The organism is Afifella pfennigii DSM 17143 (assembly GCF_000688515.1).
GTDB classification, from domain to species: domain Bacteria; phylum Pseudomonadota; class Alphaproteobacteria; order Rhizobiales; family Afifellaceae; genus Afifella; species Afifella pfennigii.
In genome coordinates, this window is record NZ_JHZK01000010.1 from 55,541 (window position 1) to 102,055 (window position 46,515).

Below are 46,515 nucleotides of genomic sequence, written 5' to 3' on the forward strand. Positions count from 1 at the left end.
AGGATGGGCAGGACAAGGCGGTCGGCAAGCTCGGCGCGCGCCGCCCCGCCCTCAGGCTTCTTCTTCTGCGGCTTGCCGTCCTTGCCATAGGCGTAAAGGCCGTTGCCGGTCTTCCTGCCGAGCTCGCCCTTCTCCACTTTCTGCCTCAGCCAGGCAGGGGCTTCGGGGATGGGCGTCGACAGCCGGCCGCGCAGCTCCTCGGCGACGGCAAGGCCGACATCGAGGCCGATATTGTCCATGAGCTCCACGGGGCCCATGGGCATGCCGAACTCCTCGGCCGCCTCGTCGATCACCTCCTTGGCGACGCCCTCGTCAAGCAGCAGCATCGCCTCCAACAGATAGGGGGTCAGAACGCGGTTGACGAGGAAGCCCGGCGAGGAGGCGACCGGCGCCGGCAGACGCTCAATATCGGTGACGAAGGCGAGCGTCGTCTTCAGCGTCTCCTCGGAGAGCTGATCGTGGCGCACCACCTCCACGAGCTGCATGCGCGAGACCGGATTGAAGAAATGGATGCCGACGAAGCGGCCCGGCTCCTTCAGGCCGGCGCGCAGATCCTCAAGCGGGATGGAGGAGGTGTTGGTGGCGAGAATGGCGCCGGGACGCATCTTCTCCTGAAGCGTGGCATAGATCGTCCTCTTCAGCTCCAGCTTCTCCGGTACCGCCTCGATGATGAGGTCGGCCTTGGCGGCGCCGTAACCCTTCGGATCGGGAATGAGGCGGTCGCGCGCGTCGCGGATGGCGAGAGGATCGCGCAGGCTCTTCTCCAGCATGCGCGAGGCGCTCTTCATGGCCTTGCCGATCGGGGCGAGCGCCAAATCCTCCAGGGTGGCGGTCATGCCGGACCTGGCGCACCAGGCGGCGATCTCGCCGCCCATGGTGCCGGCGCCGACGACATGGACGTGGCCGATGCCGCTCTTGCCGGCGCCCTCGCCTTTCAGGCCCTCGCGCAGGAAGAAGACGCGGATGAGGTTCTGCGCCGTGTCGGTGACGAGAAGCGAGGCGAAGGAGCGGATCTCGCCCGCCTGCATCGCCTTCCTGTCGCCGCCATGCTCCTGCCAGAGCTCGATCAGCGCATAGGGCGCGGGATAATGCTCCTTGCGCGCCTTCTCGGCCACCTTGGAGCGCATGCGGTCGGCGGCGAAGCGCCGGCCCGGACCGGTGGAAAGCGCCTTGTCCATCAGGCCGGAGGAAGCGGCGCTCTTCACTTCGCCCTTCGCCACCGCCGAGACGGCGGCAGCGACATGGCGCTCCTCGATGGCGGCGTCGACGAGGCCGAGGCGCTTGGCGGCGCGGGCGGATTTGGTCTTGCCCGTCAGCATCATCTGCATGGCTTCGGCCGGGTCGATGAGCTCGGTCGCGCGGTAGGTGCCGCCGAGCCCCGGATGCAGGCCGAGCATGACTTCGGGGAAGCCGAGCTTGGCCTTGCCGACGGCAAGGCGCCGCTTGCAGGCGAGCGCCAGCTCAAGCCCGCCGCCGAGGCAATTGCCGTGGATGACGGCCACCGTCGGGCAGGAGAGCTTCTCCAGGCGGTCGACGACGGCATGGGCGCGGCGCAGCGCCTCCTCCACCTCGCCGGCGCTCTTCAAGTCGCGGAACATCTTGATGTCGGCGCCGACGATGAAGCCCGACGGCTTCACCGAGCGGATGACCAGCGCCTTGGGCGGGCTTTTCTCCAGCTCCGAAAGGATGGCGTCGAGCTCTTCCAGCATCGAGCCGTCGACGACGTTGACGGAGCGGCCCGGCATGTCGAGGAGGAGCCATTCCACCCCCTCGGCGTCGCGGCCGCGCTTGAAGTTCGCGTCGGAAGGCGCCGCGGCAAGGTCGACCGGACCGGTCTCCATCAGGCGCGGCGACAGCGCTTTGAGCATGCGTCCCATGTCTGACCTCACATCACGCGTTCGATGAGCATGGCGCCGCCCTGGCCGCCGCCGATGCATTCGGTGGCGATGCCGCGCCTGCCGCCCGTGCGCTCCAGCGCGTTGGCCAGATGCAGCACGATGCGGTTGCCGCTGGTGCCGACCGGATGGCCGAGGCTGATGGCGCCGCCGTCGATATTGAGCTTGTCGCGGTCGATGCGCCCGATCGGCGCGTCGAGCCCGAGCACGTCCTTGCACACCGTCTCGTCCTCAAAGGCGGCGAGACAGGCGAGCACCTGGGCGGCGAAGGCCTCGTTCAGCTCCCACAAATCGATGTCGTCGAGCCCGACCTGTTGCTGGCGCATCAGCTTGGCGGCGGAGACGACCGGGCCGAGCCCCATGATGGAGGGATCGGTGGCGGCCCAGGTGCAGTCGAGGATCTTCGCCTTGGGTTTCAGCCCGTGCTCCTCCACCGCCTTTTCCGAAGCCAGCACCACCCATGAGGCGCCGTCGGTGATCTGCGAGGAATTGCCGGCCGTGACCTTGCCGAAGGGCCGCTCGAAGGCCGGCTTCAGCTTGGCAAGGCTCTCCATGGAGCTGTCGGGGCGCACGCCGTCGTCGTTCTCATAGACCCTGCCGTCGCGGTCGAAGGCGGGCGTCACCTCGTCCTCAAGCCAGCCCTCCTTCTGGGCCTCGGCAAGGCGATGGTGGCTTTCCATGGCGTAGCGGTCGGCCTCCTGGCGGGAGATATCGAACATCTGCGCCAGAACCTCGGCCGTCTGACCCATGTTGAGCTCCACGATGGGGTCGGTGAGGCCGCGCTCAAGACCGATCTCCGGCACCAGATAGCCGGGCTTCAAGGAGGCCGCCTTGCCGAGCTTGTCCCAGACGGATTTCGAGGTGTTGAACTCGCCGAGCCAGGCGACGGCCTCGTTCTTCAAGACCATCGGCGAATGGCTGAGGGATTCCGCGCCGCCGGCCAGAACGAGATCGCGGCTGCCGTCCTGGATGTAGCGGAAGGCGGTGTCGATCGACTGCATGCCGGAGCCGCAATTGATCTGTACGGTGAAGGCCGGCATCTCATCGCCCATATCAAGGCGCAGCGCCGCCACCCGGGCCGGGTTCATCTCGTCGGCGATGACGTTGACGCAGCCCAAAATCACCTCGTCGAAGGCGCTCGGAGGAAAGGGCTGGCGCATCAGAAGCGGGCGGCCGCACTGGACGGCGAGATCGACCGGCGTGAAGGGGCCGGGCTTGCCGCGCGCCTTCAGAAACGGGGTGCGAAGCCCGTCGACGATATAGACTGGCTGTACCATTCTCTAGCTCTAAGCGCTCCGTTTGAGGTCGTGAACGTTGTCGGGGCGGCGCTCGTCCGGCTCGTAGAGGAGCGCCACATTCTTGAAGGCCTCGGCCGGGAAGGCGTCGACGGCGACCACCTTGGCCGCCGCCGCGTCGGCTTCGGCAAGGCGCTCCGCCTCCTCGGCGGTGATGAGGCCCTTCTCACTGCCCTCCTCGGGCGTGCGGATCTTCGCCTTGGCGAGCTTTTTGCGCGCCTCCTGCGTCTCCACCACCAGCACGAAGGCGCGCTCCAGATCGGCGATGGCACTCTCCTCTTTCCCTTCGCCGAGATGCAGGCCGGCGGTCAGCCGGTCGCGCGCCTCAGAAGGCGACAGGAGAAGCCTGGCGCATGCTTCCGCCAGCCTGTCGGAGGGCCCGGCGCGGCGCGCGCCGAAGGGGAAGCAGGCGAGACGGAAGAGCCAGGCGGCCGGGCGCGAGGGCAGATTGTCGATAAGCTCGGAAAAGGCGATGCCGATATTCTGGAAACCGCGGGCGCAGACATAATCGACCAGCGCCCGGTCCTCGGCCGGCCGGCTGTCGACCTCAAAGCGCTTCAGCACCGCCGACAGAAGATAGAGCTCCGAAAGTATGTCGCCGAGGCGGGCGGAGATGCGCTCCTTGCGCTTCAAGGAGCCGCCGAGCGAAAGAAGCGCAAGGTCGCTCAGGAAGGCGAAAGCGGCGGAATAGCGCGCGATCTGGCGATAATGGCCGAGCATATCGCCCACATCCGGCGCCGGCGCGAAAAGGCCGAAGGTCCAACCGCGGCCGATCGCCCTGAAGGCATTCTTGAAGCTGTGGCCGACATGGCCCCAGAAGGCCTTGTCGAAATCGGCGAGGGCCTTGTCCTTGTCCACCTCGGCGAGCGCCGTCATCTCGTCGAGAAGATAGGGATGGGCGCGGATGACGCCCTGGCCGAAAATCATCAGATTGCGCGTCAGGATGTTGGCGCCTTCCACGGTGATGCCCACCGGCACGGCGCGATAGAGATTGCCGAGATAGTTCTTCGGCCCGTCGATGACCGCCTTGCCGGCATGCACGTCATAGGCGTCGTTGACGGATTCGCGCATGCGGTAGGTGGCGTGCGCCTTCATGATGGCGGCGATGACGCCAGATTTGTGGCCGTCGTCGAGCGCCGCGCAGGTCATCTGCCGCGCCGCATCGAGGAGGTAGGCGGTGCCGGCGAGCTGGGCGAGATGCTCCTGCACGCCCTCGAACTCGCCGATGGGGATGTTGAACTGCCGGCGGATGCGGGCATAGGCGCCGGTGGAGCGGGCGGCGAAGGAGGCGGCGGCGGAGGAGAGCGAGGGCAAGGAGATGCCGCGCCCGGCCGCCAGCGCCGCCATCAGCATACGCCAGCCCTTGCCGATCTGCGCCTCGCCGCCGATGATCGCCGACATCGGCACGAAGACGTCCTCGCCCTCCACCGGCCCGTTCTGGAAGAAGGTCATGGCGGGGATGTGCCGCTCGCCGCACTTGACGCCGGGCGTATCGGCCGGAATGAGCGCCACGGTGATGCCGAGATCCTCCTCCCCGCCCAGAAGCCCGTCCGGATCGTGCATCTTGAAGGCGAGGCCGATGACGGTGGCGATGGGGGCGAGCGTGATGTAGCGCTTGGCGAAGTTGAGGCGGATGCCCAGCACCTCCTCGCCATTATGGGTGCCTCGCGCGACGGTGCCGGTATCGATCATCGCCGCGGCGTCGGAGCCGGCATGGGCGCTGGTGAGGCCGAAGCAGGGGATTTCCTCGCCGCGGGCAAGGCGCGGCAGCCAGTACTGGCGCTGCTCGTCGGTGCCGAAGAGCATCAAGAGCTCGCCCGGGCCGAGAGAGTTCGGCACCATCACCGAGACGGCGCCCGTCACGCTGGCTGTGGAGACCTTGCGGATCACCTCCGAATGGGCGAAGGCGGAGAAGCCGAGGCCGCCGTATTCCTTCGGGATGATCATGCCGAAGAAGCGCTTCTCGCGCAGGAAGGCCCAGATCTCCGGCGGCAAATCCTGACGCTCGAAATTGATCGACCAGTCGTCGAGCATGCGGCAGAGCTCTTCCACCGGACCTTCCAGGAAGGCCTTCTCATCCTCCGTCAGCTTGGAGGGAGGCGCCTTGAGGAGTTCTTCGAAGTCGGGATTGCCGGTGAACAGCTCGCCGTCCCACCAGACGCTGCCCGCCTCGATCGCCTCGCGCTCGGTGTCTGACATCGGTGGAAGGACGCTTCTCGCCCAGCCGAAGAGCGGACGGGTCAGATAGCGGGCGCGAAAAGACATGGGCGGGCTCCCTTCTGTTGCATCGCCAACGCCGAGAGGGTGCCGCAAGTTGCAGGCCAAGGCGCCGCGCGAAGCGGGAATGTGACCCCTGAGATAAGAAGGAAGCGTAACAGCTCAATAGAGAAGTCGCAGCATCACCAGGGTGACGGAGGGGAAGGCGGCGAGGACGACGACGCGAACGAGATCGCTGGCGACGAAGGGCAGGACGCCGCGAAAGGTCTCGCTCATGCGCACACCATCCGACAGGGAGTTGATGACAAAGAGATTCATGCCGACCGGCGGGGTGATGAGCCCGACCTCCACGACGATGAGGACGAGGATGCCGAACCAGATGGCGAATTCCTCCGGCGGCAGACCGTAGTCGAGACCGGTGACGATCGGAAAGAAGATCGGGATGGTCAGAAGGATCATGGAAAGCGAATCCATGACGCAGCCGAAGACGAGGTAGCAAAGCAAGATCGCGGCCAGCACCAGCCAGGGATCTAGCCCCGCCTCCACGACCAGGCCCGCCAGGGTCTGGGGCAGCTGCGAGAAGGCGAGGAAGGTGTTGAAGGTCGCCGCGCCGAAGACGATGAAGAAGATCATGCCGGTGGCGACGGCCGTCTCCAGAAGCACCTTGACGAGGACGCGCCAGGTGAGCTCGCCGGAGGCGAGGGCGATGAGGCCGGTGCCGGCCGCGCCGACCGCCGCCGCCTCCGTCGGGGTGAAGATGCCGAGATAGATGCCGCCGATGACCAGGATAAAGACGATGAGGACCGGCCAGACGGCGAGAAGCGCGCGCAGCCGCGCGCCCCAGGGCGCCTTCTCGCGCAGGCCGCCCGCCTCCGGCCAGAGGCGCACATAGGCTGCCACGGCGACGATATAGCCGATGGCGGCGAAAATGCCTGGAATGAAGGCGGCGAGGAACAGCTTGGCGATATTCTGCTCCGTCAGGATGGCGTAGATGACCAGGATGACGGAGGGCGGGATGAGGATGCCGAGCGTGCCGCCGGCGGCAAGGCATCCCGTCGACAGGGCGCCGGAATAGCCGAGCCGGCGCATCTCCGGCATCGCCACCTGCGCCATCGTCGCCGCCGTCGCCAGGGAGGAGCCGCAGATCGCCCCGAAGCCGGCGCAGGCGCCGATGGAGGCCATGGCGACGCCGCCCTTGCGATGGCCGAGCATGGCCTCGGCGGCGCGGAAGAGCTGTCTCGACATGCCGCCGCGGGTGGCGAACTGGCCCATCAACAGAAAGAGCGGCACGATCGAGAGGGAATGGGAGGAGAAGGTCTCGTAGGTGAGCGATTTCAGCTGCGCCAGAAGCGGCACCAGGGAGCCGTTGACGAGGACATTGCCGACGATGCCGACGAGAAGCATGGCAAGGCCGATGGGCACGCGCAGGAAGATGAGGACCAGAAGGACGACGAAGGACCAGCCCGCCAGCTCCAGGTTGCTCACTCGCCCCACTCCGTGCCGCTCGGCCGGATGCCGGCCCCCTCGCCTTCGCCAAGGAGCTCGTTGAGCGAGCGCCAGACCGTGTAGGCGGCCGTCAGGACGAAGAGCCAGGCGCCGAAAAGCGAAGCCGCATAAGGCCAGGAAAGCGGAAATTGCAGGATGAAGGTGGTGTCGCCATAGGCGATGCGGTCTTGAAGGCCGGCGCCGAGCCGCCAGGCAATCAGCGCGGCCGCCGCCGTCATCAAGAGGTTGCCGAGAAGCGCGAAGGCGGCAAGGCCGCGCGGGCCGAAACGTTCCACCAGGATATCCACGGTGACGTGGCCGCGGCGGAAATGGCACCAGGGCAGGAAGGCGAAGACGGCGAAGGCGACACCCGCCTCCACCAGCTCAAAATCCCCCGGGACCGGGCCGAGGCCGAGCGTGGTCAGCGCCCGCCCGGTGATCGACAGAACGGTCATGACAGTGACGGCGAGGAGAACGAGGCCGCCGAGAACGGCGAAAACCTGCGCCAGCAGGCCGACATAGCGTCCGCAGGCGGCCTCGGCGCGCGGGAAAAGGCCTTTCGCTCCGTTCACCGGCGAACCCACACCCTCGTTCCCAGTCTCAGGCGTTCCCAGTCTTCCGAATTTGGTAACCGTTCCAGGCAGCAAACACCACCTTGCGGGCGGGTCGGCGCGGCCTGTCTCGCAGGGCTTTGATTCGCCGCCCGAGCGGGCTGCGCTATCATGGGTCGATGCGGGGGCGGAAAGGAGCGCTTGTGCAAGCCATGAGCCAGAACCGATGCCTTCACGCCCTCATCAGCCGGGGCCCTGACGCCCCAAGCCGCCTTCGCGCCCTCAGCCGAGGCCCTGACGCCCCAAACCGCCGTTGCGCATTGCCTGTCGCCGTCGCTTCGCTGACGCTGGCGGCGAGCTTTTCCGTCGTCTCCGTCATCGCGCCGCCGACAGCCATCGCCGCCCAGGAGGCGGAGCCGAACACACAGGTCGAGAACGCCTACGAGCAATCGGCGCGCGAGCTCGACCGGCTCTTCGTCCTCTTGCGCCAGGCGCGCAGCGAGCAGGAGGCGCGGCGCGTGGAAGCGCTGATCTGGCAGGCCTGGCTGGTGGCGCCGGACAAAGAGACCAGCGAGATGATGCAGACGGCGCTGAAGGCGCGGCGCGAGGCCGATTACGACAAAGCGCTCGCCATCGTGGAGGAGGTCATCGAGCTTCATCCCGACTACGCGGAGGCGTGGAACCAGCGCGCCACGCTGCATTTCCTGAAAGAGAAGTTCGACCGCTCGCTCGACGACATCAACCGCGTGCTGGAGCTGGAGCCGCGCCATTTCGGGGCGCTCGCCGGGCGCGGCGTCATCCTGATGCGCCAGGGCCGCTTCCGGCTCGGGCAAGAGGCGCTGCGCGAGGCGGTGAAGATCGATCCCTGGCTGCGCGAGCGCTCCATGATCCTGCCGACGCCGGAGAAGGGCCGGCCTTTGCCGCCGGGCGTGGAAGAGCGCATCTGAAAGCCCACGGGCGAGGCGCGGCGCGCCCTCTCATCCACAAGCGGCAATCTGTCGGAGCCCGATTGCGCGAAGGCGCTTTCGGAACGGGCCACTTTGCGGCAATGATCTAAGCGACACTTTAAGGGATTCTTATCCCTGCGCGGACCGAAGATCATGGCGGAATATTCGGCCCTGCGGGTCATCTCGGAGGGGCTCAGAGGCAATCGCGGTTGGCGACCGGCGTGGCGCAAGGCCGAGCCGAAGCCGCGCTATGACGTCATCATCGTCGGCGGCGGCGGCCATGGCCTCGCCACCGCCTATTACCTCGCCAAGAACCACGGCATCCGGCAGGTGGCGGTGGTGGAGCGCGGGCCGATCGGCCTCGGCAATGTCGGGCGCAACACCACCATCGTACGCTCCAACTACCTCCTTCCGGAAAACTATCATTTCTACGAATGGAGCCTGAAGCTCTGGGAAGGCCTTTCCCATGAGCTCAACTACAACGTCATGTTCTCGCAGCGGGGCGTGCTCAACCTCGCGCATTCGCCCGAGCAGCTCGACGCCTATGCCGAGCGCGGCAACGCCATGCGGCTCGCCGGCATCGACGCCGATCTCATCGGCCGCGAGGCGGTCGGCCAGCTCTGCCCCGGCCTCGACCTTTCTGAGGAGGCGCGCTTTCCCGTCGTCGGCGGCCTCATCCAACGGCGCGCCGGCACGGCAAGGCACGACGCGGTCGCCTGGGGCTACGCCCATGCGGCCGACCGGCTCGGCGTCGACATCATCGAGAACGCGCCGGTCACCGATTTCATCATGGAGGCGGGCGAGGTCGCCGGCGTCGTGACGCCGCGCGGGGAGATCCGCGCCGAGAAGGTTGGCGTCGCCGTCGCCGGCATGACCTCCGAAGTGATGCGCCTTGCCGGCATCGACGGCCTGCCGATCGAAAGCCACGTCCTGCAGGGCTTCGTCTCAGAACCGGTGAAGCCGCTTGTCAATTGCGTCGTCACCTACGGCGCGGGGCACATGTATGTCTCGCAATCCGACAAGGGCGGGCTGGTCTTCGGCGGCTCGCTCGATTTCTACAATTCCTACGCCCAGCGCGGAAACCTGCCGGCGGTGCACGAGATGGCGCGCGAGCTTCTCGCCGTCTTCCCGAACGCGGCGCGCATCAAGCTGCTGCGCTCCTGGGGCGGGGTGATGGACATGTCGCTCGACGGCAGCCCGATCATCGCGCCGGGGCCCCTGCCCGGCCTCTATCTCAATTGCGGCTGGTGCTACGGCGGCTTCAAGGCGACGCCCGCCTCCGGCTGGTGCTTCGCCCATACCATCGCGCGCGAGGAGCCGCATGCCCTCAGCGCGCCCTTCACGCTCACCCGTTTCGCCGAGGGCCGGCATATCGACGAGGCCGGGACGGGCGCCATGGCGGGGCTGCATTGATGCCCCGGATCGCAAATGACAAGCGGAGCGCCGCATGCTGATCCCCTGCCCCGTCTGCGGCCAGCGCGACGCCGGCGAGTTCTTCTATCGCGGCGACGCCACAGCCGCGCGCCCGCCGCTTGAGGAGGAGGCGGAGCGGCCCTGGGTGGAGTACGTCTATGCGCGGCACAATCCGCGCGGCGAGCATCTGGAATTCTGGCAGCACGCGCATGGCTGCCGGCAGCTTCTCGTCGTGCGCCGCAACACCGAGACGCACGAGGTCTTCGAGGCGCGCCTCGTCGGCCCCTTCGGCGAGGGAGGCTAGGCGATGCCGGGCTTTCGCCTTGCCTCCGGCGGCACGCGCATCGACCGCTCGGCGCGCTTCACCTTCACCTTCGACGGGGCGCCGGTGGAAGCGTTCGCCGGCGACACCATCGCCTCGGCGCTGATCGCCTCGGGGCGTTCCATCGTCGCCCGCTCCTTCAAGTACCACCGCCCGCGCGGCGTCTTCTCGGCCGGGGCGGAGGAGCCGAACGCGCTGGTGACGGTCGGCTCCGGCGCCGTGCGCGAGCCGAACGTCAACGCCGCCACGCGCCTTGCCGCGCCCGGCATGGAGGTGAGCGGGCAGAACGCCTTTCCCTCCGTGGAGCGCGATATCGGCGCCGTCGGCGAGAAGCTGTCGCCCTTCCTTGCCGCCGGCTTCTACTACAAGACCTTCATCGGGCCGTTGAAGCGCTCCTGGATGTGGTACGAGCCGGCTATCCGCCGCGCCGCCGGGATGGGACGGGCGAGCCTGGAACCCGATCCGGCGCGCTACGAGAAGGCGAGCGCCTTCGCCGATGTCCTGGTCGTCGGGGCCGGGCCGGCGGGGCTTGCCGCGGCGCTGACGGCGGGCCGCGCCGGGGCGCGCGTCATCCTGGCGGAGGCCGCGCCCGGGCCGGGCGGGGCGCTCGACCTGGAAGAGGCCGATATCGACGGCAGGCCGGCAGGCGAATGGGCGGCGGCGGCGACGGTCGAACTCGCTGGCATGGAAAATGTCACGCTGATGCCGCGCACCCATGTCTGGGGCTATTACGACGGCGGGGTGCTGGCGGCGCTGGAGGATTGCGGCGGCGAGGGCGAGACCCGCTGCCGTCACTGGCGCATCGAGGCGCGCCAGGCGGTGCTCGCCACCGGCGCCATCGAGCGGCCGATCGTCTTTGCCGGCAACGACAGGCCGGGCGTCATGCTCGCCTCCGCCGGCCTTGCCTATGCGCGCCGCTACGGCGCAGCGCCGGGCGGCAACGTCATCTTGTTCTGCAACAACGACGAGGCCTGGCGGAGCGCGGGTCTTCTCGCCGAGGCGGGCGTGAAGATCGCCGCCATCGTCGATCCGCGCACGGAGATCCTCGACGCCCTCGCCCGCCCGCTCGCCGAGCGCGGCGCGGAGATCATCCTCAGCCACGTCGTCGCCGCCGCCAGGGGCGTCAAGCGCGTGGAAGGCGCGACGATCGTCCCGGTGGGCGAGGCGGCGCTGGCGGAAGCGGCCGGCAACATCGACCGGCCGGGCGCGCAGGCGCAAGAGAGCGAACAGGGCGAGGACGCGGCCCCGCCCGCCCCCGGCGGCGCCTTGGAGAGGGCCTGCGACACCATCCTCGTCTCCGGCGGCTTCAACCCGGTCATCAACCTCGCCAGCCAGGCGGGCGGCCCGCCGGTCTGGCGCGAGGAGATCGCCGCCTTCGTGCCGGGAGAGCCGCGCCAGGCCTTCATCGCCGCGGGCGCCGCCGCCGGCGCGCCAACGCTGGAAATCGCCATCAACCAGGGCGCGGAGGCCGGCGCGCTCGCCGCCAGCGCCGCTGGCTTTGAGGCCCGCAACGAGGAACTCGCCGTCAAAATCCCGGTGGAGGGCCTGCGCGTCACCACCGAGGATGGCGGGCTTCTGCCGCTCTTTGAGGTGGAGCCGCAGGGCGCAAAGCCGGGCAAGGCCGCCGATAAGGCGTTTGTGGACCTGCAGCACGACGTCACCGCCGCCGATATTCGCCTGGCGCATCAAGAGGGCTTTGCCGACGCGGAGCATCTGAAGCGTTACACCACCCTCGGCATGGCCAACGATCAGGGCCGCACCTCCGCGCTCGCCGGCCTTGCCATCCTCGCGGGCGAACGCGAGATGCCGCTTCCGGCGGTCGGCTCGACGCGTTTCCGACCGCCCGCCATCCCCGTTCCGCTCGGCACGCTTGCCGGGCGCGAGCGCGGCCGCCATGCCGCTCCCGTAAGGCGCTCGCCGCTCCACCATGCGCATCTGGCCGCCGGGGCGCAGATGATGGAGGCGGGGCTGTGGATGCGCCCACGCATCTATCCGAAAAGGGGCGAGACGCTGTTTGCCGCCTATACGCGCGAGGCGCGGCATGTGCGCCGCGCCGTCGGCATCGCCGACGTCTCCACGCTCGGCAAGATCGAGGTGGCCGGGCCGGACGCGGCGGCCTTTCTCGACCGCGTCTATGCCAACAATTTCTCCAACCTTGCCGTCGGCAAGGCGCGCTACGGGCTGATGCTGCGCGAGGACGGCTTCGTCTTCGACGACGGCACGGCCTGGCGACTGGCGGAGGACCGCTATCTGGCGACCACCACGACGGCGAAGGCCGCCGAGGTGATGCTGCATCTGGAATTCCTCGCCGCCGCAGCCTTTCCGGAACTGAAGGTCTCGCTCACTTCCGTCAGCGACCAATATGCCGGCATCGCCGTCGCCGGGCCGAAAGCGCGCGAGCTTCTGGCGCGCCTGGTCGAGGGCACGGGGATGGACAACGATGCCTTCCCCTTCATGGGCGTGCGCGAGGCGACGGTGGGCGGTGCCCCGGCGCTTCTTGCCCGCCTCTCCTTCTCCGGGGAGAACGCCTATGAGGTCTATGTCGGCGCCGATCACGGGCCTTTCATCTGGAAGCTGCTGTTGGAAAAGGGCGCCGACCTTGAGGTCGCGCCCTACGGGCTTGAGGCGATGGGGACCTTGCGCATCGAGAAGGGCCATGTCGCCGGACCGGAACTGAACGGTCGCGTCAGCGCCCACGATCTGGGCATGGAAAAGCTCCTCTCCACCAAAAAGCCCTTCGTCGGCAAGCCGCTCGCCCAGCGCCCGGCGCTGTCGGAGCCCGGCCGGCTGCAGCTTGTGGGCGTCATCGCCGCCGACGAGGCCTTCCGCGCCGGCGCCCATCTCGTCGCCGGGCCGGCCGAACAGCCGGGGCCGAGCGAGGGGCATATCACCTCCGTCACCTTCAGCCCGGCGCTCGGCAAGACGATCGGCCTTGCGCTTCTGAAGGGCGGACGCGAGCGACGCGGCGAGAGCCTTTACGCCGCCGATCCGATCCGCGGCGGCCATTGCCGGGTGGAGGTGGTTTCGCCGCATTTCGTCGACCCGAAGGGAGAGCGGCTTCATGGCTGAACGCATCTCCGCCCTCGCCGAGCTTGCCGCGCCGCCGCGCGCGGAGGGCGAGGCCGCGCTGCGGCTCTCGGAGCTCGCCCCGGCCTCCATCGTGCAGCTTCAGGCATTCCTGGAAGGCGCGGAGGCTTTCGGCGAGGCGCTCGGCGAGACCTTGGGGCTGGCGATGCCGGAGAACGCCTATTTCGCCGAGGGCGAGGCCGTCACGCTGGTCTCGCTCGGGGTCGGGCGCCTGCTGGTTCTCTCCGGCGAGGCGGAGCTTGCCGCAAAGCTGCGCGATGTCATCGGCGCAAGCGGCACCGTCACCGACCTTTCGCATGCGCGCACGCTTCTCAGCCTGGAGGGCGCGGCGGCGCAGGAGGTGCTCGCCCGCGGCATCGCCATCGACCTTGCGCGCATGCCGCCGGGCGCGGCGACGCAGACGAAGATGGAGCATTTCGACGTGACGCTCCTGCGCCGCGCGGGGGATTGCTTCGAGCTCCTCTTCCATCGCAGCTTCGCCGAGGCGGCGGCGGAATGGCTGCTGGATGCCGGCGCGCCTTTCGGCATCGCGATGGGGCGCTGAGCCAGGCACTCGCCCGCCGCAACCCTCCTCGCCTAGAGCCTTTCCTGGCCAGGTGGAAGCGATTCTGTTTCTTGGTCGCCGCGGCGAACCGCAAGGGGGGCTCGCGGCGCGATGCGAGGCATCGGGCAAGAGACCCGACAAAGCGGGCGCCCGGCGCGCGGAAACCCGGCGGGCCAGGCGCCTTGGCGCCAAATCCATCGGGTCTTGTCGCCCATGCGCTCTGGCAGAACGCTCCCACCTGGCCATGAAAGGCTCTAGGCTCAGGCGATGGGCCGGCTCCTTCGCGCTGCACTTCTCCTCGCCTTCTGCCTTGCGCCGTTTGCGCCGGCGCGGGGCGCCGACATACCGGTCGACCTGGAGCTCGTCATGGCGGTGGACGCTTCCAGCTCCGTCGATGCCGGCGAGTTCCGCTTGCAGTTGGAGGGGATCGCGGCCGCCTTCCGGCATCCTGAGGTACTTGCGGCCATTCAGAGCGGGCCGACCGGGCGGATCGCGGTTTCCATCGTCGTGTGGGCCGACGCAACGCTGCCCAAGGAGGAGAGCGCCTGGTTCGCGATCGGCGATGCGGCCGAGGCGGAGGCCTTCGCGGCCATGGTCTACGCCATGCGAAGGGGCGTCTTCGGCGGCACGGGGATCGGGGCGGGCGTTGCGACGGCGATCCGCGCCTTTACGCGCAACGGCTTTGCCGCGCCGCGCCAGACGGTGGACGTCTCCGGCGACGGCAAGGAGACGCCGCCGCGCGAGAACGTCCTGTTGATGCCGGCGGCGCGCGGCATGGCGATCTCGCGCGGCGTCACCCTCAACGGGCTCGCCATCCTCAACGACGATCCGGAGCTCGGCGCCTGGTACCGACGAAATCTCATCGCCGGCCCCTCCGCCTTCGTCATGGAGGTGAAGGATTACGAGGACTTCGCCGCGGCGATGGTCAGGAAGCTCATCCGCGAGATCGAGGAAGAGCCGAGGCTGGGGATGGCTCGGTAGGCGTCAGCCGCCGCCTTCCCGACCGGTTGCCGGGAAGACATATGGCCGATGCGGCCTTTGCGCCGGTTCTGGCCAGCGGGCAACCAAGCGATCAACACCAATGAGAGCGCGAGGCCGGCGAACTTCACCGTAAGGCGAGGCCTTCTTGGGTGGATTGTTACGAAAGACGTCGATGATCGGTCCCGCAATCCTCGCGTAGCGGTGCACGGCCTCGCGGTAATAGTCGCGCACGATCGTCTCCTGCACCGCGCCCTGGCGGGTCGCGATCTCCATCACTTCGAAGAAGTTGCCTGCACGGAGGATCGATTGCAGGAGTTCATGGTCGATATCGGCGGCATCGGTGGGGGCCGCGCCAAGCTTACAGCACCGTGCCGGCTGTGGGGCCTCCGCGGCCGCGAGCATTCGTTTCGTCAGCTCAATGGCTCTGTCTTCAGCGATACTCTTGTGATGGCGACCAAAGTTGCCGACTCGCCGGAAGGCTGCGTCGAGCTTTTCGTTCTCGCTATGCTCTTTGAGGAAATCAAAGGCACGGTCGCGCGCCTCCGAATGCAGCTTGACTGACGAGTTGAAGAGGAAGCCGGCTACCGCCGAGAAGAGCGAGATTGACACGCCCACATCCGCGAGGGTGAGGCTGGTTCCAACTGCGAGTATCAGCGTTCCGAGCGCCAGGAAAACAAAAACGCCGCAAGCGACGAGAAGCGCGCGCGGGGTCATAAGATTTACAAAGACCGCGGACGGCGCGTCGCGATCCATCTTGTGCCTCAGAGGCCGTGAAAACCGTCTTTGAACATCGCTTGTCCTTTGAGCACGACATGTCATCGTGCTTTGCGAATATTAGGGGCGTCCTGCTACCGTTTCAAGCTACGCTCCAGCCGCTCCTCGTCGAGCTCCACGCCGAAGCCGGGCTTTTCGGAGAGAACCAGCATGCCGTCCTGAAGCCCGACGGGCTCGCAAAGCATGAAGTCGCGCCGCTGCAGCGACCATTCGGGCGGGTCGAACGGATACTCGATGAAGGGCGCGGCGGCGAGGCCGGCCGTCAGATGCGCGTTGGCGATGAGGCCGAGGCCGTTCGTCCAGGTATGCGGGGTGAAGACGAGGCCAGCCTCCTCGGCCATGACGGCGACGCGGCGCAGCCCCGTGATGCCGCCGACAAGAGCGGCGTCCGGCTGCAAGACATCGAGGCAGCGCCCCTCGATGAGGGCCCGGAACTCGTGAAGCTCGCGGTTCATCTCGCCGCCGGCGATGCGGATGTCGGTGGCGTCGGAGAGCCGGCGCATGCCGGCAGCATCGCCGCGAAAAAGCGGCTCCTCCATCCAATAGACGCCGAGCCGCTCCAGTTCGCGGGCAACGGCGAGCGCGTCCTTGAAGCTCCAGGGCGGCGCGTCGTCATGGGCCATGCGCCAGCCCTGATTGCAATCGACCATCAAAGTGAGCCGGTCGCCGACGACATCGCGCGCGGCCTGAAGCGCGGCGATATCCTCGCGCCAGTCGGGCCGGTGGAAGCGTACTTTCATGGCGGCAAAGCCCGCCCCGTGGAAGCGCGCCGCCGTCTCGGCCATCTCGGCATCGTCGCGGAGCGTCGCGGAGGAAGCGTAGGCCGGGATGCGGTCACAGCGTCCGCCGAGGAGCTTCCACACCGGCTGGCCGGTGATCTTTCCCGCAAGGTCCCAAAGGGCAAGGTCGAGCGGCCAGCACCTGCCGCCGTGGAACTGGATGTTGGAAAGGAGGCGGAAATGCCGCTCCAGGCGCAAGGGGTCCTCGCCGAGGAAGAGATGCTCATGGCCTTCAAAGCCGAGCATGGCGTCGCCCGAGCCGACGCCTTCATGGCCCTCGTCGGTCGTCACGCGCACGACGGTGGCGTCAAAGTGATGGCGCGGGCTAAAATCCCAGCTCGGCCGGAAGGGCGGGTCGAGCTTCAGCCGGTGATGGCTGACGTTGATCGCGGCGATCTTCACGCCGCGTCTCTCCCCTTTCCGGCCAGCACCATCGCCGCCAGCACCGAAAGGTCCTCATCGGTGGTGAAGCGCTTGGTCGATTTGCGCATCGCCGCGTTCTCCGGCGCGGCCATGCGCTCGGCCAGCGCCTCCACGCTCACCGCATCCAGCGTCCGCGGCCGCGCCGGCAGGCCGACGCGCGCGAAGAGGTCGCGATAGGCGGGCGCGAAGGCCGCCGCGTCCCTTTCCGCCCCCATCGCCTCGGCGACGAGGGCGAAGGCCTGCGGATTGCCCTCCACCACCCAATCGGCCGTCGCGGCCATGGCGATGCCGACGGCGAGCCCGTGCGGGATGGGCGCCAGCGAGCCGAGCGCATGGCCGATGTTATGGGCAAGCGCCGTGCCGACCATCTCAATGGCGATGCCGGCAAGCCCCGCCGCCTCCATCATCGCCGTGCGCGCGGCGATGTTTCCCGGCTCCGCGACGGCTGTCGGCAGGTTTGCCGCCACCAGCCGGATCGCGGCAAGGGAAGGCGCGACGCTTTTTTCGCTCGCCCGCCGGCAGGTCGCCGCCTCCACCGCATGGACGAGCGCGTCGATGCCGGTCATGGCGGTGAAGGTTGGCGGCAGGACCAGCGTCAGCTCCGGATCGAGAAGCGCCAGCGAAGCCTTCAGCTCGCCCGCCCAGTACCAGTATTTGGTGCCGTCGGGGCCGGAAAGGACGGCGATGGAGGTGAATTCGGAGCCGGTGCCGGCGGTCGTGGGGACGGCGACGAGCGGCGCGGCGGGGCGGGCGAAGGGCGCCGCGGCAAGGCGGTGGTCCGCCACCTCGCCCGGATTTGTCAGCATCGCGGCGGCCATCTTGCCGGCATCGAGGGCCGAGCCGCCGCCGAGGGCGACGACGAGGCTCGCCCCCTCCCCGACCCCCATCGAGGCGGCCTCGGCGACCTCGCCTTCCTTCGGCTCGCCGGCGATGCGGTCGTAGGCAACGACGCGGTGGCCGCCTTCAAGCAGCGCTTTTTCCGCCTGCAAGACGATGCCCGGCGCCTTGAGGCCGGCATCGGCGAGGAGAAGCACCGTGGCGCCCTTTCCGGCAAGCCGGTCCACGTCTACGGCCAGACCGGCGAGGCGGCCCGGCCCGGCCTCCACCGCAATCTCGGCGTATGTGTGGATCAGCTCCATGGCGCTCCCTCCCCGGCCGGCGCGTCCCTTCCTGCAGTTTATAGCGCGGGGGCGGATCGGACGGCAGCGCCAGAAAGAAAGATTCAGGGCGCCAGGACGCGGCCCTTGAGGCAGGCGGCCTCCACGCGCTCGATAGCCCGGCGCGAGCCGACAAGCGACAGCACGGACGGCTGGGTGCGCCCGAAGAGCAAGGCGAGGGAAAGTCGCATGCCCGCCTTCAGGTCCTCGATGAGCCGATCGCGCGCCGGCACGATCGCCCAGAAGACGCCCGCCTGCCCGTCCCAGCGCATCCTCAGCCGATGCGAGCCCTTGTCGGTGGAGAAGAGGAAGACCTCTTCCTTGATGCCCGCGGCGGCGAAGTCGGCCGGCTCCTCGCCGTCATGGCCGGGGGCGTAGCGGATATTGAGGGCATCGGCGCCACGGCATTCCAGCCGAAGTTCGGCCGGTGTGACATGCTCGGTGCCGCAGACGCTCGCCACCATGCCGCGCCCATCGACGGCGAAAAGGGTCATCTCCGCGCTCCAGGTGGCGCAGGCATTGGCCGCGGCCCGCTCGCCGGTCAGAAGCGTGAGGAAAGGCAGCAGGAGCAGGAAAGCGAATCGGCAAGGACGGGGCGGCATGGGCCGCTCTATAGGAAGGGCCCGCCGCCGGAAGCAACTGAAGCAACGCGAAATTTCGCCCGCGGGAGATTTCAGGCGTCGGAGCGGCGGGCGCTTTCGGCGGCAGCCGCCGGGCTCACCTCATCGCCTTTGTCGCCCTTTTCCGTCCCGTCGCCGATCTGGATCACCGGCTGCATGGCGCTCAGCGTCTCCTCGGAGAGATGGCAGGCGATGCGGTGGCCCGGCTGAAACTCGCGGATGGGCGGCGGCTCGGTCTCGCAGGTGCCCTCGATGACATAAGGGCAGCGCGTGCAGAAGGGGCAACCGGCCGGCGGATCGGAGGCGGAGGGGATCTCGCCCGACAGGACGATATGGCGCTTCGTCACCTTGGTGTCGGCAATCGGCACGGCCGAAAGCAGCGCTTCGGTATAGGGATGGTAGGGCGGGGCGAAGATCTCCTCCGTCGAGCCCTGCTCCATGATCTGGCCGAGATACATGACCACGATGCGGTCCGACAGGTAGCGCACCACCGACAGATCGTGGCTGATGAAGAGCAAGGTGGTGCGGTTCTCGCGCTGGATGTCCATGAGAAGCTCCGTCACCGCCGCCTGCACGGAGACGTCGAGGGCGGAGACCGGCTCGTCGGCGATGACGACGGCCGGGTTGCCGGCGAAGGCCCTTGCGATGCCGACGCGCTGCTTCTGCCCGCCGGAGAGCTGGCGGGGGCGGCGCAGGGCGAAATCGCGCGGCAACTTGACGATATCGAGCAGCTCCAGGACGCGCTCTTGCACCTTGGCCTCGTCCTTCTCCACGCCGAACTTCCTGATGACGCGGGCGATTTGACCGCCCACCGTGTGGCTCGGATTGAGCGTGTCGAAGGGGTTCTGGAAGATCATCTGCAGCTTGGAGATGGTCTCCGGGCCGCGCCTATCCACCGGCATGTGGCCGAGCTCGACATTGCCTAGGAGCACTTTGCCGGCCGTCGCCTCTTCCAGGCCCATCAGCACCTTGGCGAAGGTGGACTTGCCGCAGCCGGATTCGCCGACGATGGCGACCGTCTCCGCCTCGCGCGCCTCAAAGCTGAGCTTTTCGTTGGCCTTCACCGTCTTGGCCTCGCCGGAAAAGAACAGCGCCCCTTCCTCGATCTCGTAGTGCTTGGTCATGTCGTCGACCTTCAGCACCACATCGCCCTTCTCGGTGGCCACCTTGCCGATGCCCTCGCCGAGGCCGGCATGCCAGTCGATCTCCTCAATGCGCAGGCAGCGCGAAAAATGCCGGTCATCGCCGGAAATCGGCAGCATGGGGATTTCGCCCCTGTCGCACAGCCCGGCTTTGAAATAGTCGCAGCGCGGGCCGAAATTGCAGCCCGGCGGGCGCTCGTGCGGCAGGGGAAGCTGGCCCGGGATGGCGATGAGAGGCCGCGCGTTCTTGTCGGCGCCGGGCAGCGGGATGGAGGCGAAAAGGCCGCGCGTATAGGGATGGCGCATGGCCTCGAAGACGTCCTCCACCGTGCCCACCTCCACCGCCTCGCCGGAATACATCACCGTGATGCGGTCGCAGGTCTCCAGGATCAGGCCGAGATTGTGGGAGATGTAGATCATGGAGGTGCCGAATTCGGCGGCGATCTCGCGGATGAGATCGACGATGCCGGCCTCCACCGTCACATCGAGGGCCGTCGTCGGCTCGTCGAGGAGCAGGAGCTTGGGGCTCGACAGGAGCGCCATGGCGATGACGACGCGCTGCTGCTGGCCGCCGGAAATCTGGTGCGGATAGGAGCGCAGGATACGCTCCGGCTCCGGCAGGCGCACGCTCTCCAGCATGGCGCGGGCGCGTTCCAGCGCCTCTTCCTTGCTGGCACCTTCGTGGTAGATCGGCACCTCGGCGAGCTGGTCGCCGACGCGCATGGCCGGGTTCAAGGAGGCCATCGGCTCCTGGTAGACCATGGCGATCTGCGAGCCGCGCAAGAGCCTCAGCTCTTCCTCGCTCATGGCGCGCATGTCGCGGCCATTGAACAGGATCTCGCCGCCGACGATGCGCCCGTTGCGGCCCATATACTGCATGATCGCAAGGGCGACCGTGGACTTGCCGCAGCCCGATTCGCCGACGATGCCGTGGCTCTCGCCGGGCATCAAAGTGAGGTTGAAATCGGCCACCGCCGGAATCTCGCCGGCCCGGGTGAAATAGGAGATGGAGAGATTGCGGCATTCCAGGACGGGGATTTGCGAGGTGCCCTCCCCAGCTTGCGCCGCCGGCGCCGTGCCGCCAGACGTGTCGCTTGCCATGCTCATCAAGCGGCCTCCTGCGCCGTCGTCATTGCCGGGCTCGGCCCGGCAATCCATTCCACAGCGAATCTCAGCCGCTTTGGCATGGATGCCCCGATCACATCCGGGCATGACGAATTTGAGGTTCTTTTCTGCATCAATCCCGAAGGCTCATTTCGCGCAGGCCGTCGGCCATCAGGTTGAAGCCGAGGATGAGGCTCGACACCGACAGAGCGGGAATGAGCAGCATGTAGGAGAACTTGAAGAGCATCGCCGTCTTGGCGCTCTCCTTGATCATCAGGCCCCAATCGGGATCGGGCGGCTGCAGGCCGAGGCCGAGGAAGGTGAGCGTGGTGATGGCGACGGTGGTGTAGCCGAGCCTCAGGCAGGCATCGACGATGATCGGTCCGCGCACATTGGGCAGCAGCTCCACCACCATGATCCACAGCGCCGATTCCCCGCGCGTCTGTGCGGCGAAGACATAGTCGCGCGTCTTCACGTCGAGGACGAGGCCGCGCACGATACGCATGATCGCCGGGGCGGAGGCGAAGGTGACGGCGATGACGATGTTGAAGCCCGACGGCCCGAGATAATTTAGGATGACGATGAACAGCACCATCACCGGGAAGGAGAGAAGGACATTGGCGAGGAAGGAGATCACCTCGTCCCACCAGCCGGAGATGTAGCCGGCAATAAGGCCGAAAGCGGTGCCGACGACATAGGCGACGAAGGTCGCCGTGACGCCCCAGACGAGGACGCGCTGGCAGCCCCACAAGGTGCGCGAGAGCATGTCGCGGCCCTTGAAGTCGGTGCCGAGCCAGAAGAAGAAGCCGCTCTTTTCCGTCAGCGGCGTGGTGAAGGGGGCGATCGGCTTGTTGGGGTCAATCAGCGGCAGATAGGGCGCCGCCACGGCGATGAAGAACCAGAAAAAGACCAGCGTGGCGCCAAGCAGGGCGATCCAGCTCTCGCGGAAGGCCGCCATGCAGATGAGGTAGAGGAGGATGACGGCCGGGATCGCCGGAACGAGGACGTATTGCTCCAAATCGCCGAGCTGGTCGCCGGCCATGACATAGGCCATCAGCGGCAGCCAGGCGATGGCGAAGATGAGCGCGGCGATCCTCGGCTTTTGCAGCCGCTTCAGGAGCGGTACCGGCGGCGGGCTCAGGCTGGTGACGGCCATGTCCTGTCCCTCACGAGAAGCGGATGCGCGGGTTGAGGAAGGTGTAGCCGACATCGGAGATGATCTGCGATGTGACGGCGACGACGACGGCAACGAGGGTGCAGGCCTGCACCACTTCAACGTCGGGGAAGAGCGCGGCTTCCAGAAGGAGCTTGCCGAAACCGTCGTATTCGAAGAACACCTCCACCACGACGACGCCGGACAGAAGCCAGTTCATCTGCAGGACGATGACGGTGAAGGGCGCGATCAGCGCGTTCCGGAGCGCGTGCTTCATCACCACGCGGCGATAGGGAATGCCCTTCAAAATGGCGGTGCGGATATATTGCGAGGTCATGACCTCGGCCATGGAGGCGCGGGTCATGCGCGCCACATAGCCGAAATCGTAGATCACCAGCGTCAGCACCGGCAGCACGAGCTGCCAGGGGTCGAAGCCGGCGATCATCGCCGATTTGGCCGGCAGGAGGCCGAGGCCGAGGGCGAAGACGACCGTCAGGATAATGGCCGTGGCGATCTCCGGTATCGATGTGGTGAAGACCGACAGGAAGGTGATCGACCGGTCGAGCCCGGACCCCTCCCGCATGCCCGAGAGGACGCCGAGCGTTAAGGATATCGGGATCATCAACGCGAAGACGCAGAGCGCCAGGATGCCAGTATTGGCGAGACGGTCGGCAAGGAGCGGGCCGACCGGCCGGTTCTTCTCGTAGGAGAAGCCGAAATCGCCCTGGACGATCTTGCCGATCCAATTGAAGTAGCGCTGGTAGAAGGGCACATCGAGCCCGCGCCGGGCCAGCCACTCGTTGTAGGCGTCCTGCGACAGTGCCGAGACCGCGAAGCCGCCTAGCTCCTGAACGGCGAGGCGCCGCTTGAATTCGGGCGTGTCGAAAATCGCGAAGAGCAGAAGCGACGCGACAAGAATGATGAGCACCATCTGAATGAGACGGCGGCCAATCAGCTTCACCATGTCGTTTTGGCGCCTGCCAGGTGCAGCCGCCCCCTCTTTTCTCTGACATGCCGCCCGCCGACGTCAGCGTTCTTGTCGGGCGACAAGGAAAGGCCCCGGGAACGGGTCCCGGGGCCTCTTGTCGTCATCAGCTTTCCACCCAGACCTTGTTGAACTGGTGGTACTGGGTCGGATGCGCCGGATAGCCGTGCACCTTGGCGTTGACGATGGTATAGACCGGGCGGAAGACCGGCTGCACCATGACCGCGTCGTCCTGGAGGATCTTCTCCACCTTCTCCATCACGGCGCGGCGCTCTTCCACGTCGAGGATCGCTTCGGCCTCGTCGAGCGCGGCGTCGAATTCCGGATTGGCGTATTTCGTCTCATTCCAGGGCACGCCGGTACGGTAGCCGAGCGACAGCACCATGGTGCCGAGCGGGCGGTGCGTCCATTGCGTGGCGCCGAAGGCGGTCTTGTCCCAGATCTCCCAATATTTCGACGGCGGCATGACGTTGATGTTGAGGGTGATGCCGGCGTCCTTCACCTGATCGCGGATCACCTCGCAGATGGTCTGCTGCCACGGTCCGTCGGTGTTGCCGACATCGACGGTGACATCGAGGTCCTCCATGCCGGCATCGGCGAGGAGCGCCTTGGCGCCCTCCACGTCGCGCTCCAGCGCCGGGAGCTCGAAGTATTCCGGATGGATCGGCGCCACATGGTGGTTCCAGCCGACATCGCCGCCTTCCGCGTATACCAGCGGCAGCACGGCGGGATTGTCGCAAGCCTTGACGAAGGCCTGGCGCACCCGCTTGTCGTCCCAGGGCGCCTTATCGACCTGGAAGCGCACGCACAGGGTCTGCGCGGTGCGGGCGGCGATGATCTCTCCCTCCAGAGCCTTGGCGAGCTCCATCTGCTCCACGCCGAACTCGTAGATGGCGTCGATGTCGCCGGAGGCGAAGGCGGTGAGCTGGTTGTCCTCGTCGAAATTGTAATAGTGAATCTCGTCGAGATAGACGTCTCCACCCCAATATTCGAAAGGCGCGCCATTCACCTCCGTCACCCGCTTCAGGATGCAGCGGTCGCCGACGACGAGCTCGGCGAGAGCGAAGGGTCCGGTGCCGATGGGATTGTCGGAAAAGGGCGCCTCGAAGCTCGGATGCAGGATGGCCGTCGGGTAGTTGTACATGTCCTCCGGGAAGGACAGGACCGGCTTGGAGAGCTTGAAGCGGATGGTGTGGTCGTCGACGAGCTCGATGGCGCCGTCTCTCAGCTTCTTCACCATCTTGGCGGTGCCGTCCTCGTTCTTCTCGCCCGAATCGACCTCTTCCACGAGGGCGGAGATGGAGGACAGGCCGACATTGGCGGAGCCGAGATTGGGATCGCACCAGCGCTCCACGTTCCAGCGCACATGATCGGCGACGAGCTCATCGCCGTTGTGCCACGTCACGCCCTTGCGGAGGTAGAAGGTCCATTCGGAGAGGTCGTCGGAGGCTTCCCAGCGCTCCGCCAGCATCGGGTGGGTGACGTTGTCCGGCGTCGTATAGGCCAGGTATTCCAGCGTGTGGCGGGTCTGGTTGGACATCTCCGTCCAGGAATAGGTGGCCGGGTCCTCCATCTTCTGGACCTGCATGCCGACCTTCAGGATGCCGCCCATCTGGGGCGTGCCCTCCGGCTCCGGGAAGGGAAGGTCGGCCATGGATTGGGCATAGGCGGGCTGCGGCAGCCCGGCCATGGCATAGGCGGCCGCGGCCGACAGGCCGGTCAGCGCGGCAACGCGGATGAAGCCGCGTCGGCTGAGCCGCCCGCGCTCCATCAGATCTTTGGCTTCGGCAGCCTTCGGATGTAGCCGTGTCGTTTCCTCACGCTTCATTCTTTTCTTGCTCCCTCTTGGCTCTTGAGCACGTTCGAGTGGGAGATACGGGCCATACCGGCATATCGGAGTGGCAGTAAACGCGGCATCGGACGACGCCCTCCCTTGGATGCAAGCCTAACATGTGGGGGATGCGGATGGGCAACCCCGACAGATTTTGAGTTGAACTTAGTGCAGGCTGGGTCGCGAAGAAGCCAGAAGGTGTCGCTGAAGGAAGCTGGTTATTGGCGGAATCGGAATCTCTTTTCTGCTTGCGGCCGCAGGACGCACCCCAAGCGCGGTTCCGGCCGAAGCGAGACTACCCATGGCGCCAGACAGCCTTGCCGAGACGCAGAGCCCGCGCCGCCGCCGCGCCGGAGGGCGCGCCGGCAACCAAAGGCGGCCGGCGCCGGGCATCTCAAGCCTCCGACAGGCCCCCTGGGATGTGCCGCGCTATGCCGATCGACCGAGCGAGCCGCTCAGCGCCGAGGAGGTGGAGCGCATCCATCTGGGCGCCATGCGCATCCTGGAAGAGATCGGCATCTGGTTCCTCAACGAGGAGGCGCAGGAAGTGCTGCGCCAGGCCGGCTGCGAGGTGGAGGAAAGCTCCGGGCGGGTGCGCATGGATCGCGCATTCGTGATGGAGATGGTGGCGCTGGCGCCGCCTCAATTCACCTTGACGCCGCGCAATGTTGAGCGCTGCGTCACCATCGGCGGCCCGCATGCCGTCTATGTCAACGTCTCCAGCCCACCCAATTGCTCGGACCTGGAACGCGGGCGGCGGGTCGGCGACCGGCAGAGCTTCCAGGAGCTCCTGAAGCTCACCCAGGCCTTCAATTGCCTGCATCTGGCCGGCGGCTATCCGGTTGAGCCGCTCGACCTCCACCCTTCCATCCGCCATCTGGACGCCATCTTCGACAAGCTCGTGCTGACCGACAAGGTGGTGCACGCCTATTCGCTCGGCCGCGAGCGCATCGAGGACGCCATGGAGATGGTGAGGATCGCCGGCGGGCTCAGCCACGACGCCTTCGAGGCGGAGCCACGGATGTACACCAACATCAACTCCTCCTCGCCCTTGAAGCACGACTTTCCCATGCTCGACGGCGCGATGCGCATGGCAAGGCGCGGCCAGCCGGTCATCGTCACCCCGTTCACGCTCGCCGGGGCGATGGCGCCGGTGACGCTCGCCGGAGCCGTGGCGCAGCAGACGGCGGAGGCGCTGGCGGCGATCGCACTGCTTGAATGCGTCAGGCCCGGCGCGCCGGTCGCCTATGGCTCCTTCACCTCCAATGTCGACATGAAGTCCGGCGCGCCCGCCTTCGGCACGCCGGAATATCTGCGCGCGACGCAGATGTCGGGGCAGATGGCGCGCTATTACGGCCTACCCTTTCGCGCCTCCAACGCCTGCGCGGCCAATGCGCCCGATCCGCAGGCCGCCTGGGAGAGCGCCTTCTCGCTGTGGGCCTGTACCAGCGCGCAGGCGAACATCGTCTACCACGCCGCCGGCTGGCTGGAGGGCGGACTGACGGCGTCCTACGAGAAATTCGTCATGGATTGCGAGATGCTGCAGCAGGTGCAGCACGCCATGAAGCCGGTCTCGGTAACGGAAGACGACCTTGCCATCGACGCCATTGCCGAAGTGGGGCCGAACGGGCATTTCTTCGGCGGCGCGCATACGCAGGCGCGCTACGAGAGCGCCTTCTATTCGCCCTTTCTCTCCGACTGGCGCAATTACGAAACCTGGCAGCAGGCTGGAAGCCTTTCCGCGCCGGAGCGCGCGCTTGCCATCTGGAAGGCGATCTTGGCCGAGTTCGAGCCGCCGCCGATGGACGAGGCGATCCGCGAGGAGCTGGCGGCGTTCGTGACGCGCCGCAAGCGCGAGGGCGGCGCGCCGACGGATTTCTAGGCCGGTCAGGCTGTCCAGCGTTTGCCGGGACGATGCGGCTCGCGTTCGGGCCGATTACATTTTCGGCGTTTCCTTCATCGCCTTGTTGACCAGGGTGAAGGTATCGGAACCCTGCTGGATCTCGCCGCTAGAGCTGCCCTGATAGGCGAGGTTCCAATCGGTCACGATTGTCACGTCGCTGCCGGCCGCCTCGGCAAAGCCCGTCCAGCTCGTCACCGAGTTGCAATTGGCCGTGGCGTTGTCCCAGGCCACCGTGAAGCCGATGAAATTGCCCCAGGTGAGCCCGACCAGCGGATAGGGCGTGCCCTGGCAGCCGAAGCCCGGCGCGTTGTTGACGTAGAAGCCGGAGACGGAATTGCCGGCGCCGAAGACCAGCGTCATCGTGGAGCCGTCCTGGTTGACCCAGCTTGAACTGACGGCCGGCACGCCGAAGGCCTCGGCGGATTGGCGGGGGCTCATATCCTGGGCCAAAGCGGGCGAGGCGACCACGGCGAGAAGCGGAAGGGCAACGGCCAGGCTGGCAAGACGACGCATGGGAAAATCCTCCTGAAGTAGAAGCCGCCCCGCAATCTACAATGCTGGATAGAATTAATCTAGCTAGAGTTGTGCTTGAGCGTGCAATGCCGTGTCGCCGCAGAGGCGCCGAGGCGCAGGCTGGACACGCCGTGGCGCAAGGCGGCGGGAGGTCCGGGCGGTTTGGAGCTTTGATCGCGCAGCGTGCGACCTTCCGATCTGCCCGGCGGGCCGGGCCCATGCGGAACGGAGGCGCTCCAAGGGGAAAGGGGCCGTCAATGAAGTCCCATGCGCAGGTCGCGGTGATCGGTGGCGGCGTCGTCGGCTGCTCGGTCCTCTACCATCTCACCAAGGCGGGCTGGAAAGACGTCGTTCTCATCGAGCGCGCCGAGCTCACCTCAGGCTCCACCTGGCATGCGGCAGGCGGCTTTCACACCCTCAACGGCGACCCGAACGTCGCCAAGCTGCAGGCCTACACCGTCTCGCTCTACAAAGAGATCGAGGAGATTTCCGGCGAGAGCTGCGGGCTGCATCTGACTGGCGGGCTGCAGCTCGCCGATACGCCGGAACGGCTGGAATGGCTGAAACAAGCGCATGCCAGAGGCCGCTATCTCGGCATGGAGACGGAGATCATCTCCGCCGCGGAAGCGAAGGAAATCTTGCCGCTTATCGACGAGAGCTATTTCGTCGGCGCGCTTTGGGACCCCATCGAGGGTCATCTCGACCCCTATGGCACGACGCAGGCCTACGCCAAGTCGGCGCGGCTCGCGGGCGCTGAGATCATCACCCGCAACCGCGTTTTGCAGCTCAACCCGCAGCCGGACGGGAGCTGGCAGGTCGTCACCGAGAAGGGCACCCTCCATGCGGAGCACATCGTCAATGCCGGCGGGCTGTGGGCGCGCGAGGTCGGCCGCATGGTCGGCATCGAATTGCCGGTGCTCGCCATGGAACATCACTACATCCTGACGGAGGACATTCCCGAAGTCGCCGAGATCAACCGCACCACCGGCAAGGAGATCGTCCACGCCATCGATTTCGCCGGCGAGATCTACACCCGCCAGGAGCGCAGCGGCATGCTTCTGGGCACCTACGAGAAGGCGGCGACGCCCTGGTCACCGGTCACAACGCCCTGGGATTTCGGCCAGGACCTTCTGCCGCCCGACCTTGAGCGCATCGCCCCCTCGCTCGAAGTCGGCTTCCGGCATTTTCCCGCCTTTCAGAACGCCGGCATCGCCAAGATCATCAACGGCCCCTTCACCTTCGCGCCGGACGGCAACCCGCTGGTGGGGCCGGTGCAGGGGGTGAAGAACTTCTGGTGTGCCTGCGCCGTCATGGCCGGCTTCAGCCAGGGTGGCGGGGTCGGGCTCGCCCTTGCCAACTGGATGGTGGAGGGCGATCCGGGCTTCGACGTCTGGGGCATGGATGTCGCCCGCTTCGGCGATTTCGCGACGCTCGCCTATACCAACGCCAAGGTGCGGGAGAACTATTCACGCCGTTTCCGCATCCGCTTTCCGAACGAGGAGCTGCCGGCGGCGCGGCCGGCGCAAACGACGCCGCTCTACGACCGGCTTGTCGCCGAGGGCGCGGTGATGGGCGATAGCTGGGGGTTGGAGACGCCGCTCTGGTTCGCGCCCAAGGGGGTTGAGGCGCGGGATATCTTCTCCTTCCACCGCTCCAACGATTTTGAGCATGTGAAGGCGGAGTGCCTTGCCGTGCGCCAGGCCGTCGGCGTCACCGAGATCGCCAATTTCGCCAAATACCGCGTCACGGGGCCGGGGGCGGAGGCCTGGCTCAATCGGATGATGGCGGGCCGCATGCCACGGCTCGGCCGCATAGCGCTCACCCCGATGCTAAACGCGCGCGGCAAGCTCATCGGCGACTTCACCATCGCCAAGATCGCCGAGGAGGATTTTCTCGTCTGGGGCTCCAGCCAGGCGCAGATCTACCATGTGCGCTGGTTCGAGGCGCAGCTGCCGCAGGACGGCTCGGTCAGGGTGGAGCGTATCGACCTTGGCATTGTCGGGCTCTCCATCGCCGGCCCGCGCTCGCGCGAGCTTCTCGCCCGCCTCACCCACGAGGACGTCTCGCGCGAGGCCTTCCCGTTCATGAGCCACAGGAAGATGGAGGTCGCGGGCGCGCCGGCGCGGGTGAACCGGCTCACCTATACCGGCGACCTCGGCTACGAGATCTGGGTGAAGCCGGAATACGAGCGGCCGCTCTACGACAGGCTGACGGAAGCGGGCGCCGATCTCGGCCTGAAGAATTTCGGCATGCGCGCCCTTCTCTCGCTCCGGCTGGAGAAGAACTGGCCGACCTGGGCGCGCGAGTTGCGCCCCATCTACGGTCCCTTCGAAGCCGGACTGGAGCGCTTCGTCGACCTTGAGAAGAACGACTTCATCGGCCGCCAGGCGGCGGCAAGGGAGCAGCGAGAGGGGCCGAGGCTGAGGCGCGTCTCCATGGTCGTCGATGCGGCGGATGCCGATGTCATCGGCGACGAGCCGATCTGGCATGCCGCCGACGGCGGGGAGAAGGTGGTCGGCTGGGTCACCTCCGGCGGCTATGCCCATTACGTGGACCAGTCGCTCGCCCAGGGTTACGTGCCGAGCGAACTCGTCGACGGTGGCGGCGACAGTACCTTTCAGATCGAGATCTTGGGCGAACGCCGGCCCGCCCGGCTGCAGATGGAGCCGCCCTTCGATCCGGCCGGGACACGGATGCGGGGGTGAGGCTTGACACGCAGGCGGCCTATCTTGCCCGCACCACCTCGCCGGAGGCGCAACTCCTGGCGTCGCTCGATACCCGCCGGGGCGGCGCAGCGTTAATCAGCGCGCCGAGATCGGCCTTGGCGTCGATGGCGCCCTTGAGATTGATGCGCAGCTCGGTGATGGCGCCGCTCGCCCCGTCGCAGACGATGGTGACGCGCTCGCCGGCACCATTGCCGAAAGCCCGGTCGAAGGCGGCCTCGATGGCGGCGCGGCTGAGCTTCTGGCCGCGGGCGCTGAGGAAGACCTGGCGCACCGCCGAGGCGTTGAGCTGGCTCAGCAGGGAAAGGCTCTCGGCGAAATACTCGTTGGGATCGGCACCGGCCTCAGGGCCCGTCACATCGTCCTCGTAGCAGGCGCCGTGCTTGGTCCAGGCATGCAGGTGCAGGCCCGACTTGACCCCCGGCATGACCACGGAAAGCGCCGCCAGCAGATCGGCATTGAGCGCGATCGTCTCGTCGGCGCGCAGGTTCTCGTCGCAGGCGCGCGGCCCGCCGCGATCGCAGTAGCAGGGGAAAATCGCCTTATCGTCGAGATCATCCGGCCACAGCCCGTGCAAGGTGAAATGCGTGGCATCGTAGCGGCCGGAGCGCAGGGATGCGCATTCCGGCTTACCGCGGCCGGCGGCGCTGCGGCAGAAGCCCGGCTGCCAGGAGACGGCGAGGACGTTTTCCAGCGTGTCCGCCGCAAGCGCGGGGGCGGAGCCTGTACCCGAAGAAGGCTCGGCGGGACGGGGCTCCTCTGCCATGACCAGCGAGGCGGCCGGCGCATAGGCGCCGCAGCCCATGGGCACCCAACGCTCCTCGATCTGCGGCGCGTTCGGCACGCGCAGGCGATAATGCGTGCCCGGCACGGCGTTGCGCGCCAAAATCTCGTAGGCGCGCATCGGCTCAAGGCGCACATTGCCGGGATTGTCGCCGTCCTTCTTGCGCGTCGCAGCGCAATCGGCAAAGGCGATGAAATAGCCCTCCAGCACCGGCGACTGCGCCAGAGCCGGAGCCGGGGCGGCCAAGAGGAGAAGGAGAACGGCGGCGAGAAAGCGAAGGGCGATGAGCATCGGGACTGCAAAAAAAGACCGCGACTCGGGGCCACGGCCCCTGGAAACTAGGACAGGCTGGCCGGGCCTGCCAGCCCGGGTCGACATCTCTGCGGTCAGGCGCGCAGAAGAGCCCGCCGGCTATAGGCACGCGCCGGCAGCACCTTGAGGCCGGCAAGGTGCAGCGCCGCGCGAGCCGACGCGAGCGAGGGATCGCAGAAGGCCGCGTCGAGCGCCGCGCGTATCGCCGCGACCTCGTGCGCCGGGCGGCCGCGCGCGGTGACGAAAGGCAGGGCCGGCCGCAAGGGCGTGAAGGCGAGGACCTTCAGCGCCGTCACGGCTTCGGCCTCGAAATCCCGGGCAAGCCGCCAGGCGACGGCGTCGATGGCGGCGAAATCCGCCTCGCCGGCCGCCACGGCCAGGACGGAAGCGCGATGCGCGCCGGTGCGAAGCGCCCGCGACAGATCGGGCGAAAGGCCGACCGCGCGCAGCGCCTCGGCGAGCGCCACGGCCCCGGAAAGGCTGTCGGGCGCGTTGATGGCGGGCCGCCTGCCGGCAAGGCCACCGAGATTTGCCGCCCGCTCCTCCCGGCGCAGGACGATGGCGCTGGAATAAAGAGCGCCCTCGCAGCCCTCGACGGCGTAGACGGGCGTTGCGACAAGCCGAAGATGGCGGGAAAGGCCGCTCGCATAGGGCCAGCCGCAGGTCTGCGACAGCAGGAGCGCCGGATCGCGCCAGATTTCCTCCCTCGGCCGCGCCCGGTCGAGACGTTCCGGCGCTGTCAATCCGTGCGCCTGAAGCTCCCTGGCGATGCCTGCCCAGAGCGCGTCCGTCGCCGCCCGCAGTTGCGGCCAGTCGTACATGGGAAGACAAGCGAGGGCGGCGGATGCCGATGCGGGAGGCATTACCTGCGCAGAAAGGGATGGGGCACGGGCGTCTTGCGGCGAAAGAGGTAGCGGCGAAGGATGTCGCCGTAGCCGGCAAAGACATAGCCCTCGTTGCCGGCGCGGAAGCCGGCCCGCTCCGCCCGGTAGAGCCTCGGCAGAAGATACCAGGCGAGCCGCGGATGCCGGTGATGCACGTAATGCAGGTTGTTGTTGAGGAAGAGGAGCGCGGTCAGCGGCCCGCCCTCCACGATCACCGTCTGCGCGCCGAGGCTTTCGCTCGCCTGATGCTCGGCGAAGGTCCTGAGGCTGAGGAGCGACAGCCCCCCATAGGCGATGAGAAGATACTGCCAGAGCGGCATGGCGGCGAATAGGAGGACGAAGAAGAGGACAAGGGCAAGGCCCAGGGCATGCAGCGCCCAGGCCTTGCGGAGCCCCCGCTCCGTGCCGGCGCGGGCAAGGCGCAGCTCCGCGCCGTAGAAGCCGACGAGCATCACCGCCGGGCCGATGAGAAGCCGGCCGAATAGCGTGTTGTTGAAATCGAGGAGGCGGCGCAGCGGCGCCGGCAGGCCGCGCCAATCGGCGAGCGCGTAATAATAGGATTCCGGGTCGTCATAAGGGTCGGTCAGCGTCTCGTCCCGGTGATGGCGCAGATGAAGGCGCTTAAAGCGGCGATAAGGATAGGCAAGGCCGAGCGGCAGGAAAACCAGCGCCTCGTTGAGCGCGGCCGAACGGCTCGGATGGCCGTGCAGCGCCTCGTGCTGCAAGGAGGCATGGAGGGTGACCATCGGCACGGTAAGAAGCGCCGTCAGCGCCAGGCCGAGCGTTTCGTGGAGGAACAGCGCGCCCGCCCAGACGAGGTAGCAGAGGAAGATCAGCGCCAGGGTCGGCCATTCGGCGCGTTCCAGAAATGCGGGTAACGCAGGAATCTTGCCCATGGCCAAAGAAAATCCTTAGCCGGCTTTTCTTGGCAACGAGACGTTGCGGAACAGACGTTGCGTTTGGTGCGCAAGGGGCGTGTTTGTTGTGCAAAATCATCAAATGCGGCATCTTCGCCAGATGATGGACAAGCGCGATCTCCTGCCCGTTCTGCGCGAGCGGCTCGCCTTGTTGATGGCGCGCACGGGCCAGAACCGCTCCGAATTCGCCCGTTCCGTCGGCCTCGACCGCTCGGCGATGACGCAGCTCCTTTCGGGCCAGTCGACACGCCTGCCGCGCACGGAGACACTCTGGCGCATCGCCGAACGCTATGCCGTCAGTCTCGACTGGCTGGTGGGGCTCAGCCAGGACGAGCACCTGGCGGCGGAAATGCGGCCGGTCCTGGAGATCGCCGAGAGCGAAAGCGCGGCAGGCGAGACGCCGCTGGAGCGCTGGCACAGGGAGGCGGTCGGCACCAAGATCCGCTACGTGCCGAAGCAAATCCCGGACCTGCTCCGAACCGAAGCGGTCATCGACTACGAATATTCCGGCGGCATCAGCCCCCTGCCGCAGACGCAATTGCGCGAGGCCGCGTTTCGGCTCGACTACAATCGTCGGCCGGAGACGGATATGGAAGTGTGCATGCCGCGCCAGCGCCTGGCGCTGCTGGCGGAAGGGCGCGGCGTCTGGCGCGACCTGGACCGGCCGTCACGCGCGGAGCAGCTTCGCCATATGGCGGGCCTGCTGGACGAGCTCTATCCGACCTTCCGGCTCTTCCTCTACGACGAGGTGAAGACCTATTCGATACCTTATACGGTGTTCGGCTCGCAGCGGGCGGCGATCTTCGTCGGCGAGATGTATCTGGTCCTCAACGCCACGGAACACATCCGCGCGCTGACGCACCATTTCGACAACCTCATCCGCCACGCCGTGCTCAATCCGCATCAGGCCGCGCAACATGTCCGCGGCCTGGAGGTCGGCTGAGACAGGGGCCTACTGGATCAGCGGACGCAGGGTGAAGGATTGGAAGCCGACGGCCAAATTAAGCCCCTTCTGCGCCTGAACGCTGATGGGCTGCAGCACGAAGGTGTCGTTGGAGCCGCCGACGAGGGCGTTGGCGCCGACGCCCGCTCCGACCGTCGCCTCCGCGCCGATGCCGGCATAGTCGCCGGCAAGCGAACCGCGCGCATAGGCATCGCGTGTCGGGGCCATGACGACCCATTTGATCAAGGTCGCGTCGGTGACGCCGACATCGAGGCCGAATTTCTGCACCACCCCGGCATATTGCTCCACCGGCCCGCCCCCGGCCGGCGTGTAGGTGCAGGTCAAATCCTTGGTGGAGCCGATGATGAACCCGGTTCCGCCTTCCACCATGCAGTCGAGAGAGCCGACCTCGACCCGCTCTTGCGCCTTTGCGCCGGTGAAGCCGAAGACAGCGGCCGCCGAAAGGCCGATGGCGGCGGCAAGAGCAAGAGGCGAAGGATTGCGATCGGTCATACAGAACTCCAATTGGACATGGAAATTGCTCTGGGCGGACGCCCATGTCTGCGGCAACGATTTGCAGCGCTCGCCGTTCCAACCCGGCGCCGCCGCCGATTGCTTAGCGCAAGGCTGTGGCGCCCTGCCCCTTGCTCGTCGCAGCCAGAGATGGTCTACGGGCCGACGATTTCTGACCAAGGAGCGCATATGGCATCGCTGAGCGAGCTTCTCGCCAAGAAGGGCATCCTGATGGCCGACGGCGCCACCGGCACCACCCTGTTCGCCATGGGGCTGGAATCCGGCGAGCCGCCGGAGCTTTGGAATACCGACCATCCGGACCGCATCACCCGGCTACACGAGGGCTTCCTGGAAGCGGGCGCGGACATCATCCTGACCAACACCTTCGGGGCGAACCGACATCGCCTGAAGCTGCACGGGGCGCAGGACCGCGTCTTTGAGCTCAACAAGCGCGCCGCCGAGATCGCCCGCGCCGCCGCCGACGCCACCGGGCGCGAGGTGGTAGTGGCCGGCTCCGTGGGGCCGACGGGCGAGCTCTTCGTACCCCTCGGCTCGCTCACCGAAGAGGACGCGGTGGAGGCCTTCACCGAGCAGGCGGAGGGCCTCAAGGCCGGCGGCGCCGATGTGTGCTGGGTGGAGACGATGTCCTCCACTGAGGAGATGCGCGCCGCCGCGCAGGGCGCCATCAATGCCGGCATGCCCTATACGACGACCGCCAGCTTCGACACGGCCGGACGCACGATGATGGGCATGAAGCCGGAAGAGATGGCAGGCGTTTTTGAAGGCCTTGCCGAGCCGCCCATCGCCTTCGGCGCCAATTGCGGCGTCGGCGCGCCCGATCTCGTCGTCTCCGTCCTCGGCATGGACGGCTCGAAGGAGCGCAAGATCATCGCCAAGGCCAATTGCGGCATTCCGGTCGTTTCCGGCGACGAGGTCCGCTATTCCGGCACGCCGGAACTGATGGCCGATTACGCGCGGCTCGCCATCGATGCGGGCGCCTCCATCATCGGCGGCTGCTGCGGCACGACGGCAGTGCATCTGAAGGCGATCCGCGAGGCCATCGACAGCCACCAGCGCGGCGAGCGGCCCGACCGCACGCGCATCGAAGCGACGATAGGCCCCCTCGCCTCTCCGCCGCGCGCGGAAGGCGCTGAGGGACGCCGGCGCACCAGCCGGCGCGAGCGGGCCTAAGACGACGTCCAAACGCGCCTCGGCCTCAGCTCTCTGCGAGCGCCAGGGCCTCGGCAAGCGCGCGCTCCAGCTGCGGATCGGCGCCGGCCGCGTGGAGCGGTTCGAACGGCACCTCAATGTCGGGCGCGACGCCGACGCCCTCCAGCCGCTCGCCGTCGACGCGGACATCGCTGACGGCGACATAGAGAAGGCTGCCATCGGAAAGGACGTTGAGCGTGCCGGCAAGCACCGCCCCGGCCGTGCGCTCGCCGACGATGGGGCCGATGCGAAGGGCACGGAAGCCATGCGCGATCAGCTCCTTGCCGGAGCGCGAGCCCTCGTCGACCAAGAGCACGACCGGCTTGGTCCAGGCCGAGGCGAAGGTGAAGGCGCTACCGTCGCGGGCAAGGCTGGTCGTCTCCACCGCCCGCTCGGCGAAGAGCTGGAGATATTGCGGATTGGCGCCGCCCCAGCCGCCGCGCAGATCCAGCACGAGCGCCTCTGCCTCCTTCAGGGAGCCGTAAAGCGCCTCGCCCGCGAGAATGTCCTGATAGTCCCCGCCGGCGTAGGACCAGGCGCGGATATAGCCGATCCGCCTGCCTTGCCTGTCCCTGCCTTGCCTTTCGATGAGCCTGGCGCTGGCGCGCATCGCCTGCTTGAACATCGTTCGGCCGTCGAGAAGGCGTGGCGTGACGGTGAGCGTGCGCGTCTCGCCAGGCCGGCGCTCCACCTCAAGGGCGAGCCTTTCTTCCGCCCGCCCCTCCCAAGAGAGGATGGGATGGAAGGGCTCGCCGCCAACGGAAAGAATGCGGTCGCCGAGAAGAAGGCCGGCCTCCGCCGCCGGCAGGCCTTCCAAGACGCCAGTGACGACATGGGCCTCGCCATCGCTCTCTGTAAAGGCGCCGATGCCGACATAGCTCGGCGCGCCGTCCTGCAGGAACGGCGCCAGTTCCTCCGCAAGCCTGGGACTGGCGGGCATGAACACGCCGGCGAGCTGATACCAGGCGGGCATATCGCGCGTGTAGAGCCTGGTATGGGAGGCCTGAAGCCGCGCCAGCATCGCGTTGACCTCGTCGGCAAAGGCGGAGGGCTCCATGTGTGGCGTCAGCCGGGCACGGTGCTCGGCGCTCACCTTCGCCCAGTCCAGTCCGTTCATCGACGGGTCGAAGAACTGCTCCTCGACGATTGCGGCCGCCTCGTTAAAGAGCGCGGCCCTATCCTGCGCCAGCCCGGGGGATGCAAGGGCAAGCAAGAAGAGCGGGAGAAAACGAAAACTTATCATGCACTTATCCTTCCGAACCCCGTTCGCCGGGCCGCCGCGACGGAAAGCTCTCCGTTGCCGGCGAATGCGGCGATAGGCCGTTGGCTGGCGCTCCTCGACGGACAATCGGTGACCTTCAAAGCCACGCCGAAATGACCTAGCCGGGAAGGAGGGACGATGGCTGGAGCTCGCATCACGGAGGGAGCATTCTCAATGAATCAAGGCGGCTTGAGGGAGAGCCCCCTCGCTGCAGGACAAGCAAGCGGAATATCGCAGCGCCTGGCGCGGAGCCTCATCGGCGAAGAACGCGCCGGGCGCCGGCTCGCCATTCACGGGCGGTCGATCGCCTTCCTGTGCATCCTGCTGCTGCTCTTCTTCCTCATTCCGGTGCCGGCGGTCTTCTACTATCAGACGATCCTGGCGGTCTTCATCATTCTCGGCTTCGTGCGGCTGTGGCTGGATGCGGGCCAGCTTTATCGCTGGTGGACGGGCTATCTGCTGACGGCGGTCGACTTCGCCCTTCTGGCCTATGTGCTGCTTTATCCGAACCCGTTCTGGCCGGCCGAGCACCCGCCGCAATACGCGCTGAGGACGGGAAGCTTCGTCTATTTCTATGTCATGCTGGCCGGCCTTGCCTTCTCCTTCCAGCCCAAGGAGGTGCTGTGGGGCGGCCTCATGGGCGCCCTCTTCTGGGCGCTCGGCGTGGTCTATCTCGTCAGCCTGCCGGACACGGTGCTGGCGCCGAGCCGTCTCGGCGTGGTGGAGACGATGCAACTTGCCAGCCAGGAGCCGACGCTGATCGATATCGACCGCGCCATCCAGGATGTCGGCGTCTTTCTCATCGTTTCCCTCGTCCTGACCATGGTCGTGGACCGCTCGCGCAGCCTCGTCACGCGTCAGGCCAATCTGGAACGCGAACGGGCCAATCTGGCGCGGCACTTTCCGCCCGCCACCGTCGACAGGCTGGCAAGCGAGGACGCGGCGCTGTCGCAGATCCGCGAGCAGAACGGCGTCGTCCTCTTCGCCGATCTCGTCGGCTTCACAACCTGGTCGGAGGAACGCCAGCCGGCGGAGGTGATCGCCTATCTCAGAAACGTGCATGCGCGGCTGGAAGCCGCCGTCTTCCGCCATCACGGCACGCTCGACAAATTCATCGGCGACGGGATGATGGCGACCTTCGGCACACCGGAGCCGGGCGAGCGCGACGCCATCGACGCGCTGGCTTGCGTGGTCGAAATCCTCTCCAAGTTCAGTGCCTGGAACGACCGCCGGGCGCAAAGGGGGGCACGGCCCGTGCGCATCTCGCTCGGCCTGCATTACGGCAAGGTCGTCGTCGGCAATATCGGCACGGAGAGGCGGCTGGAATTCGCCGTGCTCGGCGATACGGTGAACGTGGCGAGCCGCCTGGAGGGCCTGACGCGCCAGCTTTCCTGCCGCGCCGTCATCAGCCGGGCACTCGCCGATGCGGCGCGCGCGGAAGCGCCGGACAAGGCCGAGGAGCTTCTGGCCGGCTTTGAGGATCACGGGGCGGTGCAGCTGCATGGCCGCAGCGAGCCGGTCGAGATATTGATCGCCAAGTGAGGGGCATAAGTTAAGGCGCCAGAGCCGCAAGGCGCCGGCAAGACCGCCATGGGGCGCTTGGACGCAGCTCTCGGACTGGAACCTTGTCTCGATTGGCCAATTTTCCGGCCATCACCCTCCTGCCGCCACAGGCCGGCCCGGCCTGCGGCCGAACCACCCCACGTCACTGCACAGGTGCCAGATGCCGCTTTCGCTCGTCCTTCTGCCGGTCTTCGTCCAGATCGCGCTCACTTTCTTCATCGCCTTCTGGATGGGCCGCGCGCGCCTCGGCGCGATAAGGCGCGGCGAGGTGCGCCTTGCCGACGTGACGGCCGGCACGGCTCTGTGGCCGGCGAAATCTACCCAGATCGCCAATTCCTTCCGCAACCAGTTCGAGCTGCCGCTTCTCTTCTATGCCGTGGTGACGCTCGCCGTGGTCACCAACAAGACCGACCTCTTCTTCGTCCTGCTCAGCTACGCCTTCGTGGCGAGCCGGCTGGTGCACGCCTTCATCCATACCGGCTCCAACGTGCTGAAGCAGCGCTTCCAGGCCTTCATCGTCGGCCTGTTCATCCTCATGGGGATGTGGGCGCTATTTGCCGCGCGCATCCTTCTCGGCTTCTGAGGGCGGGCGCGCCGGCAGCTCACGAGAAAGCGTCGGGCATCGATGCCTTGGTCTTGTCGATGAACGCCTTCAGCGCCTCGTCGATGGCCTCGTCGAGCGGCGGGGCCTCGTATTCGGCGAGCCATTTCTTCCACAGCGCGTTCGCCCGCTCCTCGGCCGTGTGGGCGCCCTCGGCGAACCATTGCTCGAAAGAATTGTTGTCGGCGATGGTGGAGCGGTAGAAGACATCCTCGAAATTGGCCTGGGTATGGGCGCAGCCGAGATAGTGGCTGCCGGGCCCGACCTCGGCGATGGCGTCCATCGCCTGGCCGTTCTCAGACAGGTCGATGCCTTGCGAGAAGCGCTGCATCATGGCGAGCTGGTCGCAATCCATGACGAACTTCTCGTAGGAGGAGACGAGGCCCGCCTCCAGCCAGCCGGCGCCGTGGAGGACAAAGTTCGTCCCGGCCATGACGCTCGGGATCAACGTCTGGGCGCTCTCATAGGCGGCCTGCGCATCGGCCACCTTGGAGGCGCAGAGCGAGCCGCCGGAGCGGAAGGGAATGCCGAGACGGCGGGCGAACTGGGCGGCGCCGTAGAGCACCAGCGCCGGCTCCGGCGTGCCGAAGGTGGGCGCCCCCGACTGCATGGAGATGGAGGAGGCGAAGGTGCCCATGACCACCGGCGCTCCCGGCCGGCAAAGCTGGGTGAAGGCGGCGCCGGCGAGCACCTCGGCCAGGATCTGCGTCAGCGTGCCGGCGATGGTCACCGGCGACATGGCGCCGGCGAGGATGAAGGGCGTGACGATTGAGGCCTGGCCGGCGCGCGCATAGGTCTTCAAGGCGCCGAGCATGGTGCCGTCGAAGACCATCGGCGAGTTGACGTTGATGAGATTGATGAGGACGCAGTTCTCCTCGACGAATTCCTCGCCGAAGAGGAGCCTGGCCATCGTCACCGAATCGGCGGCGCGCTCCGGCGCCGTCACCGACCCCATGAAGGGCTGGTCGGAATAGCGAATATGCGCATAGACCATGTCCAGGTGGCGCTTGTTCACCGGGATATCCACCGGCTCGCACACCGTGCCGCCGGAATGGTGCAGCGCCGGCGCCTGGTAGGCGAGCTTCACCAGGTTGCGAAAATCCTCGATGGTTCCGTAGCGGCGGCCATGATCGAGGTCGCGCACGAAGGGCGGGCCGTAGACCGGGGCAAAGACCGTCGCCTTGCCGCCGATCTCCACCGAGCGCTCCGGATTGCGCGCATGCTGGACAAAGCTCGCCGGCGCCGTCTTCAGAAGCTCGCGGCAAAGGCCGGCGGGAAAGCGCACGCGCTCGCCGGAAACATCGGCCCCGGCCTGACGCCACATTTCAAGCGCCTCGGCGTCCTCGCGGAACTCAATGCCGATCTCCTGAAGCACCCGCTCGGCATTCGCCTCAATCAGCGCAAGGCCCTCCTCGTCGAGCACAAGCTGCTCGGCCAGCGTGCGACGGATGAAGGGAAGCTTGAGAGCGCGGCCGCCCTGGCGGCGGGCGCGACGGGCATCGGCCCCGCCCGCGGAGCGACGCCGGCGCTCTCCGGTTCCGGCCTCAGTCATCGTCATTCTCCCGCTCCCATGCTGGCACAGGGCTTGTCCCCAACCCCTAGAGAGCCAATTTCCCCGACGGTCTTCCGACAGCGGCAGAGCGTGACGCGGGCGGGAAAGGGGGTGCGGAAAAGTCGCAGACACCGGTTTTACGAGTCGCGTTCGAACCACTCGGTTGCCCCGAAGGTCGTATTGATGCGATGACACTGCGCAATCGCAGCTTGGCAAGGAGTCTGCCGTGTCCGAAGAGGAAATCGTCCTTTCCGAACTCAACGACGAGGAGCTCGTCGCGCAGATGCACGACGATCTCTATGACGGTCTGAAGGAAGAGATCGAGGAAGGCGTCAACATCCTCCTGGAGCGCGGCTGGGTACCTTACGACGTGCTGACGAAGGCGCTGGTGGAAGGCATGCGCATCGTCGGCGAGGATTTCCGCGACGGCATCCTCTTCGTGCCGGAAGTGCTGCTTTCGGCCAACGCCATGAAGGCGGGCATGTCCATCCTGCGCCCGCTTCTGGCGGAAACCGGCGCGCCGAAGATCGGCAAGATGGTCATCGGCACCGTGAAGGGCGACATCCACGATATCGGCAAGAACCTCGTCGCCATGATGATGGAGGGCGCCGGCTTCGAGGTGATCAATATCGGCATCAACAACCCGGTGGAGAACTACCTCGCCGCCATCGAGGAGCACCAGCCCGATATCGTCGGCATGTCGGCTCTGCTCACCACCACCATGCCCTATATGAAGGTCGTCATCGACACGCTCAAGGAGAAGGGCATCCGCGACGATTACATCGTGCTCGTCGGCGGGGCGCCGCTCAACGAGGAGTTCGGCCGCGCCATCGGCGCCGACGCCTATTGCAGGGACGCGGCCGTGGCGGTGGAGACGGCCAAGGAGCTGATCAAGCGCCGGCACAACCAGCGGGTCGCCGCGGCAGGCTGAGGCGCGCTAGCGGCTTGGGCGGGCACGGCCCCCACCCTCTCCCCCGGAGGGAGAGGGTGGCTGCCGGAGGCAGCCGGGAGAGGGGGAGCTTACCCCATGACAGGACCTCGCGTCCCGCAACCGAAAACCGACCTGGCACGGCGCCGACGCCGGATATCCAGCCGCATCGAGCGCGACCTCTGGCATCAGCTTCGTGCCCGGCGAATTGACTGGAAGTTCCGACGGGAGGCACCAATTGGGCCGTATGTCGTGGATTTTCTCTGTGCCGAGGCACGCCTCGTCGTGGAAGCCGATGGCCCATTGCACTCAGAACCAGAGCGTCGCGCCTCCGACCGGCGCCGAGACGCCTGGCTCACAGCCGCAGGCTACAGGGTGATACGCTTCTCGGAAGAAGAGATCTTGGGGAATCTCGGCCTGGTTCTCGATCGCATCCGCTTCGAGCTTGAAAGGAGAGCCGGCTCGCAGACGCCGGCGCTCGCCGACACTTCCCCCTCACCCGGTCGGCTCCGCCGACCACCCTCCCCCTTCAGGGGGGAGGGTCGATGCCGTGCCGGGCTGCAAACTCGCGGCAACAAAGCAACGTCTCTCCGCGTTCCGCAAAGCTCCGCAGCAAGGTTCGGGACGAAGGCCGACCGGCCCGCTCCCCACCCTCCCCCCTCCGAGGCAGAGGGTGCCGGGCGGCGCCCGGCGCGCGAGGGGAACGCTTCGGCCAGTTCAGAGCCTTCATTGAATGCACCAACGACAAAAAAGGTCCTCGTCATCGCCTGCGGGGCGCTAGCGCGCGAGATCGGCGACCTCGTGGAGGCGAACGGGCTCAGCCATGTCGCGCTGACCTGCCTGCCGGCCATCCTGCACAACCGGCCCGAAAAGATCGCCGGCGCGGTGCAAGCGGCGATCGGCAAGGCCAAGGCCGAGGGCTTTGAGAAGATCCTCATCGGCTATGCCGATTGCGGCACGGGCGGCGCGCTCGACAAGGTGTGCCAGGCGGAAGGCGTTACCCGCATCGCCGGCCCGCATTGCTACGCCTTCTATTGGGGCAACGCCGCCTTCGCCGCGCGCGGCGACGACGACATGGACGCCTTCTTCCTCACCGATTTCCTCGCCCGCCAGTTCGAGGCGTTCGTCGTGGAGCCGCTCGGGCTGGACAAGCACCCGGAGCTTACCGAGATCTATTTCGGCAATTATGCGCGCCTCATCTATCTCGCCCAGAGCGAGGATGCGGGGCTGACGGAGAAGGCCCGCGCGGCGGCAGAGTTTCTCGGCCTCACCTTCGAGAAGCGCGTCACCGGCTATGGTGACCTTGCGGAATTTCTCAAAGCGACCGACAAGGTGTCCTGATCGGACCTGGCATTTCAGGTCGCAATCCTCTGCGCACCAGGTCGCGCGCAAGCGCGCCTGCCGCCAACACCCCTGCCATAGGCGCAAGAACGCAAGGAGCCGACATGGCCGAACGCATCATCCTTTCCTGGCGCGACATCCCCGCCCAGGTAATCGTCAAGGCGGGACGGCGCACGGCCAAGCGCGAATTGCCTTTGCGCTTCACCGAGGCGATCGACATGGCGGCGATGCGCGTCGGCGCCCGCGATTCGGAGGCCTATCTCGCCGAATGGCGGCGCGGCGAGCCGGAGCCCTGCGGCGACGACCTGGAAGCAGAGGCCGACAGCGCCCTTGCCGCCCTTGAAGCGGCATATCCGAAGGAGCGGTTGGTGGCGCTGGCGAAGAATGGCGGCCTTGAGAGCTGAGGCACGGGCTCTGGCGCGCCGCGCTTTGACCGCGTGCCCCCTCACCGCGTAAGAGGCCTGCCCAAAGGGAAGGATTGAACATGACCCGAACCATCGTCGCCTCGGCAAGCCGCGAAGTCGTCATCGGCTTCGAGCAGCCCTTCTGCATCATCGGCGAGCGCATCAACCCGACCGGGCGCAAGAAGCTCGCCGCCGAGATGGTGGAAGGCAATTTCGAGACCGTGAAGGCCGACGCGCTGGCGCAGGTCGCCGCCGGCGCCACCATGCTCGACGTCAATGCCGGCGTCACCGCCGTCGACCCCAACGAGACGGAGCCGCCGCTTCTGGTGGAGACGCTGAAGATCTTGCAGTCGCTGGTCCAGGTGCCTTTGTGCATCGATTCCTCCGTGCCGGCGGCGCTGAAGGCGGGGCTGGAAGTCGCCGAAGGCCGTCCGCTGGTCAATTCCGTCACCGGCGAGGAGGACCGTCTGGAAGCCATCCTGCCGCTGGTGAAGAAATATGACGTGCCGGTGGTGGCCATCTCCAACGACGAGAGCGGCATCTCCGAGGACCCCGACGTGCGCTTCGCCGTCGCCAAGAAGATCGTGGAGCGCGCCGCCGATCACGGCATCAAGCCGGAGGATATCGTCGTCGATCCGCTGGTCATGCCGATCGGCGCGATGGGCACGGCGGGGCTGCAGGTCTTCGCGCTGGTGCGACGCCTGCGCGAGGAACTGAAGGTCAACACGACCTGCGGGGCTTCCAACATCTCCTTCGGCCTGCCGCACCGGCACGGCATCAACGCCGCCTTCCTGCCGATGGCGATCGCTTCGGGGATGACATCGGCGATCATGAATCCCCTGCGCCCGCAGGAGATCGAGGCGGTGCGCGCGGCCAACGTGCTGATGGGCACCGACAGGGACTGCATGACCTGGATCACCTCCTATAAGGACTACCAGCCGGCCGCGGGCGGCACGCCAGCCGCACCCCCGCCGCCCTCCGCCGGCGCCGGCGGGCGCCGCCGCGGCGGACGCGAGGCGCGCAGGGCCAGGATCGGGGGGTGAGGGCTCTGATCACCCAGCCTTCGGACCTTCACCCTTCCCCCAGCCCCTCCCCACGCGGGGGAGGGCAACGGGACCGTGCCACCAGCAAAGGCTTGCGCGCCCGCTCAAGCCGTATGAACTCCATTCAGTGACCGAGCCCCAGAAAGACCCACTCGTCCTGTTCATGCCGTCCGGCCGGCGCGCACGTTTCGCCAAGGGCACGCCCGTGCTGGAGGCGGCGCGCCAGCTCGGCGTCTATATCGAATCGGTGTGCGGCGGGCGCGGCATCTGCGGGCGCTGCCAGATCGAGGTCGAAGAGGGGCATTTCGCCAAGCACGGCATCAGCTCCTCGCCGGCGCACCTCACCGGCGTGACGGAGGCGGAAAACCGCTACTCTGAGAAACGTGTCCTCGCCGCAGGGCGGCGGCTATCCTGTCAGGCGCTGGTGGACGGCGATCTCGTCGTCGACGTGCCGCAGGACGTGCAGATCAACCGGCAGATCGTCAGAAAGCGCGCCGAGACGCGCCATATCGAGCGCGATCCGGCCACCCGCCTCTGCTATGTGGAGGTGGAGGAGCCGGACATGGAAAAGCCGCTCGGCGACGCCGACCGGCTCCTTCAGGCGCTTTCCGGCGAATGGCAGCTGGAAAATCCGCGCATTGAGACAAGGCTCCTGCCCGACGTGCAGCGCCTCCTGCGCGAGGGCGAGTGGAAAGTCACCTGCGCCGTTCACGACGACGGCGACGGGCCGCTGGTGACGGCCATCTGGCCGGGCTTTCACAACATCGCCTGCGGCATCGCCGTCGACATCGGCTCCACCACCATCGCCGCGCATCTTTCCTCCATGCTGTCGGGCCGCACGCTCGCCTCGGCCGGGGCGCCGAACCCGCAGATCCGCTTCGGGGAAGACCTGATGAGCCGGGTTTCCTACGTGATGATGAACCCGGAAGGGCGGGCGGCGATGACCAAGGCCGTGCGCGAGGCGGTCGGCCAGCTCATCGCCCAGCTCGTTTCGGGGGCGGGCGTGAGCCAGGAGGACGTCATTGAGGCGACCTTCGTCGCCAATCCGATCATGCACCACCTGTTTCTGGGCATCGATCCGACCGAACTCGGCGGGGCGCCCTTCGCACTCGCCGTCTCCGGCGCCGTCGCCTTTCCCGCCCGCGACATCGGCCTGCCGGTCAACGAGGGCGCGCGCGTCTATGTGCTGCCCTGCATCGCCGGCCATGTCGGCGCGGACGCGGCCGCCGTCACCCTCTCGGAGGGGCCGCACCGGGCCGAGGACATCACCCTCGTCGTCGATGTCGGCACCAATGCGGAGATCGTGCTGGGCAACAAGCACCGGTTGCTCGCCGCCTCCTCGCCGACCGGCCCGGCCTTCGAGGGCGCGGAGATATCCGGCGGCCAGCGCGCCGCGCCGGGCGCCATCGAGCGCGTCAGGATCGATCCGGAGACGCTGGAGCCGCGCGTCAAGGTGATCGGCGGCGAGGAATGGTCGAACGAGGACGGCTTCGACAAGGTGATGGAGGATGTCGGCGTCACCGGCATCTGCGGCTCCGGCATCATCGAGGTCGTCGGCGAGATGTACCTTGCCGGCATCATCGACGAGGACGGGGTGATCGACGGCAGGCTGGCGGAGACGTCGGACCGCATCCAGGCGAGCGGACGCACCTTCTCCTATCTCCTGTGGCGCGGCGGCGAGGCGGCGCGCAGCCAGGAGATCAAGATCCTGCAGACCGACATCCGCGCCATCCAGCTCGCCAAGGCGGCGCTCTATGCCGGGGTGCGCCTGCTGATGGACAAGCTGGAGCTTGAGAGCGTGGAGGCGATCAAGCTCGCCGGCGCCTTCGGCTCCTATATCGACCCGAAATACGCCATGCTCATCGGCCTCATTCCCGATTGCCGGCTGGACAAGGTGAAGGGCGTCGGCAACGCGGCGGGAACGGGGGCGCGCATGGCGCTCCTCAACCGCGGCCACCGGCGCGAGATCGAGGAGGTGGTGCGAAAGATCGAAAAGATCGAGACGGCGCTGGAGCCGCGCTTCCAGGAGCATTTCGTCGCCGCCATGGCCTTCCCCAACAAGGCGCACGCCTTTCCGCACCTCGCCGAGGCGGTGAAGCTGCCGGCCCGCAAGGTGCTGGCGGAGGCCGAAGGGGGCGGAAGGCGGCGACGCGGCGGACGGCGCGGCACGCGCTGAGAGACAGCGTGCCGATGGGCACATGGAGAGCGCAAGGCCGCCGCTCTTGTCCCTCCCCCACGCTTTATCGTCATCGCCGGACTTGATCCGGCGAGCCATGCCGTGGCCGTAGAGACATGCCGCAGCCGGAGAGGACTGGATGCCCGGGTCAAGCCCACGGCTGTCCGGTTTAATTTCACGCCCATTGCAGGAGCATTTGGTTGGGGTCCTTGGACGGCTCTGGGGGTGGCTCGATCAGGC

The 46,515-nt window shown here is 67.1% G+C and carries 37 protein-coding genes and 1 pseudogene (1 of these 38 running past the window's edge); 18 read left to right on the top strand and 20 right to left on the bottom strand.

Translation table 11 applies throughout. The features are described from left to right. From Q331_RS0109440 to Q331_RS0109460, 5 genes are all read right to left on the bottom strand, one after another. Window positions 1-1,877, bottom strand: partial view of a 3-hydroxyacyl-CoA dehydrogenase NAD-binding domain-containing protein gene (locus tag Q331_RS0109440; RefSeq protein WP_026380478.1) — the 5' portion only. Its footprint begins 241 nt before the window's first position; only the first 1,877 of its 2,118 coding nucleotides appear in the window; it begins with the start codon at window positions 1,875-1,877; the stop codon falls past the left edge of the window. Between the two features lie 8 nt (window positions 1,878-1,885). Continuing rightward, window positions 1,886-3,172, bottom strand: a complete 1,287-nt coding sequence (locus Q331_RS0109445) for an acetyl-CoA C-acetyltransferase (protein WP_026380479.1) — start codon at window positions 3,170-3,172, stop codon at window positions 1,886-1,888. A gap of 9 nt (window positions 3,173-3,181) precedes the next feature. Further along, a complete protein-coding gene (locus Q331_RS20890; RefSeq protein ID WP_051630932.1) occupies window positions 3,182-5,455 on the bottom strand; it encodes an acyl-CoA dehydrogenase in 2,274 nt (757 codons plus the stop codon). 114 nt (window positions 5,456-5,569) lie between these two features. Next, the gene (locus Q331_RS0109455) at window positions 5,570-6,892 is read right to left on the bottom strand and encodes a TRAP transporter large permease (RefSeq protein ID WP_026380480.1); all 1,323 of its coding nucleotides are present in this window, start codon (window positions 6,890-6,892) and stop codon (window positions 5,570-5,572) included. Then, window positions 6,889-7,464, bottom strand: coding sequence for a TRAP transporter small permease (locus tag Q331_RS0109460; RefSeq protein ID WP_245615585.1), 576 nt, complete (start codon window positions 7,462-7,464; stop codon window positions 6,889-6,891). The genes Q331_RS0109455 and Q331_RS0109460 overlap by 4 nt, the downstream gene beginning before the upstream one ends. Before the next feature lie 299 nt (window positions 7,465-7,763). On the opposite strand from Q331_RS0109460, the gene Q331_RS20895 reads away from it, so the two are divergent. The 6 genes from Q331_RS20895 (at window position 7,764) to Q331_RS20905 (ending at window position 14,737) form a co-directional block, all read left to right on the top strand. Further along, complete coding sequence (locus tag Q331_RS20895) at window positions 7,764-8,390, top strand: tetratricopeptide repeat protein (RefSeq protein WP_051630934.1); 627 nt, start codon at window positions 7,764-7,766, stop codon at window positions 8,388-8,390. A gap of 153 nt (window positions 8,391-8,543) precedes the next feature. After that, complete coding sequence (locus Q331_RS0109470; RefSeq protein WP_026380482.1) at window positions 8,544-9,803, top strand: sarcosine oxidase subunit beta family protein; 1,260 nt, start codon at window positions 8,544-8,546, stop codon at window positions 9,801-9,803. Window positions 9,804-9,837: 34 nt separating this feature from the next. After that, the gene (locus tag Q331_RS0109475) at window positions 9,838-10,107 is read left to right on the top strand and encodes a sarcosine oxidase subunit delta (protein ID WP_026380483.1); all 270 of its coding nucleotides are present in this window, start codon (window positions 9,838-9,840) and stop codon (window positions 10,105-10,107) included. Between the two features lie 3 nt (window positions 10,108-10,110). Then, the gene (locus Q331_RS0109480; protein ID WP_026380484.1) at window positions 10,111-13,194 is read left to right on the top strand and encodes a sarcosine oxidase subunit alpha family protein; all 3,084 of its coding nucleotides are present in this window, start codon (window positions 10,111-10,113) and stop codon (window positions 13,192-13,194) included. Further along, a complete protein-coding gene (locus Q331_RS23005; RefSeq protein ID WP_051630936.1) occupies window positions 13,187-13,756 on the top strand; it encodes a sarcosine oxidase subunit gamma in 570 nt (189 codons plus the stop codon). Before Q331_RS0109480 ends, Q331_RS23005 begins: the two co-directional genes overlap by 8 nt. Window positions 13,757-14,023: 267 nt before the next feature. Then, window positions 14,024-14,737, top strand: coding sequence for a DUF1194 domain-containing protein (locus Q331_RS20905; protein ID WP_051630938.1), 714 nt, complete (start codon window positions 14,024-14,026; stop codon window positions 14,735-14,737). A 3-nt stretch (window positions 14,738-14,740) separates the two neighbouring features. Here the strand turns inward: Q331_RS20905 and Q331_RS0109495 are convergent, their stop codons facing one another. The 8 genes from Q331_RS0109495 to Q331_RS0109530 all read right to left on the bottom strand — a co-directional run bounded on the left by Q331_RS0109495 (window position 14,741) and on the right by Q331_RS0109530 (window position 24,702). Next, the gene (locus Q331_RS0109495) at window positions 14,741-15,490 is read right to left on the bottom strand and encodes a DUF4760 domain-containing protein (RefSeq protein WP_026380485.1); all 750 of its coding nucleotides are present in this window, start codon (window positions 15,488-15,490) and stop codon (window positions 14,741-14,743) included. 95 nt (window positions 15,491-15,585) lie between these two features. Further along, on the bottom strand, window positions 15,586-16,692 hold the full coding sequence (locus Q331_RS0109500; RefSeq protein ID WP_026380486.1) for a mandelate racemase/muconate lactonizing enzyme family protein: 1,107 nt from the start codon (window positions 16,690-16,692) through the stop codon (window positions 15,586-15,588). Next, window positions 16,689-17,852, bottom strand: a complete 1,164-nt coding sequence (locus Q331_RS0109505) for an iron-containing alcohol dehydrogenase (RefSeq protein WP_051630940.1) — start codon at window positions 17,850-17,852, stop codon at window positions 16,689-16,691. The genes Q331_RS0109500 and Q331_RS0109505 overlap by 4 nt, the downstream gene beginning before the upstream one ends. Window positions 17,853-17,935: 83 nt before the next feature. Further along, window positions 17,936-18,472 (bottom strand): hypothetical protein, encoded by a 537-nt coding sequence (locus Q331_RS0109510; protein ID WP_026380488.1) that lies wholly within the window; start codon window positions 18,470-18,472, stop codon window positions 17,936-17,938. 71 nt (window positions 18,473-18,543) lie between these two features. Further along, window positions 18,544-20,739: a dipeptide ABC transporter ATP-binding protein gene (locus tag Q331_RS20910; protein ID WP_407637773.1), complete on the bottom strand. Its 2,196-nt coding sequence runs from the start codon at window positions 20,737-20,739 to the stop codon at window positions 18,544-18,546. A 130-nt stretch (window positions 20,740-20,869) separates the two neighbouring features. Continuing rightward, a complete protein-coding gene (locus Q331_RS0109520) occupies window positions 20,870-21,892 on the bottom strand; it encodes an ABC transporter permease (protein ID WP_210164934.1) in 1,023 nt (340 codons plus the stop codon). Between the two features lie 10 nt (window positions 21,893-21,902). After that, window positions 21,903-22,853 carry an ABC transporter permease gene (locus Q331_RS0109525; RefSeq protein WP_026380490.1) on the bottom strand — a complete coding sequence of 317 codons (951 nt, stop codon included), beginning with the start codon at window positions 22,851-22,853 and terminating at the stop codon, window positions 21,903-21,905. A 127-nt stretch (window positions 22,854-22,980) separates the two neighbouring features. After that, window positions 22,981-24,702 carry an ABC transporter substrate-binding protein gene (locus Q331_RS0109530; RefSeq protein WP_026380491.1) on the bottom strand — a complete coding sequence of 574 codons (1,722 nt, stop codon included), beginning with the start codon at window positions 24,700-24,702 and terminating at the stop codon, window positions 22,981-22,983. A 304-nt stretch (window positions 24,703-25,006) separates the two neighbouring features. Here Q331_RS0109530 and Q331_RS0109535 point away from each other — a divergent pair, with 304 nt between their 5' ends. After that, entirely contained in the window at window positions 25,007-26,587 is a 1,581-nt protein-coding gene (locus tag Q331_RS0109535) for a trimethylamine methyltransferase family protein (protein WP_026380492.1), read from the top strand. Between the two features lie 54 nt (window positions 26,588-26,641). On the opposite strand, the gene Q331_RS0109540 is transcribed toward Q331_RS0109535, so the two are convergent. After that, window positions 26,642-27,121, bottom strand: coding sequence for an afifavidin (locus Q331_RS0109540; RefSeq protein ID WP_034491709.1), 480 nt, complete (start codon window positions 27,119-27,121; stop codon window positions 26,642-26,644). A 257-nt stretch (window positions 27,122-27,378) separates the two neighbouring features. Between Q331_RS0109540 and Q331_RS0109545 the strand changes: the two genes are divergently transcribed. After that, complete coding sequence (locus Q331_RS0109545) at window positions 27,379-29,826, top strand: GcvT family protein (protein WP_026380494.1); 2,448 nt, start codon at window positions 27,379-27,381, stop codon at window positions 29,824-29,826. Between the two features lie 19 nt (window positions 29,827-29,845). On the opposite strand, the gene Q331_RS0109550 is transcribed toward Q331_RS0109545, so the two are convergent. The 3 genes from Q331_RS0109550 to Q331_RS0109560 form a co-directional block, all read right to left on the bottom strand. Then, window positions 29,846-30,919 carry a ribonuclease T2 family protein gene (locus Q331_RS0109550; protein ID WP_026380495.1) on the bottom strand — a complete coding sequence of 358 codons (1,074 nt, stop codon included), beginning with the start codon at window positions 30,917-30,919 and terminating at the stop codon, window positions 29,846-29,848. 95 nt (window positions 30,920-31,014) lie between these two features. Beyond that, the gene (locus Q331_RS20915) at window positions 31,015-31,761 is read right to left on the bottom strand and encodes a phosphate/phosphite/phosphonate ABC transporter substrate-binding protein (protein ID WP_034491712.1); all 747 of its coding nucleotides are present in this window, start codon (window positions 31,759-31,761) and stop codon (window positions 31,015-31,017) included. A 41-nt stretch (window positions 31,762-31,802) separates the two neighbouring features. After that, window positions 31,803-32,720 (bottom strand): fatty acid desaturase, encoded by a 918-nt coding sequence (locus Q331_RS0109560; protein ID WP_026380496.1) that lies wholly within the window; start codon window positions 32,718-32,720, stop codon window positions 31,803-31,805. A gap of 103 nt (window positions 32,721-32,823) precedes the next feature. On the opposite strand from Q331_RS0109560, the gene Q331_RS0109565 reads away from it, so the two are divergent. After that, window positions 32,824-33,684, top strand: a complete 861-nt coding sequence (locus Q331_RS0109565) for a helix-turn-helix domain-containing protein (RefSeq protein WP_245615587.1) — start codon at window positions 32,824-32,826, stop codon at window positions 33,682-33,684. Between the two features lie 9 nt (window positions 33,685-33,693). Here the strand turns inward: Q331_RS0109565 and Q331_RS0109570 are convergent, their stop codons facing one another. Next, entirely contained in the window at window positions 33,694-34,197 is a 504-nt protein-coding gene (locus Q331_RS0109570; protein ID WP_034491714.1) for a DUF992 domain-containing protein, read from the bottom strand. A 189-nt stretch (window positions 34,198-34,386) separates the two neighbouring features. Here Q331_RS0109570 and bmt point away from each other — a divergent pair, with 189 nt between their 5' ends. After that, window positions 34,387-35,388: a betaine--homocysteine S-methyltransferase gene (gene bmt / locus Q331_RS0109575; protein ID WP_026380499.1), complete on the top strand. Its 1,002-nt coding sequence runs from the start codon at window positions 34,387-34,389 to the stop codon at window positions 35,386-35,388. A gap of 25 nt (window positions 35,389-35,413) precedes the next feature. On the opposite strand, the gene Q331_RS20920 is transcribed toward bmt, so the two are convergent. After that, on the bottom strand, window positions 35,414-36,649 hold the full coding sequence (locus tag Q331_RS20920) for a S41 family peptidase (RefSeq protein WP_034491716.1): 1,236 nt from the start codon (window positions 36,647-36,649) through the stop codon (window positions 35,414-35,416). 192 nt (window positions 36,650-36,841) lie between these two features. Here Q331_RS20920 and Q331_RS20925 point away from each other — a divergent pair, with 192 nt between their 5' ends. Next, on the top strand, window positions 36,842-38,209 hold the full coding sequence (locus tag Q331_RS20925) for an adenylate/guanylate cyclase domain-containing protein (protein WP_051630942.1): 1,368 nt from the start codon (window positions 36,842-36,844) through the stop codon (window positions 38,207-38,209). Window positions 38,210-38,390: 181 nt separating this feature from the next. Beyond that, window positions 38,391-38,813: an MAPEG family protein gene (locus tag Q331_RS0109590; RefSeq protein ID WP_026380500.1), complete on the top strand. Its 423-nt coding sequence runs from the start codon at window positions 38,391-38,393 to the stop codon at window positions 38,811-38,813. Between the two features lie 19 nt (window positions 38,814-38,832). Here the strand turns inward: Q331_RS0109590 and Q331_RS0109595 are convergent, their stop codons facing one another. Further along, complete coding sequence (locus tag Q331_RS0109595) at window positions 38,833-40,389, bottom strand: trimethylamine methyltransferase family protein (protein WP_026380501.1); 1,557 nt, start codon at window positions 40,387-40,389, stop codon at window positions 38,833-38,835. 220 nt (window positions 40,390-40,609) lie between these two features. Between Q331_RS0109595 and Q331_RS0109600 the strand changes: the two genes are divergently transcribed. The 6 genes and pseudogenes from Q331_RS0109600 (at window position 40,610) to Q331_RS0109620 (ending at window position 46,275) form a co-directional block, all read left to right on the top strand. Further along, complete coding sequence (locus Q331_RS0109600) at window positions 40,610-41,314, top strand: corrinoid protein (protein WP_026380502.1); 705 nt, start codon at window positions 40,610-40,612, stop codon at window positions 41,312-41,314. Between the two features lie 96 nt (window positions 41,315-41,410). Further along, window positions 41,411-41,746, top strand: a pseudogene (locus Q331_RS24395) (endonuclease domain-containing protein); the annotation flags it as partial. 294 nt (window positions 41,747-42,040) lie between these two features. Further along, window positions 42,041-42,652 carry a DUF1638 domain-containing protein gene (locus tag Q331_RS24150; RefSeq protein WP_026380503.1) on the top strand — a complete coding sequence of 204 codons (612 nt, stop codon included), beginning with the start codon at window positions 42,041-42,043 and terminating at the stop codon, window positions 42,650-42,652. Between the two features lie 104 nt (window positions 42,653-42,756). Then, window positions 42,757-43,056 carry a virulence factor gene (locus tag Q331_RS0109610; RefSeq protein ID WP_026380504.1) on the top strand — a complete coding sequence of 100 codons (300 nt, stop codon included), beginning with the start codon at window positions 42,757-42,759 and terminating at the stop codon, window positions 43,054-43,056. An 80-nt stretch (window positions 43,057-43,136) separates the two neighbouring features. Next, window positions 43,137-44,099: a methyltetrahydrofolate cobalamin methyltransferase gene (locus Q331_RS0109615; RefSeq protein ID WP_026380505.1), complete on the top strand. Its 963-nt coding sequence runs from the start codon at window positions 43,137-43,139 to the stop codon at window positions 44,097-44,099. Between the two features lie 163 nt (window positions 44,100-44,262). Then, entirely contained in the window at window positions 44,263-46,275 is a 2,013-nt protein-coding gene (locus Q331_RS0109620; protein WP_051630946.1) for an ASKHA domain-containing protein, read from the top strand. Window positions 46,276-46,515: the final 240 nt, after the last annotated feature.

Bases quoted from the DNA above. Each gene is read 5' to 3' on its own strand.
- Q331_RS20920 (WP_034491716.1), bottom strand. From the start codon at position 36,649: ATGATAAGTTTTCGTTTTCTCCCGCTCTTCTTGCTTGCCCTTGCATCC.
- Q331_RS20910 (WP_407637773.1), bottom strand. From the start codon at position 20,739: ATGAGCATGGCAAGCGACACGTCTGGCGGCACGGCGCCGGCGGCGCAA.
- Q331_RS20890 (WP_051630932.1), bottom strand. From the start codon at position 5,455: ATGTCTTTTCGCGCCCGCTATCTGACCCGTCCGCTCTTCGGCTGGGCG.
- Q331_RS0109495 (WP_026380485.1), bottom strand. From the start codon at position 15,490: ATGGATCGCGACGCGCCGTCCGCGGTCTTTGTAAATCTTATGACCCCG.
- Q331_RS0109525 (WP_026380490.1), bottom strand. From the start codon at position 22,853: ATGGTGAAGCTGATTGGCCGCCGTCTCATTCAGATGGTGCTCATCATT.
- Q331_RS0109620 (WP_051630946.1), top strand. From the start codon at position 44,263: ATGCCGTCCGGCCGGCGCGCACGTTTCGCCAAGGGCACGCCCGTGCTG.
- Q331_RS0109535 (WP_026380492.1), top strand. From the start codon at position 25,007: ATGGCGCCAGACAGCCTTGCCGAGACGCAGAGCCCGCGCCGCCGCCGC.
- Q331_RS0109470 (WP_026380482.1), top strand. From the start codon at position 8,544: ATGGCGGAATATTCGGCCCTGCGGGTCATCTCGGAGGGGCTCAGAGGC.
- Q331_RS0109590 (WP_026380500.1), top strand. From the start codon at position 38,391: ATGCCGCTTTCGCTCGTCCTTCTGCCGGTCTTCGTCCAGATCGCGCTC.
- Q331_RS23005 (WP_051630936.1), top strand. From the start codon at position 13,187: ATGGCTGAACGCATCTCCGCCCTCGCCGAGCTTGCCGCGCCGCCGCGC.
- Q331_RS0109570 (WP_034491714.1), bottom strand. From the start codon at position 34,197: ATGACCGATCGCAATCCTTCGCCTCTTGCTCTTGCCGCCGCCATCGGC.
- Q331_RS0109550 (WP_026380495.1), bottom strand. From the start codon at position 30,919: ATGCTCATCGCCCTTCGCTTTCTCGCCGCCGTTCTCCTTCTCCTCTTG.
- Q331_RS0109565 (WP_245615587.1), top strand. From the start codon at position 32,824: ATGCGGCATCTTCGCCAGATGATGGACAAGCGCGATCTCCTGCCCGTT.
- Q331_RS0109560 (WP_026380496.1), bottom strand. From the start codon at position 32,720: ATGGGCAAGATTCCTGCGTTACCCGCATTTCTGGAACGCGCCGAATGG.
- Q331_RS0109505 (WP_051630940.1), bottom strand. From the start codon at position 17,852: ATGGAGCTGATCCACACATACGCCGAGATTGCGGTGGAGGCCGGGCCG.
- Q331_RS0109530 (WP_026380491.1), bottom strand. From the start codon at position 24,702: ATGAAGCGTGAGGAAACGACACGGCTACATCCGAAGGCTGCCGAAGCC.
- Q331_RS0109480 (WP_026380484.1), top strand. From the start codon at position 10,111: ATGCCGGGCTTTCGCCTTGCCTCCGGCGGCACGCGCATCGACCGCTCG.
- bmt (WP_026380499.1), top strand. From the start codon at position 34,387: ATGGCATCGCTGAGCGAGCTTCTCGCCAAGAAGGGCATCCTGATGGCC.
- Q331_RS20925 (WP_051630942.1), top strand. From the start codon at position 36,842: ATGAATCAAGGCGGCTTGAGGGAGAGCCCCCTCGCTGCAGGACAAGCA.
- Q331_RS0109520 (WP_210164934.1), bottom strand. From the start codon at position 21,892: ATGGCCGTCACCAGCCTGAGCCCGCCGCCGGTACCGCTCCTGAAGCGG.
- Q331_RS0109445 (WP_026380479.1), bottom strand. From the start codon at position 3,172: ATGGTACAGCCAGTCTATATCGTCGACGGGCTTCGCACCCCGTTTCTG.
- Q331_RS0109545 (WP_026380494.1), top strand. From the start codon at position 27,379: ATGAAGTCCCATGCGCAGGTCGCGGTGATCGGTGGCGGCGTCGTCGGC.
- Q331_RS20915 (WP_034491712.1), bottom strand. From the start codon at position 31,761: ATGTACGACTGGCCGCAACTGCGGGCGGCGACGGACGCGCTCTGGGCA.
- Q331_RS0109615 (WP_026380505.1), top strand. From the start codon at position 43,137: ATGACCCGAACCATCGTCGCCTCGGCAAGCCGCGAAGTCGTCATCGGC.
- Q331_RS0109610 (WP_026380504.1), top strand. From the start codon at position 42,757: ATGGCCGAACGCATCATCCTTTCCTGGCGCGACATCCCCGCCCAGGTA.
- Q331_RS0109595 (WP_026380501.1), bottom strand. From the start codon at position 40,389: ATGACGATGACTGAGGCCGGAACCGGAGAGCGCCGGCGTCGCTCCGCG.
- Q331_RS0109540 (WP_034491709.1), bottom strand. From the start codon at position 27,121: ATGCGTCGTCTTGCCAGCCTGGCCGTTGCCCTTCCGCTTCTCGCCGTG.
- Q331_RS0109475 (WP_026380483.1), top strand. From the start codon at position 9,838: ATGCTGATCCCCTGCCCCGTCTGCGGCCAGCGCGACGCCGGCGAGTTC.
- Q331_RS20905 (WP_051630938.1), top strand. From the start codon at position 14,024: ATGGGCCGGCTCCTTCGCGCTGCACTTCTCCTCGCCTTCTGCCTTGCG.
- Q331_RS0109510 (WP_026380488.1), bottom strand. From the start codon at position 18,472: ATGCCGCCCCGTCCTTGCCGATTCGCTTTCCTGCTCCTGCTGCCTTTC.